The sequence below is a fragment of the Erythrobacter tepidarius genome (assembly GCF_002155695.1).
In the GTDB taxonomy this organism is placed as follows: Bacteria; Pseudomonadota; Alphaproteobacteria; order Sphingomonadales; family Sphingomonadaceae; genus Erythrobacter; species Erythrobacter tepidarius.
In genome coordinates this window covers 57,672-115,342 of the sequence record NZ_MUYJ01000012.1, presented here as the reverse complement: position 1 = coordinate 115,342, position 57,671 = coordinate 57,672, and the positions used below count along the sequence as shown (strand labels likewise).

The 57,671-nt window shown below is 64.1% G+C and carries 36 protein-coding genes (2 of these 36 cut by a window edge); 10 read left to right on the top strand and 26 right to left on the bottom strand.

Annotated features, from left to right (window positions below):
- The 12 genes from BZF61_RS12620 to BZF61_RS12565 all read right to left on the bottom strand — a co-directional run.
- On the bottom strand, positions 1-1,903 hold the 5' portion of the coding sequence (locus BZF61_RS12620) for an ATP-binding domain-containing protein (RefSeq protein ID WP_143737044.1). Its footprint begins 785 nt before the window's first position; only the first 1,903 of its 2,688 coding nucleotides appear in the window; its start codon is at positions 1,901-1,903; its stop codon lies beyond the left edge, outside the window.
- 11 nt (positions 1,904-1,914) lie between these two features.
- Positions 1,915-2,913 carry an ImmA/IrrE family metallo-endopeptidase gene (locus tag BZF61_RS12615; RefSeq protein WP_086619715.1) on the bottom strand — a complete coding sequence of 333 codons (999 nt, stop codon included), beginning with the start codon at positions 2,911-2,913 and terminating at the stop codon, positions 1,915-1,917.
- Positions 2,913-6,842, bottom strand: a complete 3,930-nt coding sequence (locus BZF61_RS12610; protein ID WP_086619714.1) for an Eco57I restriction-modification methylase domain-containing protein — start codon at positions 6,840-6,842, stop codon at positions 2,913-2,915. Before BZF61_RS12610 ends, BZF61_RS12615 begins: the two co-directional genes overlap by 1 nt.
- Entirely contained in the window at positions 6,842-9,643 is a 2,802-nt protein-coding gene (locus BZF61_RS12605) for a DEAD/DEAH box helicase (RefSeq protein ID WP_086619713.1), read from the bottom strand. Before BZF61_RS12605 ends, BZF61_RS12610 begins: the two co-directional genes overlap by 1 nt.
- A complete protein-coding gene (locus tag BZF61_RS12600) occupies positions 9,640-14,748 on the bottom strand; it encodes a DEAD/DEAH box helicase (RefSeq protein ID WP_086619711.1) in 5,109 nt (1,702 codons plus the stop codon). The genes BZF61_RS12605 and BZF61_RS12600 overlap by 4 nt, the downstream gene beginning before the upstream one ends.
- A 67-nt stretch (positions 14,749-14,815) precedes the next feature.
- Entirely contained in the window at positions 14,816-15,796 is a 981-nt protein-coding gene (locus BZF61_RS12595; protein ID WP_086619709.1) for a helix-turn-helix transcriptional regulator, read from the bottom strand.
- 9 nt (positions 15,797-15,805) lie between these two features.
- The gene (locus BZF61_RS12590; protein WP_086619708.1) at positions 15,806-17,137 is read right to left on the bottom strand and encodes an McrC family protein; all 1,332 of its coding nucleotides are present in this window, start codon (positions 17,135-17,137) and stop codon (positions 15,806-15,808) included.
- Positions 17,134-17,877, bottom strand: a complete 744-nt coding sequence (locus BZF61_RS12585; protein WP_143737042.1) for a PGN_0703 family putative restriction endonuclease — start codon at positions 17,875-17,877, stop codon at positions 17,134-17,136. Before BZF61_RS12585 ends, BZF61_RS12590 begins: the two co-directional genes overlap by 4 nt.
- The gene (locus BZF61_RS16030) at positions 17,874-21,155 is read right to left on the bottom strand and encodes an AAA family ATPase (RefSeq protein WP_245804626.1); all 3,282 of its coding nucleotides are present in this window, start codon (positions 21,153-21,155) and stop codon (positions 17,874-17,876) included. Before BZF61_RS16030 ends, BZF61_RS12585 begins: the two co-directional genes overlap by 4 nt.
- 247 nt (positions 21,156-21,402) lie before the next feature.
- On the bottom strand, positions 21,403-27,246 hold the full coding sequence (locus BZF61_RS12575; protein WP_086619704.1) for a DUF4011 domain-containing protein: 5,844 nt from the start codon (positions 27,244-27,246) through the stop codon (positions 21,403-21,405).
- Between the two features lie 202 nt (positions 27,247-27,448).
- Positions 27,449-28,924, bottom strand: a complete 1,476-nt coding sequence (locus BZF61_RS12570; protein ID WP_086619703.1) for a DUF2779 domain-containing protein — start codon at positions 28,922-28,924, stop codon at positions 27,449-27,451.
- A 40-nt stretch (positions 28,925-28,964) separates the two neighbouring features.
- Positions 28,965-29,555, bottom strand: a complete 591-nt coding sequence (locus tag BZF61_RS12565) for a HEPN domain-containing protein (RefSeq protein WP_245804625.1) — start codon at positions 29,553-29,555, stop codon at positions 28,965-28,967.
- 298 nt (positions 29,556-29,853) lie between these two features.
- Here BZF61_RS12565 and BZF61_RS15910 point away from each other — a divergent pair, with 298 nt between their 5' ends.
- Both BZF61_RS15910 and BZF61_RS12555 read left to right on the top strand, forming a co-directional pair.
- Positions 29,854-30,606, top strand: a complete 753-nt coding sequence (locus BZF61_RS15910) for a hypothetical protein (protein ID WP_211276777.1) — start codon at positions 29,854-29,856, stop codon at positions 30,604-30,606.
- Positions 30,607-30,631: 25 nt separating this feature from the next.
- On the top strand, positions 30,632-31,537 hold the full coding sequence (locus BZF61_RS12555) for a DUF429 domain-containing protein (RefSeq protein ID WP_086619701.1): 906 nt from the start codon (positions 30,632-30,634) through the stop codon (positions 31,535-31,537).
- A 371-nt stretch (positions 31,538-31,908) separates the two neighbouring features.
- Here the strand turns inward: BZF61_RS12555 and BZF61_RS12550 are convergent, their stop codons facing one another.
- From BZF61_RS12550 to BZF61_RS12520, 7 genes are all read right to left on the bottom strand, one after another.
- Positions 31,909-33,018 carry a Fic family protein gene (locus tag BZF61_RS12550; protein WP_086619699.1) on the bottom strand — a complete coding sequence of 370 codons (1,110 nt, stop codon included), beginning with the start codon at positions 33,016-33,018 and terminating at the stop codon, positions 31,909-31,911.
- A 168-nt stretch (positions 33,019-33,186) separates the two neighbouring features.
- A complete protein-coding gene (locus BZF61_RS12545; protein ID WP_086619697.1) occupies positions 33,187-35,208 on the bottom strand; it encodes a site-specific integrase in 2,022 nt (673 codons plus the stop codon).
- A 172-nt stretch (positions 35,209-35,380) separates the two neighbouring features.
- Entirely contained in the window at positions 35,381-37,414 is a 2,034-nt protein-coding gene (locus BZF61_RS12540) for a TonB-dependent receptor (protein WP_086619695.1), read from the bottom strand.
- Positions 37,415-37,451: 37 nt separating this feature from the next.
- Positions 37,452-37,997 carry a cytochrome b gene (locus BZF61_RS12535; RefSeq protein WP_086619694.1) on the bottom strand — a complete coding sequence of 182 codons (546 nt, stop codon included), beginning with the start codon at positions 37,995-37,997 and terminating at the stop codon, positions 37,452-37,454.
- A 54-nt stretch (positions 37,998-38,051) separates the two neighbouring features.
- Positions 38,052-39,485 carry a porin family protein gene (locus BZF61_RS12530; RefSeq protein WP_086619692.1) on the bottom strand — a complete coding sequence of 478 codons (1,434 nt, stop codon included), beginning with the start codon at positions 39,483-39,485 and terminating at the stop codon, positions 38,052-38,054.
- A 130-nt stretch (positions 39,486-39,615) separates the two neighbouring features.
- The gene (locus BZF61_RS12525) at positions 39,616-40,557 is read right to left on the bottom strand and encodes a quinoprotein relay system zinc metallohydrolase 1 (protein WP_086619690.1); all 942 of its coding nucleotides are present in this window, start codon (positions 40,555-40,557) and stop codon (positions 39,616-39,618) included.
- On the bottom strand, positions 40,554-41,360 hold the full coding sequence (locus BZF61_RS12520) for a quinoprotein dehydrogenase-associated SoxYZ-like carrier (protein WP_086619688.1): 807 nt from the start codon (positions 41,358-41,360) through the stop codon (positions 40,554-40,556). The genes BZF61_RS12525 and BZF61_RS12520 overlap by 4 nt, the downstream gene beginning before the upstream one ends.
- A gap of 69 nt (positions 41,361-41,429) precedes the next feature.
- On the opposite strand from BZF61_RS12520, the gene BZF61_RS12515 reads away from it, so the two are divergent.
- Complete coding sequence (locus BZF61_RS12515; RefSeq protein WP_245804624.1) at positions 41,430-42,014, top strand: rhodanese-like domain-containing protein; 585 nt, start codon at positions 41,430-41,432, stop codon at positions 42,012-42,014.
- 1 nt (position 42,015) lies between these two features.
- Entirely contained in the window at positions 42,016-42,309 is a 294-nt protein-coding gene (locus BZF61_RS12510; RefSeq protein WP_086619686.1) for an EthD family reductase, read from the top strand.
- A gap of 67 nt (positions 42,310-42,376) precedes the next feature.
- On the opposite strand, the gene BZF61_RS16025 is transcribed toward BZF61_RS12510, so the two are convergent.
- From BZF61_RS16025 to BZF61_RS12495, 3 genes are all read right to left on the bottom strand, one after another.
- Complete coding sequence (locus BZF61_RS16025; RefSeq protein ID WP_245804623.1) at positions 42,377-42,970, bottom strand: c-type cytochrome; 594 nt, start codon at positions 42,968-42,970, stop codon at positions 42,377-42,379.
- A 91-nt stretch (positions 42,971-43,061) separates the two neighbouring features.
- Positions 43,062-45,392, bottom strand: coding sequence for a TonB-dependent receptor (locus tag BZF61_RS12500; RefSeq protein WP_086619684.1), 2,331 nt, complete (start codon positions 45,390-45,392; stop codon positions 43,062-43,064).
- Between the two features lie 67 nt (positions 45,393-45,459).
- Positions 45,460-46,440 (bottom strand): PQQ-dependent catabolism-associated beta-propeller protein, encoded by a 981-nt coding sequence (locus BZF61_RS12495; protein WP_245804622.1) that lies wholly within the window; start codon positions 46,438-46,440, stop codon positions 45,460-45,462.
- 145 nt (positions 46,441-46,585) lie between these two features.
- On the opposite strand from BZF61_RS12495, the gene pedF reads away from it, so the two are divergent.
- From pedF to BZF61_RS12475, 4 genes are all read left to right on the top strand, one after another.
- Complete coding sequence (gene pedF / locus BZF61_RS12490; protein WP_086619683.1) at positions 46,586-47,020, top strand: cytochrome c-550 PedF; 435 nt, start codon at positions 46,586-46,588, stop codon at positions 47,018-47,020.
- Positions 47,021-47,022: 2 nt separating this feature from the next.
- The gene (locus BZF61_RS12485; RefSeq protein WP_211276776.1) at positions 47,023-47,895 is read left to right on the top strand and encodes a substrate-binding periplasmic protein; all 873 of its coding nucleotides are present in this window, start codon (positions 47,023-47,025) and stop codon (positions 47,893-47,895) included.
- 137 nt (positions 47,896-48,032) lie between these two features.
- A complete protein-coding gene (locus BZF61_RS12480; protein ID WP_086619737.1) occupies positions 48,033-49,778 on the top strand; it encodes a methanol/ethanol family PQQ-dependent dehydrogenase in 1,746 nt (581 codons plus the stop codon).
- A 76-nt stretch (positions 49,779-49,854) separates the two neighbouring features.
- Positions 49,855-50,508: a response regulator gene (locus tag BZF61_RS12475; protein ID WP_086619681.1), complete on the top strand. Its 654-nt coding sequence runs from the start codon at positions 49,855-49,857 to the stop codon at positions 50,506-50,508.
- Here BZF61_RS12475 and BZF61_RS12470 read toward each other — a convergent pair.
- From BZF61_RS12470 to adh, 4 genes are all read right to left on the bottom strand, one after another.
- A complete protein-coding gene (locus BZF61_RS12470; RefSeq protein ID WP_086619680.1) occupies positions 50,505-52,703 on the bottom strand; it encodes a hybrid sensor histidine kinase/response regulator in 2,199 nt (732 codons plus the stop codon). The two genes, BZF61_RS12475 and BZF61_RS12470, sit on opposite strands and share 4 nt — an antisense overlap.
- The gene (locus BZF61_RS12465) at positions 52,703-53,782 is read right to left on the bottom strand and encodes an FIST N-terminal domain-containing protein (protein WP_245804621.1); all 1,080 of its coding nucleotides are present in this window, start codon (positions 53,780-53,782) and stop codon (positions 52,703-52,705) included. Before BZF61_RS12465 ends, BZF61_RS12470 begins: the two co-directional genes overlap by 1 nt.
- A gap of 158 nt (positions 53,783-53,940) precedes the next feature.
- Positions 53,941-54,339: a DUF779 domain-containing protein gene (locus tag BZF61_RS12460; protein ID WP_086619676.1), complete on the bottom strand. Its 399-nt coding sequence runs from the start codon at positions 54,337-54,339 to the stop codon at positions 53,941-53,943.
- A 118-nt stretch (positions 54,340-54,457) separates the two neighbouring features.
- A complete protein-coding gene (gene adh / locus BZF61_RS12455; RefSeq protein WP_086619674.1) occupies positions 54,458-55,978 on the bottom strand; it encodes an aldehyde dehydrogenase in 1,521 nt (506 codons plus the stop codon).
- 194 nt (positions 55,979-56,172) lie between these two features.
- On the opposite strand from adh, the gene BZF61_RS12450 reads away from it, so the two are divergent.
- Both BZF61_RS12450 and BZF61_RS12445 read left to right on the top strand, forming a co-directional pair.
- Complete coding sequence (locus BZF61_RS12450; protein ID WP_211276775.1) at positions 56,173-56,928, top strand: hypothetical protein; 756 nt, start codon at positions 56,173-56,175, stop codon at positions 56,926-56,928.
- A gap of 166 nt (positions 56,929-57,094) precedes the next feature.
- Positions 57,095-57,671: the 5' end (the start) of an alkyl/aryl-sulfatase gene (locus BZF61_RS12445; RefSeq protein WP_158094100.1), read on the top strand. Its footprint extends 1,391 nt past the window's final position; the window shows 577 of its 1,968 coding nt (coding positions 1-577); its start codon is at positions 57,095-57,097; the stop codon falls past the right edge of the window.

The window sequence follows — 57,671 nt, the reverse complement described above, 5'->3', positions numbered from 1 at the left end:
GTATCGCAGGCCTGCGATCTCCCAATCGCGATTGCAGAAGCTTGTCGTTCGACATCGCGCGAGCATGCGAAACTGAGGCAAGCATAATGGCATCGATTTCGGCTGGTTGGGCGTCACTGCCGCCCACAGCCGCTTCCGAATACCATCGTCCAGCCGCCCGCATGGCCCTGCGAAACTGCCGGTATCGCAAGGGCAAGCCCGACAGCCATGTTGTCGGCGCCTTCGCGATCCTTCGCGCAGCGCGTTGCACCAACAGGCGCTCGCCCGCAGCTTTGAGATCGGGAAGCTCCGCTCGCCTTTCCCGAAGGAAGGCGAGCAAGCGAGCATTGCGCGTTCGCGCACCGGGGGTTCGGCCAGTGGCTTGCCCTATCGCCCGAGCACGCATCGCTTTACGGAAAAAATCTACTGTCTGCCTACGATTAGAAACGGGTCGAGCGGCCTCATCATCATCATCATCGTCTTCATCAACCTCATCCTCGACATCCTCGGCCGTCTCGACCGCGGTTTCGGCTGTCAATGTCGTGACGAAGGCAGCGAGGTCGTCAAGGAAACGAGCATCGGCGCGAGCGAATGCATGCAATGGGGCCTCCAGTGCACTGCGGATGCCGTCTCCCATTTCGCTTGCGGCTTTGCGGAGCTCATTGGCCACTCCGGCGATCTCTCCGATCATCTGGAGCGGATTGTCCGCTCCCCGCTCGACCATGCCGACAACCCGCCGCCCGATCGCCGCAAGGCGTGGTTCCCCAGTTGCCGCCAACCGTTCTGCTTCGACGCGCAACTGACTGACGAACTGCTCCTTCTGGAAAGCGTCGAATTCCTCGAACCATTCGATCTGATTCTGAAGGGTGCCAGGCAGAAACACAGGAAGGTCCGGCTTGATGACCATCCCGGAGCGCGTTCCGATGCTCAGAATGCCAAGGTCATTACGGCAGACCTGACGCCGGTAATCGTCCCAGACCTTTAGCCGCTGGTCGTGAACGGGCACGCCTTCCTTTCCGAGAGCGTCCTTCACGTAAAGTCGAAGCAACTCGGTCGGAGTGAACATGATCCAGCTGTTGGGATGTTCCAGTCCCGCCTCATCTGTCCCGTCAACCAGATCCTGCTCCTCTTCGGAAAGGTGCTGAAGATCAACGGTTCTTCGAAGGCGCTTGATGAGGGTCGTTGTCTTGCCCGTTCCCGGCGGCCCAAGCACGGCGATCTGGCTATCAACCGGGAGACGCAGAATTTCGTCCTGGAACTGGTCCAATAGCGCCGCCACCCGCAGTTGCATCGCCGTGAGCGTTTCACGCATCAATCCTTCAACGATGTTATCGGCCCCCTCCTCTTCGGCGAGCCAATGGGCCAGAGCATCGACCTCGTCCCTGGGTAGTCCACCATCGCGAAGCAGCTCTCGCAGCGACTTGATAGTTCGCGGACCCTTACTCTCCCGAAACTCGACAGCAGGACGAGAATCCCACTCTCCGCCGAACTGGCCGGGCTTGAAGGTCATCTTCTCTATGACATCAAACCATCGTTCTCCACTCGGTAAGCGGATGTAATCGCCCCTGTCGATGCCAACCGGCAAGGCGGCAAGCCGCCCCTTTGCGCTGAGGTAGCTGCAAGAAACGATACCGGGCGCGTCGACACGGCCGACAGGCGAAATGTATATCGTTTCCCGATTGTTATCTTCGTCGAGCACAACAATGCGGGCGATCGCGGGTTCGTTGCGAAGGCGCTGACAATCGCTTATCCGCTCAGCATTACGCAATGCCATGCCGCGAGCGATGTTTTCGGCGGTTGAATGATTGACGACGGTTAGACTTTCGAGGCTTAGCCCCCTATCGCGCAGCTTGGCTGTCGCTGCAGTCGAAATGGCCTCGAACGCATCTAGCGCCTCACGTGCGATCGGTTTCAGCTCTTCCAATCTGTGTCCCCCTACCCCTTTATCGGCGGATCGCCGAGATATGCCCTCACCCGCGCAATAGATCGCACGACGCGGTCGAGATCAACCTGCTTCACGGCTTCGGGCGCGTTTTCCATGTATGATTTCAGATAGATCGGAGAGCCGACAACCAAATTTTCGCGCTCGGCGATATGCCAGGCGACCAGCTCTGCCTCTATCTCCTTGGCGGCATGCGGCAGGCTTCTGCGATCGGGCCAGCCATACTCATCAGCTTCGGGGTTATCCGCATCGAAGGCGCCAAGGTGGCCGCAGAACAGGTGTCCCAACTCATGCAGCAAGGTGGTGAATTGCTCCGCCGGGGTCAGGCGACGATTGAGCGATATCGCATAGAATGATGGCGCTACCGGTTCGATGGAAGCGTGAGCATCTGCCGCCTCGACGTCGCCACCATTCTGGTCTCCCATTATTCCAAAACGATGGATCCGTCCGGCCAGATTGGTGCCGAAGTCTCTCAACCTCACATCGACGGTCAGCTTGCGCTTGTTCGGTTGGCGAAGCTGGCCAATCAAACGAGTGAGACGGCGTGGATCGAATGCTCCAGTCGTAGCCAGTGGATCGACCCGTGGATCACGTTCCCGCGCGGGTTCGGTATCCGCCAGCTCGAAGACCTGCGCGATAGGCCCCTTCGGCTTCAGTATCAGGATCGGAATGGCGTCGCCCCGAACCGTTTGTCCGACGGCTTCCCACTCCTTCCGCGAGGCGACCGCTTTTGCACCCGGCCGCTGGGTGTAGACCATCATCATGTTGTAGGGGCCGAGCCGCTTCATCTTCGAGGTGAAATCGATGAAGCTCATCACCGCCTCGGGCGTCGGCGTGGTCAGCGCGGTTCCCATGAGCCGGCGCAGATCATCCTCGACTTCAGCTGGTGTTTCGACCTGTTCTTGCACCTGCGGCGGATCGACCGGCAGCACCGATGCGGGCCGCGCATTGTCGATACGATCTCCCAGCCAGCGCCAGAAGCCGTCGAGCATCACCGATACCCCTCCGTGCGTGGCCGCATGCCTTGGGCCATCAGTTCGTCGTAGGCGGCGAGGACGAGGCGGCGGGTGCGGTATTCGCCGTGGCGGGCGATTTCGTTCTTCTGGAGGACGCGGAAGGTTTCGCTGGGGTAGTCTTGGCCCATCACGTCCTTGGGATCGAGGACATAGCGCAGCTCGTCGCGGGTGAGGCCGTAGGCGAGGGCATACCAGGCGTCGAGCTCAGCGCGCAGGTGTGCGCGGCGGTCTTCGTCCCACACGAAAGGCGGGCCTTCATAGCCGAGGTCGCGGGCGAAGGGGGCCATGGAGTGGCTGGTGTATGTGAGCTCCAGCACGCGCGGGACGATGAAGGCGAGCGCGGCTTCATCGTAGGCGCTGGGGGGGAGGATTGCCAATTGCGCGAGAGCAAATAGGCCAAGATTGAGTCCGCCCAGCTTATTGCGAAGGACGTAATCGAAGGTCAGCGCACTGAAGTTGGCTTGGAACGCTGCATGATAATTTGCATCGAAGCGAGCCATACTTGGGATGAAAATGCTGTCGCCATAGCCCCCGCGAGGCATACAGATACCGATGCCGGACCTCTCATTAGTCGTGGTAGCGAGACGGCGGTAAACGAATGCCCAGAGATGGCTCCACCCCTTAGCGGCGAGGCGACTGTCCACTTCGGATTTCGGCACCCAATAACGCGGAATCGCCTCCGTCCCAGTATTTTGCTTCTCGTCGAACGTAAGGTCGCGGCTAGCCTCGCCGACGTAGGTCGCCCAGCGATGATCGAACTGATGGATCATCTTGGCCTCGTAGAGCGGGACATAACGGGCGCCTGTCTCGTTGACCCAGTCCGTGCCGTCGCGGGTGAAGCCTTCCTCCTCAAGCTGCTTGGCGGTGCGAAACAGGCCGCTGTCGCTCGTCATGTTGAACAAGCCTTGCCTGAACTCCACGCCCCATGGATTGCCCTCTGGACCATTGTTCTCGTCAATCAGCACCGGCACGCGATCATAGATGGCGGCAGTCAGTTCCGCATCGCGGCGGGCGCGGAACACTGGCGCGGTTTTGGTGTTGGGGTTGATCCGCGCAATCTGGGCGGGCGAGAGGGTGAAGCGCCGCTCGGCCTGTTCGAGCTGCGCGGGATCGGTGAGGAAGAAGGAAAACTCTGCCTCGGCCACCCCGCTGCCGATGGTGAGCAGGCTAAACTTGAAGCTGCGATGGACACCCTCGAACAGCGGTGCGCTGTTCTCAAAATCGATCAGTCCGGCGAGCCGCTGGCTGCTGACCAGATGGCCGAAAAAGGGCGCGGTGGTGGCGTCGGTGGCGATGCCGGTCGGCACGATCAGCCCCGCCCCGCCGCCCTCGCGGGTCAGGTTCAGAAAGTGCTCGGCGAACAGGCCGTAAGTATTGACCTTACCCCTAGCGGTCAAATCGAAGCGCCCTCCCGCTCGGGCAAACTCGTTGATCGCTTCGAACATTCGCTTGTCGCGGGCGAACCCGGCGAAAAGCTCGGGACGCTCCTGTTCAAGCGCGGCGATAGCCTTCTTGCGGGTGGCGCCCTTCAGCTCAGCAATTTCTGGCGCGCGGGATTGGAAATACTCCTCCTCGCCAAGCTGCACGACCTCCCACGGCGGATTGCCGAGCACCACGTCGAAGCCGCCTCTCCCGACCATGATATCAGGAAAGGCGAGCGGCCAGTGAAAGGCGCGCGCCGCGCCTGCCGCCTCGACCGCCGCACCTTCAAGCGGGCCGAAAACCTGCCCGCCACCCAGCTTCTTCCACACGTCCTCGCTGCTGGGCACCAGAGCGCGCTGGTAATTCAGCGGCACCTCGGTCTTGGGCAGCAGGAAGGCGGCGATGTAGAGATCGCAGGCGACCCGCGTGGCATAGCGCGCCGGATCGTTGCGCCACGCCTCGAACGCCTCGCGCTTCTTCTCGACCTGGCTGACGGTGTCTTCCGGCATCCGCTTGATGGTCGAAAGGTTCGCGGCCAGCTTGCGCGGGGGCATGACGCCGGTGCCGCGTTCGAAATCGAAGCTGCCCTGCCCCTTCTGCTCCGTCTTGTTCTTGGCCTTGTAGTATTTGGCCGCCTCCTTGCTGTCGCCGGTGAGCGGCTTGTAGGCCTCTTCCGGGATGCCCTCTTCGAGCACGGCGAGGTCAAACACGCCGAGCAGCGCGTCGCCGCAGCGGATGTTGGCATCAAGAAAGCCCAAAGGCTGGCCGGGCGAGACGCTTTCGATCCACAGCGCGACCTTGGCCAGTTCCACCGCCATCGGGTTGCGATCGACCCCGTGGATGCAGCGCGAGACGACATCGCGCAAGGCGGCCTGGGTTTCCTCCTTGCCGGCGTCCTCGTTGCGCAGGCGTGCGACCCGGTCGGCCATGCGGCGGGCGGCGCCGAGCAGGAAGTGGCCCGATCCGCAGGCCGGGTCGATGACCTTGAGATCGAGGATGGCGGCGACCTTCTCCTCGGGCGTGGCGCCGGAGGCCTCGGCGCGTTCGAGCACCGGGTTGAGGGCGCTGTCGAGCAGGCATTCGACGAGGCTGTCGGGGGTGTAGTAGGAGCCTGAGGTCTTGCGGTCGTTGCCCTTGGCGCCGCTGCCGAGCTGGAACTCGCCTGCGGGCGTCAGGCTGGGGCGGATTTCGAGGAGGCCTTCGTAGACGGAGCCCAGTTCCTCGGTCTTGAGATCGCGCCAGTTGATGCGGTGGGTTATCCCGTCCTTGCGGATGAAGCCGAGGCAGAACAGCGCGGCGAGGAAGGCGCGGTTGGGGATGGTGGCGGCGTTGAGGTGGGGGGTGGAGGATTGGGAGAACAGGCCGCCCAATGCGGGCAGGCCGAGCATCTCCTCGCCATGTTCGAGGGAGGCGAGCGTGACCTTCATCGCCTCCCATGCATCATGGTGGCTGTCACGCGCCACCCTCCGCCGGCTGCGTTCGCGCCAGAAGGTGAAGCTGTAGCCCTGAGCGTAGAGCTGGCGCGCTTCACGCGGGGTGCGGCGGGGGTGGAGGAGGTCGCGATCCTCGGCGACGGCGAGGAAGATGAGGCGGTAGACGGTGCGCAGCAGTTCCTCGAACAGCGCCTGCATGGGGAGCGCGCCGGTAGCGATCTGGTCGCGCAGATCGGGGTTGGCGGTGACGATGCCCTGCCCCAATTCCTCCAGCGCGGTGGCGACGTTGGCGTAGAGGTCCTTGCGCGCTTCGACGCCCTGCTTGAGCCCGGCCTCGCGCCACTGTTCGAGCGGGCAGTCGGAGGGCGCTGCGTCCTGCGCGCCGAAGCGGGTGGCGTGGGCGAGGAGCCAGAAGGCGGTGAAGTCCGCGAACATCTCGTCGCGGAACATCGCGCCGAGATCGGCCTCGATCCATGCCGGGCGGGTGAGGCTGGCATTGTCGCGCATGATCCGCACACGGTCGCCGGCGAAGACGAGGCCCCAGAGCGCGGGTTCGGCAGCATTGAGCCAGTCTTGCAGCAGGGCCATGGGTGAGCGGCGCGCGCGTCCGCCCTCGCCGTCGCCGAATTCGGGCTGGGACTTGGCGAAGGCGTCGCTGCCCTCGAAGGGCGCGGCGGCGACGACGGGAACGCGCCCGCCCTTGGCTTCCCAGGCGATGCGGTAGCGGCGGGTGCCTTCGTGATGTTCGACCGGGCCTTGAAGGTCGGTGAAGCCGAGGCACTGGGTCAGCAGATCGCGGGCGAAGGCGGCGGTGCGGGCGATGGTCTTAGCGTCGGCCTGATCATAGTCGCGCCAGATCGCCTGACCGATGCGGAAGAAGCGCGCGATCTCGTCGCCGAGGCTGGTGCCCTTGGGGCAGCCGTAGCTGTCGGCGGTCTTGGCCGTGCGATCGGCGGCGATGACCTTCTGCACCTGTTCGGGCGCGATCAGCCCACCTTCGATGGTGAGCGCGACGAGGCCGAGTTCGGTGGAGGAAGAGCGGCGGGGCATCAGTTGGCCTCCGGCACGAGGACGTAGAGGCCGATGACGTCGGCGGGGAGAACCGCGTCGACGGTTGTCGTCACGCCCTCGCCTCTCGTCGCCGCCTTCACGCGTTCGTGATCGTGCGAGAGAGCAGCGGCACGATCGGCCGCGTATGCCGCGATCGCGGGCTGGTAATCGGCCAAACGTCCGAGCGCATTTTCAACTTGGCGCCTGTTGGCGGGCGGCTCGATGCTTCGCGTCGCCTCATGCTCCAGCAGGGCGAGCGCCTCGGCTCCAGCGGCGAAAGGATCGTTGGTGTTGGGCGCGAATGCGAGGCCGGTGGCTTCTTCCGCGAGAAGGGTGCGACGACCACTGGTGACGAGCTTGAAGCGCAGGCGCAGCACCAGCAGCGTTGTCAGCTTGTCTACGGCGCGGGTCATCCAGACGCCCGCGCGTCCGAGCGTAGCTTTGCCCTCTACGCCACCGGGATCGAGCGCGCCTTCCGCCATGGTCTCCGCAAGGGTTGCGACAAGGGGATGGGTGCGACCGACCTGCGCGACATCCGGCGGCAGCTTGTCGCCGAAGCCGATTGTTCGGGTGCCGGTCAGATTGCGGGCGGCGAGCTTTTCACGGAGCTGCTGCGGCAGCTCGTCATAGCGAACGCGCCATTGCTGGCCGTGCTGTCCAAGGGGCGTGTCGATGCGGGCAAGGGCGCGGCGGGTGAAGCGTTCGACCTCTTCTGGCCCACCGAGCAGATCGCGCAGCTTGTGCCATTCAGGCAGGACTTCGTCGGGCTTCAATGCCGTCTGCGCGTAGCGGGTTTGGCTTCGCTTGGCGTTTTCCTCCGCATTGCGCCACTCGGTCTCGAGCTTCGCGTCGGCATCGCCAAAGTCGAACATGCCCTGGGCACGCGGCTTGCTCGAATGAAGCAGCATGGCCTGCATCAGCGCATTTGAGACGCTGGAGGAATCTTCCGGCACCGGCACGACCACGCCGGTCTCCTTCTGAATGCGCTTCATCTTCTCGGTGATGACCTTGATCACCGCGCCATCGATGATCGAGTTCGCCCCGAACATCATGACCGACCAGACATGCTCGGCTTGCTGCCCGAAGCGATCAACGCGGCCATCGCGCTGCTGGTGGCGGGTCGGGTTCCAGTTAAGGTCGTAGTGGATCACCGCGTTGAACAGGGATTGAAGGTTGATACCTTCCGACAGGCAATCGGTCGCAACAAGGATGCGATCCGGGTGATCAATCATCGCTTCGACCCGTTCGCGGCGCTCCTCCGGCGTCAGGCGGCCCGTGACAACCTCCACAGTGTGCGACTTGAACTTAGTCCGAAGCGCTTCACCAACGGCTTCGGCTGTGGCGATGAAACGGCAAAAGATGACGGGGCGCGCCTTCTTGGTGCCGGTCAGGTCTTTGACCTGCGCCGCCAGCTCCCGAAATTTGGGATCATCGGCAAAGCGTGACGCAAGGTTCTCAGCCTGGGCGATAAGCTTGTGCAACTCGACAATTTCCTCGCTGTCGGCAGCGGTCGCAGGTTCGATATCCGTGTCGGGGAATTCATCGTCGTCAGCATCGAACAGCACGGGCTCAAGCAGAGCCTCCTCGGCCATCCCGCCGAGACGATTACGCAGAGCGCTGAGCGCTGCAGCGGGGGAGGAACCGACGCAGCGCATCAAAGCGAGCGTTCCCCAGAACGCCAGCCGGCGTGCTTGTGCGCCATCGGCACGGGTCGCCACGCCGAGGCAATACTCCAGCACATCCTCTTGAAAGGTATGGAAGTCGCCGGTGAGAGTATAGGGGACATCAGCTTTCATCGGCACTGCAAAAGCCCCGCCCTCGCCCCATTGGCCCGCAATGTCGGGTCTGCGGCGCTGAACGAAGTGCTGTGCCAATCGCCGCCGGTAGCGCTCCAGCGCGTTCGCATCGAGGCTATCGGGCGAACCTGCAAGATCAGGATGCAGCAGGCTGAGAAGCCGCGCATAGGCATCCTGATTGCCGCTGTGAGGCGTCGCAGTGAGGAGCAGCATATGTCTGTCCGCATCCTCTACGAGACGCTGCAAGAGCGCAAAGCGCTGCTGTGTGCCCTTCTCACTCCCCCCGACGCAGCTATGCGCCTCATCGACAATGACGAAATCAGGGCACGCCTGAGCGAAGCCTTCGCGGCGGCTATCGGCCTTGATGTAATCGAGACTTACAACCGTAAACGGATGAACCCCGAAGATCGTGTCGCCCAGAGCAATTCCCTGCTCCAACGAACGCGCGCGGGCCGAGGTGACCGCGACCGCATCTATGTCGAACTTCTCGGCAAACTCGCCGACCCATTGGTCGACAAGATGGGGAGGACACAAGACGGTGAAGCTATCGATCTCGCCGCGATCGAGCATCTCGCGCAGGATCATCCCCGCTTCAATCGTCTTCCCGATGCCGACATCATCGGCGATCAGCATCCGCTTCACCTCGAGCCGCATGGCCATCAGCAGCGGCACCAACTGGTAGGCGCGCGGCTCGACCCCGAGATGGGCTGCACTGCGAAACGGGCCTGCTCCCCGTCGCAGGGAAAGCCGGAGCGCGTCGGTCAAAAGCTGCGCCGCGTTCTGGGTATCGAGTTGTTCGGCTGTCGGCGGGACAAAGCTGGCTTCGCGCACTGGCTGGCGTTCGAGCTTGGGCGCGATGACGATTGCATCGTCTTCCGAACCGGAAAGCGGACGCACGCGCAACAGCCCGTCCGAAGGCTTGCCCAGCACGATCCATTCCCGTCCGCGTGCATGGACGAGATCTCCAATCTGAAGCTGTGCGGGCGCGATGGACGCCATTGTCATGATTGAACTCCAAGGGCAGCAGCAAGATCGTGTGGCGGAGAGGTGCTTGGCTCGGTGGGAATTAGAATTATCTCTCGCCCGAGGTCAGCGCAGCGCATCTTCAACTCCTCGCTTGGCGGTTCAGTAACCGCCATGACCATCATGCCCGGCCAGACCAGTGGGTAGGTGGTGGTGCCGATGGTTTCAGCCGATGGCATCGGCCATTCCCATTGCTCGAAAGCGGCGAGCCACGCTCGCACATCCTTGCCGGAAGCTGGTTCGGTCGCCGGTCGGTCACGTTCGGAGTTTGCCATTCTCAAGAGCACATCGATAACGCCCTCATCGCGGCGATCGATCAACTCATGGTCAGGTTGATTGTAATAGGACAGAACGCACCGGTAGCACCCCGCAACGCAGGCATCGTCCTTGACTTCGACGCCGTCGTCAACGATCCGGTAGTGCATCATGTCGAGCGCAACCTCTGCGAGACGCCGCCAACGGTCAGGGCCGCCCATCAAGCGCTTGAGCACCCCCGCCCCGCCCTCGGACGCCTCATAGAAGAGGATAGCCTTGCGATTGTCCCGGGTCGGCAGGGGCTCGCCCAGCAATTCTCCGGCTTCGAGGACGTGCTCTGCCTCGATGGCGCGCACCAGTGCATGCTGAAGCGTCGCCATCTGCTCCTGGTCGAGTTCGATCTGCGAGGCGAACTTAAGAAGCAGCGCATTCTTGGTATCCTCGACGACCGGCACAATCGACTGTCGCCGTGCGCCTTTTGGGTCCTCGCCTTCATCATCGCCCTGGGCCTCATTTTTCAACCATCGACCCGAAATGGTGTCGATGTCGAAGCCGATGCTCTGCTTTTCGGCACGCCGCCGCAGCCCCAGGTTCGCCCGCGACAATCTGGTCTGCGGGCCATATCGCAGGACGGCCAACGGTCCGTCTGCGCTCTTCAGATGGAGGCTATCCTGACGCGCCGTATCCCATTCGAAGATCGTGCGCAGTTCGAAGCCACGGCGTTGACGATCCTCGTCGTTGGCAGTGATCCTTGCTCCCGGCACGGCATCGACATTCTCGATACGATAGAGCTTGGACAGCCGTCCGTCCTCGGTGAGCGCCGCATCGCATACGACGCAGCGCTCGGCAGTTTCGCTGCTGTGCGCTGCGCCGCATTCGTTGCAGCAGCGCACCGCGCTGGTAACCAACATATTGTCGCTGTCCCGTGTCCCTGCCGGCAGCTTGGCACGATTGCAGCGATAGGCCTTGCCTTCGTGATAGACGAGACTGTTGGGGCCGAACTCGGCAATCGCAAGGAAGCGCGGACGTTGCAATACCGCCGAACCCCGGTCGCCATCCACGAAAGCGTAAAGCGGCAGGCGTGGGAAGTTGTAGCCAGGAAGGAAGCCCTCGGTCGCCAGATAGCGGTAGGTGTAGAAATCGGAACTTGCCGACGAGACACCCTGCTCGAGCAACTCCATCTGCTTACTGGCCGCGATGTAGCGAGCACGCGCATCTCTGCGCTCCTGCGCCGAAATCCCGGGACGGCCTTCAATCGCGGCGGCCAATCTACGCTCCTCGTCCGCCGAACGATAGAGCGAGCGCCACCGATCGAAGGCGCGTTGCATCGAGGCTGCGGCCTTCGCCCACCGGGTAGCCACGAAGTCGGCCGGCGAACCTATCGCTGGGTGGCCGTCCGGAACCGCAGAAGCAACAATCCTGACTGCCCGCTCCATGGCGACGGCATCCGACGTCGCCTTCTCGAAAGCTGGAAGGAGGCGATTCGCCACGGGAAGCGCGGCATCGTCCATATCGAGATTGTCGGGTATCGACTTGCCAAGCCCTTGCTCGGCCGCCGCAAGCCATTCTGCATGCACGTGTGACGCCAGAAGGTCTTCGTTGACGAGATCGATGGCCGGGGGCCTGACGATCCCGGCCACCAGATCGCGGGTCCGCTCAAAGTAGTATTGATCATGGGGGCTCTGCGCCGCGCAGTAGGTCACCACCAGCGCCGCCTGCCCACTGCGCCCCGCTCGCCCCGCCCGCTGGGCGTAGTTGGCTGGCGTCGGCGGGGCGTTGCGGAGATAGACGACGTTGAGCTGGGAAATGTCGACGCCCAGCTCCATCGTCGGCGAGCAGTAGAGCAGCGGCAGGAAATCCCGTTTCTCGGCGGCGACCTTGGCCTCGCCGGCCATCTCGATGATGCGTCCCTTGTCGCTCTCCCCGTAGCGGAAGCGGCATTCGCGCAGTTCCCGGACCAGCGCGTCGACCTGTGCGGTATGCTCACGCGCTTCGAAGGCGAGCGGCATGGTGCCGGGAGACGCCAGCCGGGCCGCCACATCGGAGTAGAGCTCGGCGAAGAATTGGTTGCTCTGGCTCGGCTTGGCGTCGCTGTCGCCGGGGACAAGGCGCAGAGCGCCGGGCGCGAGCTTCCAGCCCAGCATCGGTCCCGCGGCAAACTCCCGCACCATCTGATGCCGCGCCGCGGCGCGCAGCATCGCCTCGATCAGCGGTTCGCGGTCGGCGAGCGGCAGTTCTCCGAACTTCGCGGCGATCTTCCTTGCGAGCCCCCCACGGCCGGAAACCCGGATGATCCTGTCGTATTTGCCCCCCTGCGTGCCCACGACCAAGGCGGCCTGCGTGTTGAGATCGTGGTGTTCCTCTTCCAGCGAGATCGCCCAAGGGTCCTTCAAGAACTGCCGCGACTTTGCCCCGATTGCCTCAAGCTCGGTCTGGTCGAGCGCATCGGCTGCGATCGCAAGGCCTTGCCGCATGTGGTCGAACAGGAAGCCAAATATCTCCTGCCGCGTGGCCGGCGTGATGTTCGCTAGGATCCTGAAACCCCGCTCCTCGCTTTCGCTCATGCGCTCCCGGTGCCGCCCTGAGCAGGTCTCCTGATCGGACGCCAGCATCGCGATGCCGGGATATTCGACCTTGATCAGCGCCAATTGGTCGAGATTGGGATTGGTGTAGCGCCAGCCACGGCGCAGGTCGTTCCAAAGCCGATGAGCCAGCACCCGGTTGATCGCTTTCTTGGCTTCGTCGAGTGCCGAGAAACTAACCGGATCGGGGTCGAGCATCCATTCCTTGCGGCGTTCGCGAAGCTCGGGATCGAACCCGAGCGCCTTGCGCAAGGCGTTGCCGAACTCTTCATGGGTAAGCCCGTCGCTTCCCGCCGAACGCACCGCCTGCAGCATTGCCCCGCGCAGCAAGGTGACGAAGATGAAATCGTTGAAGTGCCCGGACTGCAGCGCTGCATCCTGCCTATTGTCGGTAAAGCCAAGCAGCTTGCGCCGGTGCTTGTCATCAGGCTCGCCCGCGCGGTCCATCCAGTCGAGCGCCGCCGTAGTGATCAGGGTGGTCGCCGAGCTGCGCCCTTCGGCCGAAAGCCCGGCGAGCTTGTTTATGTCGCGGGCTTGCGGTGCAGGTTCGTGCTTGCAGCGCGGGCAGAACCGGTAAGGACCGGGGAAGAACCAGCACAACAGACCATCAGGGTCATGCTCACCCTTCGGGCTAAGACGCATCATGCGTCCTTCGTGCTTGCCGCGGTGACTACCCTTAAGGCGCTGCTGCCCGGCGGGGGTCGTCTCCAACCAGGAAGCTGGATAGTCCTCGATAGAGCCAGCGAAATCGAGATCGCCTAACGCATCGGGCACCAAAAAGCCGTGCTCAAGATCTGTCCCGGAGGTATCCGACCGGGGACTGAGATCGATCGGGCGAGCAATTACCTTCCCGAAATCATCGATCGAAACGCTGTGAACCTCCTGCCCACAATCGCGGCAGAAGAACAAGGGATAGAGACGTGCCGTGCTCTCTTCACGGTCATAAAGCTCGCCAGCCAGCGAAACCCGCCGAGCTCCCGCCGCTGCCAGTGTCGATTGCGCTGTCCCGGCACCCGACAGAAACCGGTGCAGCTTGAAAGCCATGAATGCTTGATCGCGTTCGTTGCGGCATGCGCTCATGGCGATCAGACGATCGGCCAAGGCATGGTGGCACTGCGTCGGCTCAAGCCCAGTAACCGAAGCGAGATCGGCAGCCGCCTCCGTCAGGGTGCGCGGTGTTCGCCGCTTAAGCACCTCGCCGCCTTCGAGACCGATGTTCATCTCGATCCAGCAGGCGAGCGGATCAGCCGCGAAACTCTCGAAATCCGGTGCCGGAGGAGGATCGAGAACAGCAGCCCTCAGCACACTTTCGGAGGGCATGCCCTCGGTCCGCCTCACAAGGCTTTCTGTGACGACATCTTCGCTCGCGACCGGGCTACCGAAAAGGAGCGTGCCAACCTCGGCCACGGCTTTTCGTCCGGCATCCCTTTCCCCTGACGCCATCGTGGCCGATGTGCCGATGCAAAGCATATTGCTCGCGCCCATGCGCTCTCTCACGCGGCGCACCAACATCGCGACGTCGGCACCTTGCCGACCTCGATAGGTGTGCAGTTCATCGAGCACGAGGAACTCCAGTCCCTGCATGTTCTCGATGACTTGGCGGTCGAGTTCGTCCTGCCTTGTCATCAGCAGCTCGAGCATCATGAAGTTGGTGAGGATGATGTCCGGCGCGTCTGCTGCGACGGCGCGACGTTCGCTATCCTGCTCCTGACCAGTATAGCGGGCGAATGTCGGCTTGAGCGACGGGTCAAGACCGCAGCCCTCGATGAACTTCTCCAGCTCCTCACGTTGGGAGTTTGCCAGAGCGTTCATCGGGTAGATGACAATTGCCCGGGTGCGGCGCGGTTCGCCCGCGCGCCGCGCCTCGAGGATGCGGTTGATGATCGGGACGAAGAAACACAAGGATTTACCCGAGCCCGTCCCCGTCGTGACGATATAGTTCTTGTGCTGCAAGGCCTTCATCAGGGCTTCGTCCTGGTGAAGATGAAGGTCGATGGACTTGCGCGGAGAACCGAGTGCCAGAACCTTGGGTAGGTCCGGATCGACCAAGCCCTCGCTAACGAGTGCAGTGACCGAGCGCCCCTTCTTGAACTCGGGGTTGAGCCCGATCAGCGGCTCAGGCCAGAACTTCCCACTCGCGTAGATCGCATCGACCTGCTCGCGCAGATCATCCGCCCGGATCGAGGTGAACGATCGAGCAAACTTTTCGTAGCGAGCGATCAGATCGGCATCGAGCTCGAAAACGTTCATGGAGACCCCTCAGTCAATTTCTTCACTATAGCCATGCTAAATCAAAAGGCATCGGCTATTCCGACACTTACTTGTCGACAGATTGTGCAACCAGGTTCACCCGCTCGCGCATCACCGCGCGCAGTTCCTCGGGCGCCTCGATCCGCACCTCTCCGCCCCAGGTGAACAGGTGCTCGGCGATCTCGCGCAGGCCGCCCGAGTGGAAGCGCACGATCAGTTCCTCGCCGTCCTCCTCGATCACCTGCCGGGGGTGAAATCGCCATCGGCGGGCACGTTCTGCGCTTTCGCGGGCGACCCGCAAGACGATCTCATGGCCCTGCTCGCGCCAGATCCCGAAGCTTTCCCCCATCCACGCATCGAGGTCCCAATCGTCGCCCGCCGCGCCCGGCTGGTTGCTAACCCGCGCGGCGCTCATCCGGTCGAGGCGGTAAGGCACGGGTTCGAGATCGCGTCCCGGAATCTGGCCGATGAGATAGCTCGCCGCGCTGTGGATCAGGCCGAGCGGGATGACCCGCCGCCATTTCGCTTCCGTCGCCCCTTCGGCAAGGTAATCGAACTCGACGCACATCCCCGCCATCATCGCGCCCTGCACCTGCGCGACGGTCTCGGGCGCATGTTCGATCATCGGGCCGGCGGGAACGTGGTGGCGCTGGAGCCGGACGAGCGGTTCGAGATCGGGCGCCATCCGGCTCTTGACCTCGCGCCTGAGGCTCGCCTGCACCTTGCCGGCGAGACTGTCGAGCAACGGGGCCTGCGCCGAGCCGGTCCGTCGTGCGGTCTCGGCGATTGATTGCAGCGCCGCGATCTCGGCCACGTTGGGCTGGGTGAACGGCGAAGGCAGCGCGCCGGGGATGCGGAAACGCTTCTGCCGATCGTCGATGCTTTCCTCGAGATCGAAATGGACGAGGATCAGATCGCGCAGCCGCTCGGCCGTGCGGCGGTTCGCGCCGATCACCTCGGCCATCTCGTCGAGGGTCAGCCCTTCGGCGCTCTCTCCCAGCGCCTTCACCAGCGTCAACAGCCGGTCGAGTTTTGCGTTGCGTGCCATTGCGCCGTGCTATCCTGCCACCAGAGCTAATGGTCCCGCCGCGGTGACTGAGGGGGCCGTTACCAACCTCCTGAGCGCCTTGGTCAGAACCTGCTCGTCCAGCGAAATGTCCGCGGTGGCGATCCTGAGGCGCTCGCGCCCACCCGCGATGCCAAACTGCGCACGCTCCGCGCAGCCCTGCCCCGGCTTGCCGGGATAGAGCAGCATCAGTTCGGCAGTGCGATAGAGCCGGGCATAGGCCATAAGCTGATAGACATCAGCCTGGCTCACCCCCTGTTTCCGGTCGAGCGGGTCAAAGCTCAGCTTTTTCCACTTGGTGTCGATGATTGCGACGATCTCACCCCTGCGACGCAGCATGATGTCGGGCATGGTGCGGAAGACGTCACCATTCTCCAGATGTTCTCCGGTGAAGGCGCCGAGGCAGGCCCGGTGACCGCCCTGATCAATCACCTCGATCCCGGTGCCCACCAGTGCTCGGCGCAGAAGCACCGCGATATATTTCTCGAACAGGTCATTCATCGGGAACAGCAGCGTCAGTCCCTCGGGGGCCTTGGCGGCGTGGTGGGTCGCCTGCCAGTCGCGCTGGAGCAGCAAGCGAGCGAGCCGGAACAGCGCCGCCCAGCGCCGGTTGGTGCGGTCGATCCGCACGGCTTGCCAGGGCAAGCGCCTGACCGACATCAGCGGAATGTCAGCGAGGGCATGGCGCAGCTCATCAAGCTTGCGCCGGGTGCCAAGCGTGCGGGCGTGACGCGCGAGGAAGGCGGTCGCCGCCGCCATGATCCGCATCAACGGCGTATCCGCCTCCAGCTGATCGAAGCGGCAGGCGAGCCGGTCCGGCCGCACGGCATTGCGGGTAAACTGGCGAGTCACATCGAGCCGTCCGCGCAGGGCCGGCAGATCTTCCTCGCACTGGCGATAGGCCCGCGGAAGGCCACGCCGCACCTCGGCCAGCAAGCGGGTAGCGAAAGCATCGATCAGGATTTCCAGCAGGGTGTTCTTCTGCCGGGCAATCGCGGCCTCGGCGCCGATGTCCAGATCGAGGCCGAGCGCCACATCGAGCATCCGCACGAGGCGGCTACGCACTGTCTCGTCATTCTCCTCTCTCCCTGCATCGGGATCGACCTTGGGCAAGATCTCGAGACTGCATCCTTTGGCCGACACCATACCTACCATCTGGCGGGCGATGAGCCGGTCGCGTCCGAGAACGAGGATATTGGTCGCATCCTCATGCGCCAGCGGGTGCTCGCAGGCGGCGGCGTGAAGCGCATGCGCATGCTCGCGGGTCAGACCGCGCTCGCCGAACCGGACATGACCCCATTCGTGGACGGTAAGGTGGGTCACGGCGCGAAAACCTTGCGCAGCGCGCGGGCATGATCGGCAGCATCCCTCTCGAAACAGGCCAGCCAGCCGCGCCAAGAGCACGCGGCGAAGCGCACTCGGTTGCCAGCGACGATGCCATGAAAATCCTCGATCTCGCGGCGGTGGGCGAGGAAGGCTACACCGGCGTTGCGGCAGGCGTCGATCGGTTCGGCGTAGAGATAGACCAGCACTGGCGACAGGTCCGAACGGGTGCTTTCGGTCGCAAGGCCCAGCGCGTGCTTCACCAGCTGCGCGGCGTCGAGATGCTTGTAGCGTCGGGGTTCGGCGCGCAGCAAGTCGCGCATGGTGCACCAGCCTTGCATGCCCTCGCCCCAGACGTCACGATCATAGGCATCTGCCAGCTCTGCAACCTTGGTGTCGCGGAACGGCTCGTAGCGTTTGGACTCGACGCCGATCACATGGGTGTCCGTCCACAACACCGCATCGAGCCACGGATGGCGCCCCCCGCTCCACGGGAAGCGCAACTCGCGCTCGATGGCGACCTTGCGCACAGGCTCAGCCAGATCGGCGATCGCGGGAAACAGCGGGCACTCGCCGGGACGTTCCAGAAACCAGCCGAAGCCATTGGCCGCCAGCGCCGCGCTGCTTTGCGGGCTGGCAAACTTGCCGCTGGCGATCTCATTGCCGGCCGCGTGATCGTAGACCTCGCGGATCAGCGCTTCCGGCACGCCGGGCAGGAAAAGGGGCTGAGGCGCGCTCAAGCGGCGATGTCCGTGTCGTCGTTCGGCACGGGCCTCGCCGAGATCAGCCGCGTATAGGCGCCTTCGTCGAAATAGGGCCGGACCTTCCAGCTTGCGAGCGGTTCTCCGCCCTCGCCCATCGGATCCTCGATCGTGTCGCACTCGAGGAAGTTGCCGCCTCTATCCCGCTCGCCCAGAACTGCGGCAAGCCGGTTCCAGTCGTCGAAGAAGTATTCCTGGAGCAGCGGGATGACCTTGTCGTGCATGACCGCGTCGACATCGGCCTTGGTTTTGCAGCCGATAAAGAAGGCATGACCGATCCGGTGATCGCGGTCGACGAGGTATTCGATCCGGCGGTTCATCGTTTCGAGCACCTTGGAGAGTGGCAGCCCGGTGGATTCCTCGGCCTCGATGAATGCTGGCACCGAGGTATCGGGGGCCATTTCCTCGAACCGGAACCGGCGGCGCAATGCTGTGTCGAGCAGCGCAATCGAGCGGTCGGCGGTGTTCATGGTGCCGATGATGTGGAGGTTGGCTGGCACGCCGAATTCCCGCTTGGAATAGGGCAGGCGCACCTTGAGCGCATTGGGCATGCCGAGCCGCTTGTCGGGCTCGATCAGCGTGATCAGCTCGCCGAAAACCTTCGAAACGTTGGCACGATTGATCTCGTCGATGATGAGGACGAATTGCTGCGCAGCACCTGAAGGGCGAGCCGGCTGCCCTTCGCTTTCGACGGGGCGAACCAGTCTGGCCAGCGCCTCCTTGTTCACCCGGCCTGACGCAATAGAGTAGAACGTGCGCTGCATGAAGTCGCCTTCGATGATGGTGTCGAGGGGGAGCGCTTCATCAAGCACCTTCAACCAGCGAACCCGCCGCCGATGATAGTAGGTCGGGTCACCGTCCTGGGCGAAGTAATACTCACCGACCACCTCGCCGACCGCACGGAATGCCTTGTTGCCGAAGGGGACGACGACGATGTCGCCCACTTTCATCGTATTCCTGAACGGATGAAGCTGCGTAACATTGCTGGGCTGCTCATTCTCGCGGGGGGAACTGGCCCATTCCTCTCGAATGGCTTCCAGGCTCGCGAACCGGGCATCAGACCAATCGACATCGCCGCCCCAACCGAGGGCGACATAATCCCCAGCGATACAGGCATCATAGACGCTGTCCTCGACGCCGATCTGGCCGAGGCCCATCTTCCAGAAATTCCTGCCGGTGAAGTCGAACGACCCAACAGGCTCAGCCGGTCCCCTTGCAGCTTCGCCGGCCACCGCGCAGAGCTCACGGAAGATTCCGGGTCGCGGTTCAAGGCGAAAACCCCCAGCTTGGCCTTCCTGCCCATCGCTTGGAGCCGTTTCCGGACGAAGTCCCTCCACGAATTCCTCGTAGGAAAAACTCTGGTGGAAGGTCACGAAGCGGATGCGGCCTTCCTTGGATAGCTCCTCGTAGCGCTGCATCAGCTCGTCGCGATCCTCGGGCACCGCTTCACCGCACAGCCGCACGGCCTCCTGCGCCGTCCGATAGGTCTTGCCGGTTCCCGGAGGCCCATAAAGGATGAGATTGGTCGGTTGCACGGTCGGCACCTCATTGGTTGCGGCGGCACCGAAAAGGCGGTCGCGCCAGAAGGGGTCTTGCAAGAACAAGTCATAGTCCTGCGGTTCACCGTCGAGCAGGAAGCGCCGCAATTGGTCAGCGTAAACGCTGTCTCCAGGATCCCGCAGCCGCCATACGGCATCGTTATTAGTGTAGAAGAACCAGGTGCGCGGTTCGTCCCATACTTGCCAATCGACGCCGACACGAAGTCCGTCTTCACTAACCTCAGTGATGGTGCCTGCTGCGCGAAAGCGAAGCGCGGTGACGATCCCGTTCCCGGCATCGAAAGGCAAATCGCGGGCACGCGGAACGAAGTCCTTCAGGAAAATGCGATCGCCGACCTGCATTTCACGGACACGGCGGTTGTTGGCACTCTCAGTATCTGTAAGCAGGCTCCATTCGCTTCGATCGAGAAAGCGCGGCACGCCGTCCTCTTGTCCCCACAGCGAGGTGACCATCCACACCGGCACCGGATCGAGTTCGCGGGGCGCATCCGGGTTTCCGACAACCCAGATGAAACCCTGCACATCGAACATGTCCTGCGGGTGCCAACCGAATTCCTTGTCGAGCAGCCCAAACAACGCTCGCATGAGTTGCAGCCATTCGGCGAGGTCCTCCTCGCTGAAACTGGACTGTGTAAACAGCCTGCGACCAAACAGACGTCTGCCCATGTCGCCGATTTTGGAAATCTTGAACCAGCTCGCCTCATCGGGGTGCAGGGTTGCCCATACGGTGATTGAAATGGAAAGCACTTCGCCTCGGGTGAGGCCCGCGATACCTTCGTCGCGCAAGCGTTCCAGCGCGCGCGCTGCTGTCGGGATTGCTTCCTCGAGCCGAGCGTCGCTTCGAGCCAATCCACCCACGACCGTATAAAACCGTTCCTGAAGTGCGGGGTCGACTGCTTGCAGGTTGGAAAGTGTGCGCCAACTGAGCGGCATGCCCGGGCCGCCAGTGGCTAGGGAGCGAAAGATGCGCTTACCGGCTTCATGGTCTTCAACCGCCTGAGCGGCGAATTCTCGGGCCTGCGCGATCAGGCCGTTCTTGTAGTTGCGCTCCACATCCCAGTATGCGCCTGAGGCCGCACGAAAATCGGTGAAGTCCGGCATCTGGCGCAGGAATGTGTCGCGCGCTCGCTTCAGCTCGGGCCAGTCGATGACGACGAAACCAAGCCTTTCGAGCGCAATCTTGCAGTCGCCACCGCCGGGAAGCCAATCGCTGTCTCGCCTCGCCAAGGCATCGCGCACGATCGCCTTGCTGGGATAGCGTTTGCCATCGAGAACCAGCCAATATCTGCTAGGCAGCCCGAGCCCGAGACCGGCGACATATTGTGCGGGATCACCGACATCTTCGCAAGCCGCCACCGCCTCAAGAACCGCCGCCCGTTCGAGCTCGCCAAATCTGCCTTCCGGTCGCGCTTCGGAGGCGCGGAAGCGGAAATAGGCTCTGGCTGCAGCGCGACATGCGGCGAGGTTGGAGTAGAAAGAGGCGCCAAGATCAATAGCGCTCGGATTGGGCGCGCCTGCCGCTTCGTCGGACCTGGAATAGGCCATTTCCGCAAGCATCGATGCACCGCCGTCTCGATCAAATTGCTCATCGAGACCATAAGCGCCATCGACCTTGCGGCCGTCGGAAAGCCATGTGGCGATGGACGTCGGAGCATATCCTTGCGCGACCAGCCAAGCCTTGAATTCCGCCTCTTTCACTGTTTCCCCTTTTCGAATTTCCGATGCTTGTGCCGCTGGCCTCCGGTGCCCCGCTGTGATGGGTCTGCTAGAGCGCACATGCGACAAAAACGGTCATCAGCCTGATCCAGCAATGCCAATCCTCCGGAACACCTCGAAGACAGGAAATTGATGTTTTTCAAAGCTTGCTTCAGGCAGAGAAGTGCTGATGCGCCGGTGCACGCAATTTGATCGCCGAAAGCTCGGAGCGATGGCAAAACTTTGTGTCTCAAGCCGATTGGCGGACTTGCTTTGCTCTGCGCGCTACCTCCCTCACCGTTGCGTAGATGTCGTGCATTCTGAAGCGCTCGCCGGTCCGTCGGACCCAACCATCGAATTCCGACTTAGGGACTGCAAGCGCGCCACCGTAAAGCCGCGGAGCAGCGAGCGCCCGCGATACGACTTCCACGGTGCCCGCGCGTTCACCATCGATCACGACAGCATAGCGCTTGCCGGGGGCCAATTCGAACCACTCGATGCCGTCGAGCGGGCGCATCGCCTTGCCCAACGGCTCGTCATCGTCACTCTCGGAGTCGATCCTGTCGGGCACGGCCGACGGTTGACTGCTGATCGGAGCGACTGCGCAGGACCTTGCTGAAGGTTCGGGCGGGGTCGAAGCCAGTTCCTGATCCTCTTCGGAGATCTCAGCGATCGACTGCGTCCTGGGTCGCTTTTCGTAAGCCGCCATCGCCTGAAATCGCCAATGCTCGAGCTTCTCCAGAAGCTTGGCCATCTCGCGGTCCGGGTTCGCAAACCAGTCGGTCGACCATATGCGGTGGATGCGCCACCCCATATTCTCCAGGATGGTCTGACGAATGCGATCGCGGTCTCGCACGCTCAGTCCGGTGTGCCACCGCGCCCCGTCGCATTCGACCCCGGCGATGAAGCCGAGGGGATAGTCGGGATGCCGCACGCCGAGGTCGATGCGGAACCCCTCGACCCCGACTTGCCCCACGACCTCATAACCGTGGCTACGAAGCTTCTCGGCGACCAACACTTCGAAATCACTGTCCGGCTCACCGCCGAGATCGTCGTCGACCCTTGCGCCGTTCATGGCATAGGTCAGATATGACTTGAGCGCGATCACGCCTCGGCCGGACTTTTCGGTGATCTTGATGTCGGACGGCTTGAGCGAGGTGAAGACCCGCGTAGAGAGCTTGGCACGCGTGATAAGGACATTCAGCCTGCGCCACCCCACCTGCTGGGTGAGGGGGCCGAAGCGCTGCATGACAACCCCATTCTTATCCGGGCCGTAGACGGTCGAGATCAGAATGATATCGCGTTCATCGCCTTGCACGTTCTCGAGGTTCTTCACGAAGAACTCCTCGATGCCGCCCGCGTGGTATTGCATGTATTCCCGCACCTCAGGGCGTTCGAGCATGAGACGGTCGAACTCGGCGCGGATCAATTCGGCCTGCTTGATGTTCATGGTCGCGATGCCGAGTGAATGGTCGGGGTAGGCGCACATCAAGCGATAGGCCTCTTCGATCACGGCCTGCGCCTCCTGCTGGTTGATCGAAGCCTCATAGGTGCCGCCAACATACTCGCACTTGACGCCCAGAAGCTCGTCGTCGGTCGTCGGGCTGGGGAAGACGATCAGGTCGCGTTCGTAGAACTCCCGGTTGGAAAAGTTGATCAGCGCCTCATGCTGCGAACGGTAATGCCAACGCAGGCGCCGCTTCCGCCGGAGCCGCTGGTTTGCAAGATCAAGGATGCTTTCGGAATCCGCGGTCGCCGACAGGTCGTCGCCGTCATCCTCGTCCGTCATGCCGGAAGCGAAGAAATCGCTAGGCGGCAGCTGGTTGGCGTCACCCACGACGACAACCTGCTGTGCGCGCATGATCGCGCTCACGGCGAACTCGGGCCGCATCTGGGACGCCTCGTCGATGACCAGAAGATCAAAGACAACGCTGTTCGGCCGGATGTATTGCGCGGCGGATGTCGGAGACATCATCCAGACCGGCTTCAGCGCCTGCAGCGCTCTCGCCGCACGATGGGTGACATCGCGCAGCGACGTGCGCGATTGGCGAAGACCCAGCTCGTGATTTATAAGCGCACCTTCGGTGAAATCGCCGACCCTGCCTTTATCGACCCCCCAGGGTGCCTTGTCGCGCAAACGATCCGCAACGATCGATGCAGCCTCGAGACTTTGCAGCTGTTCATCGATCGCAGCGAATGCGGCGCGCGCACTTTCCAGGGAGAGCCCCCCCAACCGCCCCAATTCCTCGCCGGCCCCTCCGAGATACTCACGCAAGAGAGACCGCACGACCATCCACTCGTAAAGGTCGGGAAGGGCTTCACTAGAGACCTCTGCGGCCATGGCAAATGTCGCAAGCGGATCGAGGCCCGCTGCCCTGACGCTGCCGCGATACTTCAGCAGTTCCGCGACGGCACGTGCGCCTTCTGAGTCGGCACCAAGTTCTTCGAGACGGGAGGACAAATTCCGCCAGTCATTTGCTAGAAGCGACGCGTCGATGCCGGTGGCTGAGGCGAATGCTCCGCTGGCCGAATTCCAATCGGCTTGCGCCTGCGCCAGCTCCGTTGCCACTTCCATAAGTCGCTGCAACAGGAACCGCGGGTCCTCCGCGATACATGCAACCGAGTGGATCGCGAGCGGAGCATCGGCACCTCCGAGGCTTTCGGCGCAGCCCAGGGCATCCACCAGCGGTTGCAGATCATCACCCACAGAACCGACCCAGGCGAATGCGTCGTGCTGAGCGACACGATCGAAGCTCTGCTTTGCCTCAAGCAACCGGCCAAGCCGGACGGCGATATCCTCGCCGTCGCGGACGATCATCCCGTCGTTTTGCGCGCCCACATTCTCCAGTGAGGCGACGAGACGCTGCATCCCGACGCGGCGTCGCTCGATCGCCTGGTCCAGCTCCAGGGCCGGAACCGCATCGTGACCGATGGCGCAGGCAGCCTGGAGTGCAGGTGCCACCTTTCGCGCGAGATCGCCCAATCGGACACGATCGGACGACCCGAGCCTTACCCAGTTGGCAAGGACATCGGCCGCTTCCGCTTCACGCAGGCGCACCATGCTGTCGTCGAGGACATTCGCCACATCCAGTGCCGCAGCAAAGCCCGACTCCGCACCCTGCCACAGGAGGGCCGGGAAAAGCGACTTCGCCTGGCTCTCAGCGGCGAAAGTCCGCTCGCGCCGCAAGTGCCGTGCGGCACGGCGGAGCAGTTCAATCGCCTGTTGGCGGGCGATCTCCTCCCTCGACCAGGCTCTCATGCGGCGCTGGACAGCCTTGAATTCGGAACCGAACAGCCGTTCGACGACCCCCGCCTGCTCGAGGGTATCGGCCATAGCCGAGAGTTCGGCCGGATCAGCCTCGAGTGCTTCCGGCAGCAGCAGGCTCGTCAGTTCCTGCTTTTCGGCAACGATTGCCCGGGCCGCTGCCGCCTCCCGCTCGAGAGCGGCACGGGAGACGGGATCCAGCAACAACTCGCTCACCAGCGCTGCATTGACAGCTGGAAGCTGCGACAACAGGTCGACGACCTCGACCACGGCGCGGACCTGCGGCGTGAGCAGGGTCTGAGGCCAATGCAATTGGCCCGCAAGTTCGGCAAGGTCGGCTTGTGTCGACCGACAAGCCTGTTCGACGTCGCAGATGTCAGCCAACAGGGACCTGGCGCTGGCGAGCGTCGCTGGAACCTGTTCGAATGACGCGAGGCTTTCGGCCAGCGCCGCAACATCATCGAACGTAGCTCGCGCCGGTTCCGTCACATCCGCGATCAGGTCGGCATAAATCTGCTGCCAAGCGCGGGATGCGCCGATCAGCTCCCTCGAACGCTCCGGCTCGCGGAGTGCGGCCTTGAACACCGCAGGACGGGGATCTTCGGGAAGGCGCAAACCGCCGGTTTGCAATAAGGCGGCATCCAGACCAGCGCGAGGTCCCGGCAGGGCGAGACCGAGCGCCGCAAAGCTATCCTGAAGCGACGCGATCCTCACTGCCACCTGCGCGGCTGCCGATGCGGCGGCAAGCTCCGTGCGTTGATCGAACGGGCTGAGCCTTTCAGCTTTCTGCCAAAGCGTCTCGGCGTTCGAGCCGCGCAAATCGGCAAGCGCGCGAGCGAAGCTTTCGAGAACAGACCGATTATCCTTCAGCGCCGGGTAGTCGAGAGTTGTCACATCCTCGGGCAGCCAACGATCGCACAGGGCCGCAGCCCCCTCGGGGAGTAACTTGCGCAGCCTGATCTCGCGCCAGACGAGCTGGTAGGCATTGCGCCCCAGACTACCGAGCGGTTCGCGGATCAGGGAAATGTAGCGCCGGATCATGTCCCGCTTCCGCGCCAGTTCCGAGCGTGCCTCGGCCAGCTTTGCGGGATCGGCTGAAGGCTTCGCCGCAAACCGCTCTCGAAGCCCTTGATAAACGGTGTCGCGCTTCGCCGTATCGCCGTGCAGTTCCAGGAGCAGGGGACCGAACCCTGCTTTGCGCAACCGGCTGGCAACGACGGAAAGCGCGGCCTGCTTTTCGGCCACGAACAGCACACGCTTGCCGTCCTTCAATGCGCCGGCGATCATGTTCGTGATCGTCTGTGACTTCCCCGTTCCCGGAGGGCCCTCGATGGCCAGTGACTTGCCCTCGGCCACGTCGATAAGAGCCGCATGCTGCGATGCGTCGGCGGGTTGAATGAGCGGCGGAGCGGTGCTGGCGATGGGTTCTGCATCGATGTCTGGCGCATCGAGCGGCGCAGGGTCGTCGGCAAAGGAATGGGCGCTCAGCAGTCCGGGCAACAGCGGGTGCCTGCCAAAGGCCTCCTCACCCCATGCGGATGGGTCGAGATCTTTCCACAGGACCATGCGAGGAAAGGGCAGCACCGCGATGGTTGCAAACCTTCGCAGGCTAAGCCGCCGGCCCTGCTCCAGAACGCTGTTGAGGCGCACGAAGTAGGACTCCGGCGTTTCATTCTCGCGCAGTTGCGGTGCTTCCAGCCCCCAATGCTGTCGCATCTTCTCCTGGAGGGCAACGTTGACCTCGAGCCCCTCATCTCCGATCGACAGCTTGTGCTCATACCGACCCCGGGAAACGCGCTGCTCAAGCCTGACTTGCAACATCAACGCTGGAGCGTGGTGGACAATATCCGATGCCTCATCTTCGAACCACTGGACGAAACCAAGGCACAGGTAGAGCGTGTGGAGCCCGGTCTCCCGCTCGTGCATCCGATACTTCTCGTAGATCCCCTTCGTGCGCTTCTCGAGCTCCTTGGCGGTGAGCAGCACGCGGATCCGATCGTCATTGTGGTGTTCAGCCACGTCCTCGTCATCCGATCCGCGCAAGTCGAACGAAGGGTCGAAGCCATGTGCCTGAGCGAGGGCGCGGACGTCCAGAGCCTTGCCATATTCGAGCTTGGGCAAGCCGAGCTTGAGCCGGACGGATTGCCGCAGGCTTCGCTCGGCAACCTGCCAGGCGCGGGCATCGGCCTCGTCGTCGCCAAGACTTGCGGTTGCCGCGAGGAAGTCTGCATCGGTAAGGCGGGCTAGCTCGTAGGCGATCTGGAACGCGTCGGTCTGTTCATCCTTGGGGACAACGTCTTCGTCCGGTAGTGGCTCGAACCCCAAAGGGCCCCGCTGCAAGGCTTCAAACAGCAGGTCGGGTCGCTCATCGACGATCCTAATGTGGCTCGCCGATCGGCTGCCGTGACGAAACGAGATCAATGGATTTCGCTTGCCGAGATCGATAAGCCTGGTCCGGAGCGCGGCCACTTCCTGCAGTATCTGGCGTTGCTCGTCGGTCATTTCACCTTGCTCCTTCGATATCTGAGGTTCGTCCGCAGGAAGAGCGGCGGGTGCCGCACCGTCGCACGTCCGATTCTCGGCGTGCACGGAAGATGACGGATGAAGGCGCGAAGAGGATTTGATTGTCGCTCTAGCCGATGGCTTCGCCGGCTTCGCGGCTTCGCCAACAAGAAGCTTGTCGACTCGCCTCGCGAGATCCTTGGCCGCAAGTGTCTTGCGATGGCGCAATTCAGACTTCACGAGCTTCAACTCGGCTGCATTGTTCTTGTTGCGTTCGACGAAAGACCGCAACTCATCGGTCGTCTTGTTAAAGAACGGCCGAGCCATTTACGCATTACCCCTTGTGATATCGATGATCCTGATTTCGCCGAAGGCTGGTTGCCTGACGTCGGCGGTCCGCGGGTGCTTTGATAAGATGCGCCATAAAAATCAATGGTCCAGCAACCCGCGCCTGACCTTAGGGGCTCCCGCGGAGTGTCATGAAAGCCAGCTTCGGTCGGCGCGCCCTTGCAAGTGAATGTGCATCGCTTCATCCGCCAGCGAGGGCGCGCGCGACGGCGACCATCGCCCAGGTGTCGCGCGCGCAATAGGCCTTCATCGCCTCTTCCAGGGCCTCGCGGCGCAGGGGGTCGCACGCTGGGTCGGCGGCTTCGAACCAGGCGGCCTGGGCGTCGATCCCGTCCTTCACTTCGAGCGCGCCGTAATCGAGTTCGGCAGCGATGGTCGGCAGCACCGCCTTGATCGACCAGCTGCCGCGCTGGTCGCGGTGATACCAGTGATTGCGCGCGACCGGCAGGAGATCGACGACCGCCTCGGCCATGGCCTCAAGACGCCCGGCCAGATCGGGAAAGGCCGCCGCAAGGTCACGCAGCACCCGCCGCTCGAACGCCGCGTTATAGGCGATGATCGTCGCGCCCTCCGGGATGTGCTCTACCAGCGCTTCGGCGCAAGGCCGCCGCGGGTCGCTGCCGTCGCAGCTCAGGAATTCGTGGTGCGTCATGCGTCCACCGCGCCGTTCGAGATGGAGCGAGAACTGGAACGGGATCTGCTGATAGGGACGCGTGCCGATCCAGCGCGGGATCGCCGGAGCAATCGTCTCGAAGTCGAGCCAGGCGCGCGGCCAGCCCCACTGCTCCATCGCCCGGCGCGCGCCTTCGGGATCGTGAAACGGCTTGCCGTCGCGCGTCGCAGCGAGGATGCGGGCATGGCGATCGTTGAGATCGGCCTCGGCCAAATCGAGCAGGTCCGCGATGCCGTTTTCAAGCCAGCGCTTGCCTCCGCCATTGGGCAGCACCGTCACCGGCCATTCCGGTGCCGGCGGCAAATGTCGGCTGCAATAGCCGGCAAACTCGCATGGGAATGGCGAGGTGCAATGGTCTCCCATGTCGCGCTCGGGTTCTGCGCCTGCGAGCACGGCCCGCGCCTCGGCGACGATCGCGGGGCGCGTGGCGACGATGTCCTCCAACTCGCGGAGCAGATCGGCATCGGCGAACAGCCCGGCGTAATCACCCACGCGCGTCAGCACGAAGCTAGTGTCGATGTGGCGGATGCTGGCGCGTTGCAGATTGATCCCTGCCTCGCGCAGCACCCAGACCTGCGTTGCCAGATCGCCGCGGTGGTAGTCCTTGACCGAACCAGAGCTCTTGACCTCGGCCGCCGCCCATCTTCCGCCTTCGAGCCTTTCGAGCACATCGACCCGCACCAGCACGCCGTCGTGTTCGAAAGTCGCCTCGAAGATTGGTCCCGGATGACCCCCTGCGATAAGCGAGGCGGTCGTTGCCAGCGCTGCCGTCAGGTTCGGCGCATCGACCATGAACCCGCCCGGATGGAGGGCGCAGGCGATCGCCCCCACATCATTGCCGGTCGCAAAGCGCGCCTCGGCGCCGGCGTCCTGCTCGGCGAGTTCGGGGCGATGCGTGGCAAGCCACAGGCGCTTGGGGCATTGCTCGAAGGCGGTGATTTTCGATTTGGAAAGGCCGAAACGGCGGGTGCGTGTTTGCGTCATGCCGCGATTCTTACAACCCCATCACGACAGAAATGGTCGTTCAATCCTCGATCACCGGGTAGAGCGGCATCGCCCACTCCTCGTCCGGGTTGTCCATCATCAGGTCGATGAACAGCGGCAGCAGGTGGCCGAGGATCGCTGCCCCGTCACGCACCTGTGACCGGTTGGCGGCGCTGTTCCAGGTCGCCCCGCCGTGCAGCAACTGGTTGCGCAGGACATAGAGGCGGTCGAACAGGATCGAGAGAACGACCGGTGTATCGCCCGCCGCCAACGCGGCATTGGCCGCGCGCTTGGCGGCCTCGAAGCTGATCTCCCAGCCACCACCGCCGGCCTGACCCGCGTGATGTTTCCAGAACGGCGCGAAGACGTAGCGGTTGTCGAGAAGGATGCGGATTTCCTGTGGGAAGCGTGTCCATAACGCCTTGTAGACCCGCCCCTCGCCGTCGAGCTGCACCAGCATCCGGAAGAATTCCTCGAAACGCTGCCGCTCGCCCGCAGCGCCGGGTCGGCGCCCTTCACCCTCATCCTCCTCCAGCGCACGCTCGAGATCGCCGGCATAGGCGGCGTTCAAGCCGATCCACAGGTGGATGAAGCGGGTATCGAGATCATCCTCCTCGCGATGCGCGCGCATGAGCCAGCTGAGCGCGCGGTGAACCCGCAAGGTGAGCGGCACAAGGCAAAGCCGTCGCGTAGCGCGCGCTGCTTGTCCTTGAGGCGGTCAGGGTGGAGCGGGTCGGTGGTCGGCATAGGCTCTCTCATTGCGGCAGAAGGGTATCTCCGACAAGATTTATCTCTTGTTACCAGATGCTTCCTTATAGCGCATCCAAGATGGCCGAGAGCAGCTGAAACCAAACGACCGGATTTGTCGCAGCCATGATCCAATGCCCTTTCCGCATCGGCACAGACCGATTCCCCGGAGATCATTCCTGATGCACGAAATCACGATGGCCGAACCCTCGCGCGACTTTCTCGCTATGTGGCAGGCGGCCGGTAATCACATCCAGAGCTTCTTTCAGGACGGCCTCGAAAGCTGGCTTAAGGTCGATCCGCGTCCGCCCTTTCTCGAACACCTCTCTTTCCGGCTCGGCAACCAGGTGTTCTTCATCCGCGTCGAGGACGTTGAGGAACGGGCCGAGGTTCCGGGCAATCGCGAAGGCCTGCTATCCGTAGCCGAAGGCTGGAATGGCTATCCCTGTCTCATGCCGATGCGCCGGACCTTGCGGGGCTGGGAACCTGATCGTCCGGGCTGGGGAATGATCGATCTGCGCGACGGCAAGCGCATCAATCCCTCGATGCTCGTCACCGACGACCCCGTCGCCATGACCGATTGGGAGCTGCTCGATTTCGCCGTGCAGGTCGTGAGGAACGACCTCAAGCAACGCGGCTGCGAGATCATGTCATCGCATTCGAACCCGCAGGTCGACCCGAACATCTGGTTTGTGGCGGACATGGCAAAGGGGCCGGAATGGGTGGTGGTGCGCGCGGCCCGCTTTCCCGAGCGGCAAGCCGAGCCACCGGCCAACCTCAAGGCCATTGAGCGTAACGTGGCGCATATGAGCAGGCGCGGCCACTTCGCCTCGGTGAGCTTCGCGTCGGCCGATGACCCGGAAGGACCGCTCTGGCGCGGACATGGCGCAGAGGTGTTTTTCGAAGGGCTCGAGCCTCTGACGCAGGCGGCGTGACAATCCTTCAGGGAGGAACAAGTCGATGAGATCAGTTCTCGGCATCGATGCAGCCTGGACGGAAAGAAACGCCTCCGGCGTGGCCCTGGCGGTCGAAGACGCGAACGGCTGGCGGCTTCAGGGGGCTTGGCCCTCTGTCGCTCACTTTCTCGCCGAGGCTTATGGGCAGCCGTCACCCGAAAAACCGTCGGGAGGTGTCGGTCCGGCTAACGATCTGCTCGCAGCCGCCCGCGGGCTAGCGGGAAGCCTGCCCGATCTAGTCGCGATCGACATGCCGATGGCTCTCGAACCCATCACAGGGAGACGCGCGTCAGACGATGCTCTGTCGCGGGCTTATGGAGCCAGGTGGTGTGCGGCGCATAGTCCCAGTAGCTCGCGACCCGGTGCGATCAGCGATCGTATGCGACAAGGCTTTGCGGAGGCGGGATATGACCTGTGCGTCAGTGAGATCACCACGCCCGGCCTGATCGAGGTCTATCCCCACCCGGCGCTGGTTGAGCTTTGCGACGAACCCAAGCGCCTGCCTTACAAGGTCGGCAAAATCCGATCCTACTGGCCAAAACTCTCCCCCGAACATCGCCGTATCCTACTGTCAGGTGAATGGAGCTCCATCGGGACGGTGCTCGAAGCCTATTTGCCAGGCGCGGAAAGCTTCTGCACCGGTTTCGAGCTCAGCATGGCACAGCTGAAGGCGCAGGAGGACATGATCGATGCGATCATCTGCTGCATCTGCGCCATCCGTGCGCTTGATGGCGGGGCACAGCCTCTCGCCGGTGACGACAAGTCGGCCATCTGGGTCCCGAAAGCGGACCCCGTCATTCAATCGCGCACATTGCTGCCGAAGAGCCCCTACTCCGCTCGGGCAGAAATGCTGCGCGAGGTCTGGCATGACAACATGCTGGACGATCCATACCTCGCCAAGATCATCTAGGCGTTAGGCTTGCCAGAAAAGGGCCGCAAGGCGGCAAGAATCGGCAGTCAGCCCTGCGCCCGATTCTTGCCAATCGATGGATGCTCAGGACCGATCCAGCGAGCACAGACTGTGCCACAAATTGTGCCACAGATTGTGCACTTGACGCTGGCCCGCGATTGATTCAGGAAGGTCGTCATCCGGAAAATTCAACGGATTGCAGTGGCTTGGAACTCGACCGCTGAGTGACCGAAAAAATTGGTTGGGAATCCTCTCGTCCCGACCAATTTCGCCATCTCAGCCCGTTGGCGCTACGCAATTCCGCCGTTTTCCGTCAGCCGGGGAAATTGGTCGGAGATTATTCTGATCGTGCTCCAACGGTCAACCGCGCTTCAATCACGCTCTGGCAATGAGTAACTCGTGCTCCGGCCGCCGGCTGGGTCTTTGTGCAGCACACCTTTGGCAACGAGATCGTTCAGGTCACGGGTGGCGGTATCCTGCGAGACCTTCGTGATCTTGGCGTATTTCGACGAGTTGAGTTTACCCTCAAATCCATCGAGCAGCATGTTCAGGATCCGACGCTGACGATCATTGAAGACCTGGACTACATGGGTGTCCCAGAAGGTTGCCTTCCGCAAGACCGCTGAAAGTGTGACCTCGGCACCATCAAAGGCCCGGTTCAAACAGTCGAGAAACCACATAAGCCATGCAGTGATGTCGAGGCCACCTTTCTGGGTGCGCTCCAGCATCTCGTAGTAGGCCTTGCGCTCGAGGCGGATTTGAGCGGACATGGAGTAGAAACGCTGCCGCGTGCCTTCCGAACGCGCCAGGGCCATATCGGCTATGGCCCGCGCACAACGACCATTTCCGTCCTCGAAGGGGTGAATGGTGACGAACCAGAGATGCGAGACCGCCGCCGCGAGAACAGGGTCGATGGTTGGACCTTCGTTGAACCACGCGAGAAAGGCCTTCATCGCGTCAGGGACTTGTTCCGCAGGCACCGCTTCGAAGTGAACCCTCTCGCGGCCTATGGGACCCGAGACGACCTGCATCGGGCCCGCGCGGTCATCGCGCCAGTTGCCGGCGATGATCTTGCTCATGCCACTATAGCCGGTCGGAAAGAGTGCCGCATGCCAACCAAACAGCCGCTCTTGCGTGAGCGGCTGATCGTAGTTCTGTGTCGCATCGAGCATCATCTCGACGACGCCCTCGACATGCCGATCAGCGGGGGTCAGAGCGCCGATGTCCAGACCAAGTCTGCGTGCAATTGACGAGCGCACCTGATCGGCATCAAGAATTTCGCCCTCGATCTCGGAGGATTTGAGAACGTCCTGTGTCAGTGTGCGCAGCACCGCTTCTTCGCGCAGCGGGAAGCCAAGCGACTCCATTCGGCCAATGAGACGCCCCTGTCGCCGGGAAGCTTTCGCCAGGAGCTCCGCGACAGCGCTGCTGTCCCAGGTGAAGTTCGGCCATTCGCTAAGCTGATAGATATAGGTCGGCATAATCCCCGCACTTTCTGCGGAGATTATGCGCCATATTCTCCGCAAAGGCAATGCCAATCTCTGCAGAATATGCGGAGAATGCTGTTGCTATTCTCCGCAGACATTCTGCTGCCGCCGACAGCCCGGTGTGGGCGAGGCGGTCGAGCGCTGCTCCTTACACCTTATGCCTCAGGCCGGCTTTGGCTGCTTGGATGTTCTCGCCTTTCGCGGCGCACGCAGGCGGGCAGGAAGCAGCGTGACCGGAAATGGCTCAAGGTGGTCGGTGACGTTGGGGATTGCCTTGGCGGCTTCTCGCAGAAGCTTCATGTGGGCCTTCGAATACCGGCCTTCGGTCTCAGTCGAGAGCTTCTGACCAGCGAAATCAGCCCGGATTTCGGCTGAGAAACCCTCCCCCTTCATGCTGTTGATGACCGTATGGCGGAAGGAATGCGTCGCCTGCCCGGTCTTCAGGAATGGCAAGGCGGCCGCGATCTTGGTCCAGATGTTCTTGTAGTAGGCATCACCCATAGTGCCCTTCCCGCTCTCGGCCACCAATTCGGGAAACAGCATGGTCTCGCCAGCCGCGCGCAGCGCCTTGACGTAGTCCGGAAGCCCTAGGCGGACCAGCTCGCTCGCGAAGGGCAATTTGCGGGCCGAGGTAATCGTCTTGAGGCGCCGGATTTCTGTCGGCCGGACGTTGAACTGCCAATGGCCATCGACCACCTCGATATCATCCAGCATGAGGCCGCAAATCTCCTCGCGCCGCATGCCGGTATACCAGCCGATCAGGGGCACAAAATACCACGCGCTGTGGACGAGAAGGTCACCCGGCTGCATTCGGCGGGCCAGGGATTTTGACCCTGTCCATGGCGGCAGGTTGAACAGCATGCGGCCCTGTTCTTCGGTATAGGGGTCGCGCTGTTCGCGGGCATCGCGATCATCGTTTTCGATGAATGCGCTGTAGTCCAGCGGACTGAGCGGATGGTGCTTTGCGAACCAGGTGGTGAGCTGGCGCAGGAACCCCCAATGGCGGTTGGTCGTGCTGAGGCCAAGGCCGAGCTGATCCTTGGTCAACGCTCCGGCAGGCAGTTCAACGGCTTCGTTCTGCACTTTACTCTTCGCGGCCTTGGCAATGGCCTTCTCACCCCGCCGCACGCGCTCTTCGGTTTCGGCGACGATTTCCCAGATCGTCATCTCTCGGTGCTTGGGTGACTTGCGAAACGAGGGACCATGGAGGTTCTCGAAGCAGGTGTTGAGCTGAACGAGATGGTCATGGGTGACCATGGCCAACGGCTGGCCATGCATCACCTGCTCAAGCAGCAGCGCTGGCAGCTTGAACTGCTCACGGGTTTTGTTTGTCCAAGGTTCACCGCTCTTCCGGCGCGCTGTTCCATCCTTGCCGCCCGTGCGTGGGTTGTGCTCGAAGAACTTTTCGACCGCTTCGGTGGGCGTCATAGTCGCCCAAGGCCCCGCAACAACAGGGGCCGCCTGCGCTTGCGATGTCTTCGGTGTGGCAGCGTATGACGTGGGCTGCGCCAGTTGCTCGTAACCGGCCACAGGGACCGGCGCGTAGGCAGCACCGGGATTGGTGAGCGTCGTCCGAAACTCCTGGATCGCTGCGGCGCGCGCTTGATTGACGACCTTGCGGGCCATCGCCTCGCGCAGCGCCGATTGTTCCACGCCGATCTCGGCCAGCCGGGCGATCGCGGCGTCTTCGGCGCCTTCCTGTGCGATCGATGCGGCAAGATCCGACCAGGCCATGACGACGATCGGCTCATCATCGGCATCAGGGTCGATGCGGGCGACGAGGAAGTCCTCGACCTTGCCCTTGGTGACCCCGTCCATCGCCGCCAGCTCGCTCGCGCCCAGCCGGAGCGAGAGCGCCTGGTCGATGTCCTCGTGATCCTCGGGCGGGAGGATGTGAAGCTGGGCATGCATGACCTCGAGCCGGTCGCGTTCGACCAGCATCTGGCGACGGAAAATCTCCGCACGCTGCGGGGAGGTCAGTCCGTCGGTCGCAATCTTGGCGGTCATATTCATCGCGAGGCGCTCGCAGATCAGGGTCATAGCCGGGGCGAGCAGCGCTGCCCGCTTCCGGCTGGTGGTCTTGAGCGAGAAGCGTAGCCGAAAAGGCTTATCGGCTCCTAAACGTATGAGTCTGCGGAAGTAATAGGTCCCCTCCTTGCGGGTAACGTTCTGGATGCTGCACATGGCCGTGGTCTCCTGCCGTGGCACCCTGCCGTGGCACCCTGTTGTGGTGCTTTGGCCGGATGCGGTTGCAAGAAACGCGTTATTTCAGTTATTTGGATCATTTCTGGCTGGGGGTCCTTCCGCCCCAGCCAGAACGTCCTCATGCCATCAGCCGCAAGCGGCTTTGCCAGGCTCAGAACCCGTAGCGCAGGCCGAACCAGAAGGTGCGCGGCACGCCGAGATCGATCGATCCGCCCTGGTTGCGGGTGACGATCGCCTCGTCGGTGAGGTTCTCGGCGCGTGCGATCAGCGACAGCTTGCCCCACAGCGGCGCAGCGATGAACGCGTCGAGCGTTGTCACGGCGGGCAACACGTCGCTTTCGAGATCATCCTCGAACTGCGCGGCGACATGGCGCAGCGTAGCGGCCACCTGCCAGCCTTCGGCGGGCCGCCAGCCGAGCGTCAGGGTGCCGGCAAACTTCGGCGTCTGCGCTGGACGGTTGCCGTCCAGCGCCGTGCCCGGAGCCGCAACCTCGGCATCGGTCCACGCCAGCGACCCATCGAGGCTGATCGTCCCCAGCTTCGCCGCTACGCTCGCCTCGATCCCGCGCGCTTCGATCGCGGGCAGGTTCGCCCGCCGCCGCAGGGTCGGGGTGATGGTGACATTGGCGATCGCGTCCTTCACCTCGTTGTCGAAGGCCGTGACCGAGACCACCAGTGCATTGACCGGCTGCCAGTCGAACCCGATCTCGAAGCCTTGCAGGCGTTCGTTGACGAGATCGGCATTGGCCTGGGTCGTCACCGGAAACACCACAAAGGGGCGGTAGAGTTCATTGAGCGTGGGAAGGCGGATCCCGGTATAGGCGGCCGCGCGCAGTTCGAGGCGGCGGGTGGCATAGAACAAGGCGCCTGCACGCCAGTTCACGGTCCAGTCGCTGCGATCGGGCGCGATGAGATTGCTCACCGGCACGCCGCTGGCATCGACCGCTTTGAAGAACCCGTCGCTGATGCCGGTGCGATCGGCGCGCAGGCCACCGTTGATGATCAGCGGGCCGATCTGCCAGTCATCCTCTAGGAAAAGGCCAAGATTGCTGGTCACCCCGCCCGCGCGGCGGCGCTGGGTGATGCGGCCGGTGACCGCGTTGATCGCCTCCTCCTGAAGCTCGCCATCGGCGCGGCGGTAATCCATGCCGATGCGGATGTCGTGGCCCTCGGCAAGCGGCGGGCGCAGCTCGAACTTGCCGCCGATCCCGGTGGATGGGGTGCGTCGCTGGTCGAGCGTCGGGGTGAAGCGGGTCGCGGAGATCACGACATTGCCGAAGTCGCGCGCCTGCACATAGGCCAGCGCATCGAACTTCCAGGCACCGCGGCCGACCAGACGGATCGAAGCCTCTTGCCCTTCGCTGAAGGAATCTGCGCCCACGAAGCGCAGCGTGCGAGTGTCGCGGAAGGCGCCAACACGGGCCTGCAGCTCGACGCTGTCGGTCAGCGGCGCGACCGCACGCAGGGCAGTGCTCCAGCTGTCGAAGGCGGCCCGCGCGGTGGCGGGCACGCGCTGGTCGGCAGGCGTGGTGAAGAACCCCTGCCCGCGATCCCAGCGACCGCTCGCCGTGGCGAAGCCGCGCCCGAGCCGCGCGGTCACCATCCCGCTCGCCTCGGTCTCGGCACGGTCGTTGATGGCGGCGCTGGCGAGGAAGCCGCCGGTGGAGCCGGGTACGGCACTTTCCAACTCGATCGTGCCGGCCAGCGCCCCCGCTCCGAATGGCCCCGCCCCGCCGCCCCGTGTCACCCGGATCGTGCCGAGCGTCTCAGGCGCGATCGCCGAGAGCGGGATATAGCCGAAAAAGGGATCGGCGATCGGCACCCCGTCGAGCAGCACCAGCGCGCGGCTGGTGGCGTTGCCGCCGAGCGCGCGCAGCGTCACCCCTTGCGCGCTGGGGTTGGCCGAACGGCTATCCGAACGGCGGAACTGCTGGAAGCCGGCGACATTGCGGAGCACATCCTCGATCCGGCCCGAGGGCGCGGCGATGATCGTTTCGCGCTCGAGGATGGTGGTGGCATAGATCCCGGTCGAGAGTGCCGGATCCAGCCCCTTGCCCGTGACGATGATCGCCTCTGCGGTTTCGCCTTCGCCCTCTATGACCGCATTATCGGCCTCTTGCGCGGCGAGGGGCGCGGCGAGCATCAGGGCAATGGTGCTGGCGGCAAGGCCGGGCTTCAGGGTCATTGCAAAACTTTCATATCGTGCTTGGCCGGCTTGGCTATCAGGCCATCCGCCGCAAGACATTGTCCTTTAGGATGAAATGGTGCCGCAGCGCCGCGCCGACATGGAGGACCACCAGCGCCAGCAAGATCCAGCCGAGCAGCTCGTGGCCCTCATGCCCAATTTCATAGAGGGCAGACCCGCGGGTCACCGGCAGCTTGGGCAGATCGAACAGGCCGAACCACGAGAGCGGATACTTGCCCGCCGAGGCCATGATCCAGCCCGTCACCGGCATCGCCAGCATCAGGACGTAGAACAGCATATGGGTGGCCTTGGCGGCGAGCACTTCCAGCCCGCTCATCCCCGCAGGATGGGGCGGAGCGCGCCAGGTGAAGCGCCACGCGATCCGCACCAGCGACAGGGCCAGCACCGTCATCCCGCTCGCCTTGTGCAGCGGCATGAGGTTGATCACGTCCTCCAGCGCATCATGCAACAGCCCGCCCGCGAGATTGCCGATGATCAGCACGGCGATGATCCAGTGCAGCAGCCGGGCGACACGATTGTATCGTTCGGCAGCGGCGATATCGGGGCGGGCAGTCGTTGGCATGGGGCAGGTTTCCGGCTCAGGTGCGATTCATCGAACGCGATAACCTGCTGGCGATCAGAAGAAAAGGATCGCCCCCAGCGCGATGCTGTCGCTATCCGCCTCATTGCCGCCATGGGCCTTGCTCATCGCCTTGGTATATTCGGCGAGCAGCGTGACCCAGTCGGTCAGCCCGTAGCGGACCTGGCCGACATAGCTTGAATTGCGGCGTACCAGCGTGTTGCCTGCGGCAGTCTCGAAGGCGGTGAGATCAAGATTGCTCTCGCCGTAGCTCCCGCCGACCGAGACCTTGCCAAAGGTGGCAAGCGCCTGAAGGTAGAAACCATCGCTGCTGCGCGGATTGCCGTTCGCGTCGGTGTCGAGCAGGTTGAGCACCGTCGTGCCGAGACCCTTGGCGGTGTACCAGTTGGCGACCGCGCTGATCGGGCCGACCGTCAGCTTGCCGCCCACATCCATGCCGCGCCCGGTGTAGGACACGAGGCCTCCGGTGCCCGCACCGATGGTCCGGTGCTTCTGGGTCACGCCCGAAGCCCACAGCCGCAAGCTCGCATCATCCGCGAAGCTCTGGTCGAAGGTGACCTTCCCCTGAAAGCCGGGCGCGGTGTTGGTCTGCGCCGGAGCGGTCAGCGACTGCAGCGGCTGGAATACCCCGATCGATGCCTGGAAGCCGCCGAACTTGGGCGAGGTATAGGTGATCTGCGGCTGGAAATCGGTGTAGATATAGCCCGATCCGATCCGCCCCAGCGTTGTGTTGCCGGGCGCGACATTGCCGCCCGGAGGGCCTGCGGCAAGCAAGGTGATATCGTTGAGGATCGCCTCGGAGCTGAACAGCCCGATATCGCGCCCCATCTTCACCGTGCCGAACGCGCCGCCGATGGTGAGATAGACCTGGCGGAAGTCGATACCGGCGGTCGCCAGCGCGGTCGGCTGGCCGCCGTTGTTGGCCCCCAGGGCGCCCCATTTGGCAGAGTTGATCCCCGGATACATCCCGAAATGCGCCCCGATATCCAGCCCGGCCTGCTTGCTCGTCACGTCGATCAGCAGATAGCCGGGCAGGAGGCCGTTGCGCACCGCGTTGGCACTGTCCCCGCCGACCGAGGCGATCCCGCCCCCCACCGCGGTGTTCGGACCAGCGGCCTGGGGATTGTCGTTGACATAGTAGGCATTGATCGAGCCGGAGAACTTGATCGTCGCCGGGCCGACTTCCAGTCCGATGCCCTTGTCGGTCATCTTGACCACCCGGCTCATGTCGAGCGCGGCTGCGGCGGTATCCTGGGCAGCGGCCTGCGGCGAGGCCGGAGCGGGTGCCGGGGCCGGAGCGGCGTTGGTTTCGGCCATCAACTGGGCATATTCCTCGTCGGTGAGAATGCCCTTTTCGTGCAAGCGCTGGAGCAGTTGCTGGGTAGCAGTGGCTTGCGCGTGAGCGGGCGCGCTCAGCGCTCCCAAGGCAAGTGCGGCCGCTGCTGCGCGCAGCAGATAACGGGATTTCATATCCTTCCCCTCCTGTTGTTTTCTCGTGCCGACCCTCGCGGGCAGGGGAATGCTGCGCCTCGGCGCGGCTTGGGGGAATTGGACTTTGGTTCTCGTTCCTTGGTCTAACGTCCGGTCGGGAAAAGGCGCTCTAACCGTCGATGCGCGGCAGCAGTTCGGCCTCGAAACGTGGGTAGAGATGCGAGACCGACCGGGTCAGCTCGTAACGCGCCATCGCCATGTCCGCAAAGCGCGCCGGGATCGGCAGGTTGGCCGCTTCGGCCATGTCGAGCCCGCTGCCGACCGCTTCGCGCAGACTGTCCTCCAGCCAGCGCAGCCAATCGCCGGTCTGGGCAATGGCGGTGCTGCCCCGGTCGAGCGGGCCATGGCCGGGCACGCATTGGCGGTGCGGCGTGGCGGCAAGGCGAGCGAGCGCGGCGTGCCATGCGGGCAGATCGGCATGGGGCGTGGTCGGTGCGCGGTTGTGGAACACCAGGTCGCCTGCGATCAATGTCCCGCTCGCTTCGTCAAGGATCGCCAGATCGCCCGCACTGTGCCCGGACAGCGCCATCAGGCGCAGCCTGCGCCCGCCGAAGGTGACCACGCCGTCAGCCGCAGCAGGCTGGGGCAGGATTAGTTCGGTGCCTGCCATCCAGCCCTGCAGCAATCGGTACATCGCGTCTGAAAACCCCGCCCCGTCACGCTCCAGATCGGTACGGGTGGCGGGCAGAGAATGGATCTCGGCCCGCGCAAAGGCTGCGCTGCCGAAACTGTGATCGGGGTGGAGGTGGGTGATATAGACGCGCGCCGGCGCCTTGCCTGTCAGCTGCTCGGCCAGGGCCGCGAGAGCCTTCCCGAAGCCGAGCGAAGGCCCGCTATCGACGACGATGGCGCCCGCATCGCTGGCCATGATCACGCTGTTGGCGATCGCGCCGCCATTGGACGGTTCCAGCGCCTCATCCGCGCCCGGCACCAACCAGATGCCTTCACCGATGGCGATGGCCGCGGGCGCATAGGCGCCGGCAAAGCCCTGCGCGCGGGCGATCACCGGAAGCGCCAGCGCCCCCAGCAAGACCCCCCGACGCGCGATCATCGCGCGACCGCGGCGGCGATCCTCGTGCCGCTCGTGGGCAAGAGGCGCCCGCCGAATTCCAGCCCGCCGGTGTCGCGCCCGCTCACTGCCAGTTCGCCCTTGGCGGCGGGGGCAAGCATGAGGGTAAAGACGGGATCCTCGCTCACCGAACCATGCACCACCAGCCGCGCCAGCGGCGTGCCGTGCGCGTCGGAGACGGTCAGCTGTTCGAGATTGTAGGCCGGAATGTTCTCGACCAGGCCCGTGTCCATCGGGTGGCGCAGGCTCATCCGCACCCGGATGGCATCCGCGCCCTGCCACACCGCCCCGCGCAGCTCGCCCAGATGATCGGCCCAATCGCCACGCACCCGGCTGACCGGCGGGGCCGAGCACCCGCCCCCGGCCGCATCGACCCACCCGCCCGCGACATGCCACACCCCGTCTGCAGTCAGCACCGCCGCGCGCACCGGGGTGCGCTGGTCGAGCTTGATGCGGGTGGCGATGAAGGCATGGGCGGCCAGCGGCGTATATTCGACCGCGACCGGGATCGGATTGAGATCGGCAAAGATCACGATCCGCTTCACCTCGTTGAGCGCGCGGGCATCAACCGTGACGGGCATGACATGCTGGTTCTCCGTCAGCATCGGCAGCGCCACCATCACCCGCGGATCGAACACGACCGGCGCGCCGGCAAACAGCTTGCCCGCATGATATTCCCACATCGGTGAGCCGAGTGGGTCGGCCGGCAGCGGTTCGGCCAGGGCGGCGGCCGGGGTGGCCAGCGCCGAGGCGCCGAGGGCAAGGCTGAGCAAGGACCGTATCATACCAATGGACAATGTATTCCCACCCCCGCGCGCTTGCATATAGGACCAAGGAACAAGAAGGAGAGGGCAATGCGCGCTGCCGGGATTCTGGTCGCTGCGGCGGCGCTGATGGTCATGGCGCAGGCGCCTGCGCCGACGGACGCCGCGCTGTTCGACGCTGCGGGCTTTCGCAGTGCCCGGTACCGCGCGCCGGTGAAGGCCGATCCCGCCCCGGCGCAGACCATCACCCTTGCCGCCGCCTTGGCATTGGATCCGGCGCATGACGCGCTGTTCATCGATGTCATGCCGGCGGAAGGCGGGGTGCGCGATCCGGTCAGCGGGGTGTGGTCGCTCAGCCAGCCGCACCTCACCATCCCCGGCGCGGTATGGCTGCCCGAGACCGGGCGCGCGCCAGTCGATGAAGATCTGTGGGCGGCGCTCGAAGCGCGCATCGCTACCGCTCGGGCCGCCGCGCCGGACACGCCGGTGATCCTGTTCTGCCGCAGCGATTGCTGGATGAGCTGGAACGCTGCGCGCCGCCTCGCCTTGCGCGGCATTGGCAATGTGCACTGGCTGCCCGAGGGCACCGATGGCTGGCACGCGGCTGGGCGCGCACTGGTGGCAGCCGTGCCGATTCCCGTTCCCGCCTCAACCATCACCCGACAGGAGAACTGACATGGCCAACCTGGTGGTAAGCTACCCACTGAGCGAAGGCGCGAGCTTCGATGCCGACTATTACCGCGACACGCACATCCCGCTGGTCGAGCGCAGCTGGGGCGACTGCGGCTTGAAGGAAGCGGAAGTCCTGTGGCCTGCCGACGAAAGTCAGCCGTTCGCCGCGATGGTGGTGCTGCGCTTTCGTGATGCCGCCGCGATCGATGCCGCGATGGCCTCGCCCTCCACCGCCGCGGTGATGGCCGACATCGCCAGATTCACCAACATCCAGCCGAGCATCTTTCGCACGGCCTAGAAACAGAGCGGGGCGCGCAGGCCAAGTCTCCGGCCTGCACGCCCCGCACCGCTTGCGACCCTCATGCTCAGCTTTGCTGCTTGAGGTAGTCGATGATTTCCTGCCGCTTGGCCGCATCCTTGATGCCCGGAAAGCTCATGCGGTTGCCCGGCACCAGCGCCCGCGGGTTTTCCAGCCACTTGTGGAGCGTCGCTTCGTCGAGCACCAGGCCCGCATCCTTGAACTGCTGCGAAAAGGCGAAGCTGCCCCTCGCTGCCGGCTTGCCATAGACGCCGTAGAGATTGGGGCCGAGCTTGTCCTCGCCGCCCTTTTCAGCGGTATGGCACACCGCGCAGCGCCCGAAGCTGGCGGGCGGGGTGGCCGGGGCCGCAGCGACCTTGACCACTTCCGCCGGGGCGGGCGCCGCCGGGGCGGCAGGCACCGCCGCGGCGGAGACCTTCTCGGGCGCAGCTGCCGGGCTTTCCCCGGCAACCGGAGCCTCGGCCGCGTCGACTGCCTCGACAGGTTCGGCCGCCTCGGCAGGCGCCGCTTCTGCGGCCGCCGTGGCCGGAGCCGCCGCCTCGGGTGCGGCGGCATTGCTGGCCGCATCGGGTTCACCGCCCGAACAAGCCGTCAGTGCCAGAGCCAGCAGCGCGCCGGCCGAAAGTGAGCGCTTCGCCATGATATCCTCCCAGTCTTGCATCCTCGTGGACTCATTCTGACAGCATCGCCACACGCGCGACATTGCACCTTAGGCCAAAGCCCGTGGCGCATCAGAATTGCAGGGCGATCCCGACCGTGAAGCGCCGGGGCGCGCCGGGGCCGAAGGCGCGCGGGTCCGAGGCGTTCGGCGCTTCCTCGAGATCGACCTCGTCGACTTCGCTAAAGGTACCGAAGGTCGCGAATTCCCGGTTGAAGAGATTGCGCACTTCGCCGAAGAGCGACACCCCGCGCACCACCTCCACGCGTCCACGCAAGTTGAAGACGACATAGCCGGGCAGCGCCGGGTTCTGGTTTGCCTCGTCGCCGACCAGGCGCTGGCCCGAACGCGCAATCATGTCGCCGCCTATGGCAAAGCTGCGGGTGCCGATCCGGCCTTGGTAATCGGCGGTGAGCGTCGCGCTGTGGCGCGGGATGCCGGTCAGACGGTCGCCCGCTGCGACGTCGATCTCGCCTTCGTCATTGGCGGCGGGGTTGGCCGGGCTGCTGAGCGTCACGGGTCGGCGGAAGGTCGCATCGATGAAGGCATAGCTTGCCCCCAACCGCAAGCCCCCGTGCTGCGCGCTCACCCTCGCCTCGAGGCCCTGTCGCCGGGTGCGCCCGATATTGGCAAAATAGCCTCGCCCACGGATGTCGGAGGCGATGAACTGGATGTCATTGATGTTGGTGGCGCGGTAAGCCGATGCGAGCCAGTCGATCGTCCAGCCGCCGCCCCTGTGCTGGCCCGATGCGCCCAGTTCGAAAGTCCGGGCGACCACCTGATCGAGCGGCGGGTCGGCGACGAAGAAATTGGCAAGGCTACACGGCGCGTTCTCGTCGGCGCAGGACAGCTCCGCCTCGGTGGGCACGCGGTTCGATTCGGCATAGCCCGCGCGCAGGGACACCTCAGGCGTCACCGCCCAGTCCAATTCGATGCCGGGATTGAGGCGGCTGAAAGAATGATCGCCGTTGAGCGCGGTGCCGATCTGGTCTTCGAGGACGATCCGCGCATGGTTCCAGCGCAGCCCGATCTCTGCCGTCAGCGTCTCGGTCAGCGGTAGGGTGTCGCTGGCGAAGATACCCCAGAAGCGCGCGCGGGTCTTCAGCTCGACCGGGGCGATGGCCTTGTCGGCCTGATCGATGATCACGCCCAGCCCTTCGACGCTGCGATCCTCGGTCAGCGCGCCAAGCTCGGTCGAGGCGGCAAAGTCGTTTTCGCTGGCATCGTAGCTGACCCCCAGCACCAGCCGGTTGCGGCGCGCGCCGATCGCCTGTTCGGTGATGAGCTGCGCGAGAAAGCCTTCGGAGCGCGAGCGGATGTCACCGCGGTTGAACACGCCGTAATCGCCGCCGTTCAGCGCATCGTCGATCGCATCGCGGTTGCTGTCGGTCAGCAGCGCCTGTTCCTCGTCGCCGTCATCACCGACGCTTTCGAGGCACAGCAGGCCGGCCAGCGCAGGATCGTCCTCGCATTCCGCGATATCGGCGGCATCGCCGTTGAGCAGCGCGGCCTTGCGGCGCTGGCGGTAGAGCGTCGCCTCGAAGCGCACATCCTCGCTGATCGCCAGCCACGGGTGGAGGCTGATGCGGCCATATTTGTTGCGCTGGTTGTCGGGCCAGGTGAACACGGAGCGCCGCCGCGCGGCGAGCAGTTCAATCGGGGCAACCCCGTTGCCGGTGAGGTCGGTGTCGGCGCCGATGAACTTAACGTGCACCCCGCCGTTAGCACCGCCATAGCCCAGATCAACGAAGCCGTTGAGCAAGTCCGAGGGACTGAAATCGCGCCAGCCGTCCTCCTCGCGATATTGCACCGCGCCAAACCAGCTGAAGGCGCCCTGCGCCCCGCCCACGGCGAGGCTGAGATCGCGCTCGCCATAGGAACCGATCGCCGCAGCAGCTTCCACGCCCTGCATCGTCTGCCCGGTCGCGGTCTCGATCACAAGCGCACCACCCAGCGTGTTGAGGCCATAGACCGGGCTGGCATCGCGCAGGGTGACGGTGCGGATCGCGGCGTCGGGGATCAGCTCGAAATTGACCGTATCGCCAAATGGCTGGTTGAAGCGCGCGCCGTCAACATAGGCGGCGATGCCCTGCGCCTGACCGGCGAGCGGCGAGGCGACATAGCCGCGATAGACGAGGTTGGGCTGCCAGGGATTGTTCTGCGCATCCTGGAGCGTGACGCCAGCGAAATTTCGTGACAGCGCGGCGAGCAGATCGGGGGCGCTGGCGATCGTGATGTCCTCGCGGGCCAGCGCCAGAGCATCATCGAGGTCGATATCGCCGCCCGGCGCGGTGACGATGATCGGCTGCACCAGCTCCCCGCCCTCGGGCGGCGCTGCCTCCTGCGCAATGGCCGGCGTGGCCAGCGTCACCCCGGCCAGCATCAGCCCCTTGAAAACCTGCATTTCCCCTCCTGTCCGAGCCGCTTGCCGCGGGCCTCTTTGATTGCACGTGCTATTCTGCGAGCACGTGCTATTCTGCGAGCACGACCCCCCAAGGCCCTTGTCCGGCCGGAATCCGCGCGGTGACCTTGCCCGAAGCGAGATCGACCACCGCGACATCGTCCGAGGTGCCGTTTGCAACCACCGCACGCGTGCCGTCGGCGGTGATCGCGAGATGCCAGGGACGCCCGCCGGTCTTGACGTAGGAGCGCACCTTGCGGCTCATGGTATCGACCAGTGCGATCGCATCCGCCCGCCCCAGCGCGATGACGGCGGTCTTGCCGTCGGGGGTGAAGCGGATGCCGCAGGGCAGCACCTTGTAGGCCATCGCGCCCGGTGGCGCGAAGGTGATGGTTTCGATGATTTCGCGGGTGGCGACATCGATCACATGAACGGTCTGCCCGATTTCCGCGGCGATCCACACATGCCGGCCGTCCGGGGTGAATTCGATATGCCGCGGCCGGGCATCGGTTGCGATTTGAGCGATGGTCTGGCGCGTCGCAAGGTCGATCCAGCTGACCGAGTTGTCTTCCTCGCTGGCAACCAGCAACCACTTGCCATCGGGGCTTACGGCGATCCCTTCGGGCTCCTCGCCGACCTCGACCTGCCAGGCGACCTTGCGTGCGTCGAGGTCGATCGCGGTGGCTGCCGCGTCATCCTCGTTGGAGACGAACAGGTAGCGGCCATCGGGCGAAAGGAAGAACTGTTCGGGATCATTGCCCGCCGGCATGGCGGCGACGAGCGCGCCGGTTTTCGCGTCGCGCACCTCCACCACATTGTCGAGACTGGCGCAGATGTAGAGATATTTGCCATCCCGGCTCAGCAAGATCCCGCGCGGGCGCTGGCCGACATCGAAGCTGGCGATCAACGTGCCGCTAGCAAGGTCGATGACGCTGACGGTTGAGTCGCGCTCGTTGCTGACATAGGCGATTGACGGGCCGGTCTGCGCGGCGGCCGGCACCGCCAGCAGAAGGGCTGATGCAGCAGCAGTCAGGGCAGGATGAAACATCATTTCCCACACTTTGCAGAACCCGCGCTGCCTGCCGATAGTACCAAAGTGCTATGGGGAATCGGCCACTTAGGCGTAATCTGATCGCAAGGGAGAATGCCGCCGTGCATAACCGGCGTCGCACCCTTGAAGCGAGAGGGCCAAGGACATGAGCACCACCACCGGACGCATTCTGCTGGGCGCGGCGATTGGAGCGCTGGCGATGACCGCCGGGCCGCAGATCATGGCGCATGGCGACGTGACGCCACAGGCGGTCGACACGTCCGACCTGCCCGACATCGGCGAGGCCTGGCTGGAGAAGAACCCCTACAGCGGCAACGCCCGCGCGATCGAGATCGGCACCTCGGCCTACAACCAGAACTGCGCGCGCTGCCACGGGCTTGACGCAATTTCCGGCGGTATCGCGCCCGACCTGCGTTATCTCGAACTCGGCGAGGCCGGGGATCAGTGGTTCATGGAGCGCTTCCGCAACGGATCGAGCCATGACGGCAAGGTTTACATGCCGCCATTCGGTGAAGTGCTGGGCCAGAAGGCCGGCTGGGCGATCCGCGCCTACCTCGAAACCAAGTACACCGAAGAATAGCCATGTCCTTCACGCGCAGGGGCTTCCTTGCCGGGGCGATGGGGGTGGGCTGCACGGCGTTGATCGGCAGCCCGCTGGGTGCTGCGCCGCTGGCCCGCGTCAAGGAGCTGGGTGTGCTGCGCGTCGGACTCTACGCCGACAACCGCCCCTGGTCATGGGATAGGGACGGGACGCCCGCCGGGATCGACGTCGATCTTGCCATGGCGATTGCCGAACAGCTTGGCGTGAAATCCGAAATCGCGCTGTTCACCGCCGATGAAGACCTCTCGGATGATCTGCGCAACGTGATCTGGCGCGGCGGGCTGCTGGGCTTCCGGCGCTGCGATCTGATGCTGCACGTGCCGTTCGATATGCAATTGGCCGCGCGCGAGGATCAGGTGGTGTTCGTTGCCCCCTATTACCGCGAGGAATTCACCGGGCTGTGCTCTGCCCAAACGCGCGACTGCGATCAGCCGCCGCAGCGCTTCGTGGGCAGCCAGATCGCAGCCGAGCTCGATTCGATCCCCGATTTCTACCTCGTCGGTGGATTCGGCGGGATCCTGCGCGGCGATGTCCGGCATTACCCCACCGGCTATGCCGCGGCTCTCGCAGTCCATGACGGCGAGGCCGAGATGGCGGTCGCCACCCGCGCGCAGATCGAGGCATCTCTCGCTGAGCGGGCCGACAGCGGGGCGCGGCTGCGCAAGAGCCCGCTGCCGATGATCCCCTCGGCCGGCTGGGACATCGGCATGGCAGTGCGCGAGGACAGCCGCAGCCTCGGCTTTGCGGTCGAAGAGATTGTCGCGGCGATGGCCAGTGATGGCCGGATGGCGGCGCTGTTCGCCCGGCATGGCGTCACATGGCGGCCCGCTGCCGCGACGCAGGCAATCGGCTGAGACGGGTCGTGCCTAGTTCCAAGGTGCAATTGTTGCCCCTGACATGCGATCTAGTTTCATCTTGCCTGAAGGGGAACGTGACCCGCCAGCAGCCCGTGGCGGCCGGCCGGGGACAAGAACGCAACGAGGAGGGTATGATGAAGGGCTTGAGAAACATTCTGGCGACCAGTGTCGCGCTTGCGGGTATCGCGCTGACGGCTCCGGCCATTGCCGAGGACGGGCCGTCGATGGACCAGCTGCTGAACGATGCCGTGAGCACTGGCGACGTGCTGACCTATGGCCTGGGGCCGCAGCAGCACCGCTTCAGCCCGCTCGACAAGATCAATACCGAAACCGTGGCGAGGCTGGTGCCGGCCTTCGCCGCCTCTCTGGGCGGGGAAAAGCAGCGCGGGCAGGAAGCGCAGCCGATCGTCTATGATGGGGTGATCTACGTCACCGGCTCCTATTCGCGGATGTTCGCCTTCGATGCGCGCACCGGCGAGAAGCTGTGGGAATACAACCACCGCCTGCCCGACGGCATCATGCCCTGCTGCGACGTGGTCAACCGCGGGGCGGCGATCCATGGCAACAAGGTGATTTTCGCGACGCTCGACGCGCGCCTGGTCGCTCTCAACCGCAAGACCGGCAAGGTGATCTGGAACAAGATGATCGCCGATTACAAGGCTGGCTATTCCGCCACCGCCGCGCCGATCATCGTCAACAACCTCGTCATCACCGGCAATTCGGGCGGCGAATTCGGCATCGTCGGCGAAGTGCAGGCGCGCAATGTCGAAACCGGCGAACTGGTGTGGACGCGCCCCGTGATCGAGGGTCACATGGGCACCTTGAACGGGAAAGAAAACGGCATCACCGGCAAGACCAATGCCACCTGGGAAGGCGATATGTGGATAACCGGCGGCGGGGCGACCTGGCTCGGCGGCACCTATGATCCCGACACCAACCTCGTCTTCTTCGGCACCGGCAACCCCGCCCCTTGGAACAGCCACCTGCGCAAGGGCGACAATCTCTACACCTCCTCGACCCTTGCGATCGATCCGGCCACCGGCGTGATCAAGTGGCATTACCAGACCACCCCGCACGACGGCTGGGACTTCGACGGGGTGAACGAATTCATCCCCTTCGATGCCGAGTTCAAGGGCAAGAAAATGAAGCTCGGTGCCAAGGCTGACCGCAATGGCTTCTTCTATGTGCTTGATCGAACCAACGGCAAGTTGATGAATGCCACGCCCTTCGTGATGCAACCGACCTGGGCGAGCAAGATCGATCTCAAGACTGGGCGTCCGGTCTATAATGATGACAACCGCCCCGGTGCCCCAGGCACGGCGGAAAAGGGCAAGTCGGTGTTCGCCGTGCCGTCCTTTCTGGGCGGCAAGAACTGGATGCCGATGGCCTATTCGCCCGACACCGGGTTGTTCTACGTTCCTTCCAACGACTGGGGAATGGACATCTGGAACGAACCGATCGCCTACAAGAAAGGGGCAGCCTACCTTGGCGCAGGTTTCACCATCAAGCCGATCGCCGAAGACCACATCGGCGCGCTGCGTGCGATCGATCCCAAGACCGGCCAGATCAAGTGGGAATACAAGAACAAGGCCCCGTTGTGGGGCGGCGTTCTGACGACCCGCGGGAACCTGGTCTTCACCGGCACGCCGGAAGGCTATCTCAAGGCCTTCGACGCGCGCACCGGCGAGGAATTGTGGAAATTTCAGACCGGCTCCGGCGTGGTTGGATCGCCGGTCACCTGGGAGATGGACGGCGAGCAATATATCGCGGTCATGTCCGGCTGGGGTGGTGCGGTGCCGCTGTGGGGCGGCGAGGTCGCCAAGACCTTCAAGGAAATCAGTCAGGGCGGATCGCTCTGGGTGTTCAAGTTGGCCAAGTAAGCGGACACAAGGACGGGCGGAGCGAGCGTGCTTCGCCCGTCTTTCTCTCTGCCGACCATCGCGCTAGGACACCGCCATGACCTACGCCGCAACGCTGGACAGCGTCCTGATCGTCGATGATCACGGGTTGATCCGCGATGGCCTGCGCGCGATCCTCTCATCGGCCTTTCCCGCCTGCACCATCGCCGAGGCGGGCAGCTTTGCCGAGGCTCTCGGCCAGCTTGAGGACATGCCCGATACAGATCTGGTGCTGCTCGATCTCAACATTCCCGGCGCCTCGCGCTTTTCCGCGCTCGAACAGCTGCGCGCCGATTTTCCAAGCCTTCCGGTGGTGATGGTATCGGGCTCCTACGACCGGGCGACGGTGCGCGATGCGCTGGCGGCCGGCGCAGCCGGGTTCCTGCCCAAGACGCTCGACCGCGCGAGGATTCTCGATGCCATCGGGCAGGTGTTGATGGGCGAGATCTATATCCCCGACGAAATCCAGAGCGATCCCGCCGCGGATGAAGAAGACGAGAAGATTCGCAAGCTGATCGACAGCCTCACGCCGCAGCAACGGGTGGTGCTGGGCCATTTGGTGGCCGGGCGGCTGAACAAGCAGATCGCGCACGAGCTCGATATCTCGATGACGACCGTCAAGGCGCACGTCTCGGCAATCCTGTGCAAACTGAACGTCTTCAGCCGCACACAGGCGGTGATCCTTGCCAACAGGGTCGGGTTCGAAGGCTAGGCCGTACCGGCAATCTGGCGCAGCAAGGCGCGCAGCTGGGCCGGCTTGACCGGCTTGCTAAGCACCGGCAGCCCCGCCGCGGCCAGACTGGCGCGCACTTCCTCGCTGCGATCGGCCGTGAGGATGGCGGCCGGCAGATCGCCACGGTGGAGCGCCCGCACTTTGGCCACCGCGACATCCCCGGTGAGACCGTCCTCGAGATGATAATCGGCCAGCAACAGCGATAGCCCGCTCTCGGCCGCGGCGCGCACATCGGGATGATCGGGATCGACCGCGGTGATCGCGGTATGCCCCCAGTTTTCCAGCAGGGCGCGCATACCTGCCAGGATCGTCTGGTCATTGTCGATCACGAGGATCGCGCCGCTTGCGCCCGCCGGCTTGTCCTTGCGCGAGGGATCAGCAGGCAGCGCGGCCATTTCGGGACGGGCGGCGGGCATCGTGACGGAGAAGGTCGAGCCCAACCCCTGCACCGATTCCAGCGCTACGCTGTGCCCCAGCTTGGCGCAGCTGCGCTGCACGATCGCAAGGCCGAGCCCGTGGCCGGGCACCTTGCGCGTCGCATCGAGCCGCCGGAATTCCTCGAAGACACGGGGCTGCTCGTGCACGGGAATGCCCGGCCCCGTATCACGAACCGCCACCGTTACCATCTCACCCTCGCGCTCGGCGGTGACAGAAACGCTGCCCTCGGTGGTATAGCGGATCGCGTTCGACACCAGGTTCTGCAATATGCGCCGCAGCATCTGGGCATCACTGGCAACGAACAGGTCGGTTTCCGGAACCGCAAAGGCAAGCCCGCGCGAGCGCGCCAGCGGCGCGAATTCGACCCTGAGCGCGGACAGGATGCGATCCAGCGCAATAGGCCGGATCTCCGGCTGGATCGCGCCGGCATCGAGCCGCGAAATCTCGAACAGGGCTTCGAGCAGTTGCTCGACCGAATCCAGAGCGATCGAGGTCTGCTCCACCAGCCCCCGGGTGCTCGCCGCCAGCCGCTTTTCTTGCAGCGCCGAGACGAACAGCCGCGCGGCGTTGAGCGGTTGCAGCAGATCATGGCTCGCCGCGGCGAGGAAGCGGGTCTTGGACAGATTGGCGCGATCCGCCTCGTCTTTGGCCTCGGCCAGCTGGCGATTGACCTCGACCAGTTCGGCGGTGCGCGCATGGACTGCGCGTTCGAGATTCTCGGCGACTTCGGTCATGGATTGCTGGAAGCGGATGCGGTCGGTCACATCGTCGAAGGCAAAGGCCATGCCGCCCGTCGCGAGCGTCACCGAACGGATCACGAAGTTGCGGTTGCCCAGCCGGCATTCGGTGGAAATCCGCGGACCCTGACCCTCGCGCCACTCGATCGCCTGCGGCCGATCGAGTGCGCAGCGTTCGATGCAATGGGCCACGAAGGCCTCGTGCGTGCCGATGCTGGCCGATACCTCGCGGTTGATCCTGAGCATATTGGCCAGCTCGTCGTTCCAGGCCTGCAGCTGGCCGTTGGGTCCGAACAGGCACGCGCCTTCCGACAGGGTGTCGAGCGTCGATTGCAGCGCGAGGTTGCGCTCGGCCAGTTCGCGCGCGCGCTGGCGGGCATCGGCGGCCTTGACGCTGGTGATGTCGGTATAGATGCCGACGATACCGCCTTCGCTGGTGCGCAGCTCGTTGATCTGTAGCCAGCGCCCGTCAGCCAGCATCTGCACGTGCGCGCCGGCATTCCGGTGGCGGGCGAGACGTTCCTGCTTCCAGCGTTCAGGCGCAACCAGCGAACCGATGGTGGAGCCGTGCCCGGCAAGCAGATCGACCAGTTCGGCAAAGCTGGGACGCTGATCGACGACCGGGCGAAATTCGGGCCAGATGTCAAGAAAGGCGGTGTTGCACATCACCAGCCGGTCTTCGGCATCGAACAGGACAAAGCCGTCCGACAGGGACTCGATCGCGTCGCGCAGCCGCGCGCGGGCGGAATCGGCATCCTTACGGGCGGCCTCGATCCGGGCGTTGACCGATGCCAGCTGGACCAACGCCTCTTCCAGCTCGGTGGTGCGGCTGCGAACCATGGCCTCCAGCGTGATGGCGTTCTCGAACATCGAAAACGCCCCGCTTTGCAGATCGCTGGCGCGCTCGATCCGGTCCATCAGCGCGGCGTTGATTGCTTCGAGCTTGCGGACTTGCTCCTTCAGCCGGGCGACTTCGTCCGCTTCGAGCGCCGCAGACATCAGCGGCCGATCACCAGACAGCTGAAGGTCTGGTTGAGATGCGCGGCGCGCAACTGCTCACCATAGGTGTTGAACCCCGTCACCCGGTTTTCGACGTAGAGATCGGAGACCTTGCGCACGATCTGGCGGTTTTCCGCATCGATCCGGTTGAGCACGCAGTCAAAGCCCAGCACATGGTCGATCTCGCCGAACTCTTCGCGCAGTCGGGCGAAGAAGGCCTGCATCCTTGCCAACCGGTCAACCGGCTCGCCCACCGCCAGCACGATCCCGCGGTCAACCGCGCCGTAGAAGGTCAGGCTGCCATCGGGATTGGCGGTCTGGATCGCGCGCACGTGATAACTGCCGCCGGCACGCACCATCGGCGGATGAGCGGCAAAGAAGGCCGCGTCGAGCGTCGCCCCGGGCGCACCGGCAAGGCGGCGATATTCGTCGGCCGCGGGCGCGGCGTTGATCTCGTACACGATCCGGCACTCGGGATCGGCGGCGGTCACCACCATGCGCAGCGGGCCGGGCTCGTAATAGCATTCGGAATAGACCTGCATCGGCCGCGCGCTGGCAAGCATGACGATCGCCGCCGTGCCTGATCGGAATGCCCCGTCACACAGCACCCCGGTTTCGCTGAACAGCAGCCCGTCGCCGCTCGAACCGCCGATCAGCGGAATGTCGTCCAGCGCATCCTGCACCGTCATAGTGAGCAGTTCCTCGCGGTGGGACAGGCCATCGACCAGAAACAGCGCCACCTGGCTAGTACTCGCGCCGAGGATCGCCGCTTCATGTCGGGCATTGGCGGCAAGGTGGCGAACCCTGCGGCGCGCTTCCTCGGGCTCGAAACTGTCGATGTCGGAGACGTGCAGCACGCGGAAGGTGAAGCTTTCGGCAGGGAAACCGATCAGCAGCAGACTGTCGGCATCATAGCCGCGCCCGGTGATCTCACCTGCGCTGGTGCATCCGGCAAGCGGGATGTGGCGGAGCTGCTCGCTGATCGCGCCGGCCAGCGCCTCGCGCGGATAGGTGCTCGAACAGAAGATTACCCCGCCCGCCAGCGCCCGACCCTCAATCGCGCGGGCGATATCGGCCACGGCCTCGACCGGACATGCAGCGTGCGAGCTTGCAACGACAAGACCGCCTGCCACCGAAGGGCGCGGTGCGTGCAATGGTCTCTCCCAAGTCTCCCAGGAAGGCTTGGCCTTCCTCCCGATGTGATAATGTTGGAGAATGACCATCGCGGCAAGTCTTTTCAGCTACCTGTTGGCGGTGGACCGGCCGCCTCCAGCAAGGCCGCCTCGGCATCGCTGAACACCCGGCTGCGGATCACGAAGCGCACCCCTTCGGGCGCCTCGAGGCTCATGCCCGAACCGCGCCCGGGCACGACATCGATCGTCACCTGAGTATGGCGCCAGTATTCGAACTGCCGCGCACCGATCCACACCGGGGTGTCCTCGGCGATCGTCCCGAGCAGAACGTCCTGCCCGCCCACCCGGAATTCGCCGCGCACGAAGCACATCGGCGCCGACCCGTCGCAGCACCCGCCCGACTGGTGGAACATCAGCGGGCCGTGGACGGCGGCGAGGCGCGCAATCCAGCTTTGCGCTTCAGGCGTGGCAAGAACGCGCGGAGGCGGGGTGAGATTGGGCATGAGGCTTCTCTCCGTCAGCGACAAGGCGGGGCGGTGACCATCAAGCCATCCGCCCCGCGGGATACCGGAACCGGCCCGGTGGGAGAGATTGAACGAGAGGCAGTTCCGGCCGGGATGGTCAGAAGAAGCCCAGTGCCTTGGGGCTGTAGCTGACCAGCAGGTTCTTGGTCTGCTGGTAGTGTTCCAGCATCATGCGGTGGTTCTCGCGCCCGATCCCCGACTGCTTGTAGCCGCCGAAGGCCGCATGGGCCGGGTAGGCGTGGTAACAGTTGGTCCACACCCGGCCCGCCTCGATCGCCCGACCGATGCGGTAGCAGGTGTTGACATCGCGGCTCCACACCCCGGCGCCGAGGCCGTAGAGCGTATCGTTGGCAATGCTGAGCGCCTCGGCATCGTCCTTGAAGGTGGTTACCGACAGCACGGGGCCGAAGATTTCCTCCTGGAAGATGCGCATCTTGTTGTGGCCTTCCAGCACTGTCGGCTTGACGTAGTAGCCTTCAGCCAGCTCGCCTTCATGGATGTGACGGCTGCCGCCGGTCAGCACCTTGGCGCCCTCGCCCTTGCCAATCTCGATATAGTTGAGGATCTTTTCCAGCTGATCGTTGGAAGCCTGCGCGCCGATCATGGTATCGAAATCGAGCGGGCTGCCCAGCTTGATCGCGTTCACCCGGGCAATTGCCTTTTCCATGAAGCGATCATAGATCGATTCATGGATCAGCGCGCGGCTCGGGCAGGTGCAGACTTCGCCCTGATTGAGCGCGAACATGGCGAAGCCTTCGAGCGCCTTGTCGAGGTAATCATCATCCTCGCGCATCACGTCGGCGAAGAAGATGTTGGGGCTCTTGCCGCCCAATTCGAGCGTGCAGGGAATCAGGTTTTCGGAAGCATATTGCATGATCAGCCGCCCGGTGGTGGTTTCCCCCGTGAAGGCGATCTTGGCGATGCGCGGGCTGGTGGCGAGCGGCTTGCCCGCTTCGATGCCGAAGCCGTTGACGACATTGACGACCCCTTCTGGCAGCAGATCGGCAATCAACTCCATCAGGATCATGATGCTCATCGGGGTCTGTTCGGCGGGCTTGAGCACCACGCAATTGCCCGCAGCCAGCGCCGGGGCGAGCTTCCACACCGCCATCAGCAGCGGGAAATTCCAGGGGATGATCTGGCCCACGACACCCAGCGGCTCGTGGAAGTGATAGGCGATGGTGTCGTGATCGATCTCGGAAATACTGCCCTCTTGCGCACGCAGACACCCGGCAAAATAGCGGAAGTGATCGATCGCCAGCGGGAGATCGGCGGCGGTGGTTTCGCGGATCGGCTTGCCGTTGTCGATCGTCTCGACCAGCGCCAGCATTTCCAGATTGGCTTCCATCCGGTCGGCGATGCGGTTGAGCACGTTGGCGCGCTCGGTGGTCGAGGTGCGGCCCCATGCGCCCTTGGCCTTGTGCGCGGCGTCCAGCGCCAGTTCGATATCCTCGGCGCTGCCGCGCGCCACCTCGCACACGCGCTTGCCGGTCACGGGTGAGATATTGTCGAAATACTGACCCTTGACCGGCGCGACCCAGCGGCCACCGATGAAGTTGTCATACTTCGCCTTGATCAGTGATTTGCCGTCGAATTTGCTAAGGGCCTGTTCCAGCATGGTGCGTCTCCTCTCGCCAACGGGTCTGTCCTCGTGGCAATCTGCGCCCTCTGCTCACCCGCGCCAATTATACCTTAGGCGGAGACAGCCCGCGGGCATGCTCGACAAGGCGCGGCGCTTGAACCACTCTCGCGGGCATGACAGCGTCCGGCTCCGCTCCGCCCCTCGCTCACCCAGTTGCGCTTGCGGCTTGGTTGACAGCGGGGTTCGCGGGCTTTGCCCTGCCCGCGCTGGCGCTGCTGGCGCAGGACAGCCCGCCCGGCCTAGCGGGGCCGGTGCTGGCGATCGGGTTGATGGGCGCGGGAATGATCGCGGCGGCGATTGCCGGGCGTTTGTGGGCCGGTGTCGCGCTGGCGCTGCTGGCGGCAACGGGCCTGATGCTGCTGGCGCTGGGCCTCGGGCTGCCCGCGCCGTCCACAGTGCCCCCGCTTGCCTTCGCGCTGGTCATCGCCAGCGTCAGTTTCGCCGCCCGGGGCCTACTTTTCGCCCGCTCGGCCGCCAGCCACGGCTGGTGGATTGCCGTTGCGGTGGTCGGCGGCGAGGCAGCATTGGTGGCCACCGCCTCGGCCCAGCCGGGCGTCCTGCCCGCTTGGCTGCTGGCGCTGCTGCCCGCACAATGGGCGACACGCGCAATCCAGACCTCGCTGAGCAACGGCGACCCGCTCACCGCATTGCCCGTGCTGCTCGCGCTCGGCGGGACAGCGATAACCACGCTGCTTGTCGCCGCTCTGTGGCCGCGCCGCTGGCCCTATACGATCATGTTCAGCGCATGGCTCGGGCTATCAGCGCTGGTGCATCACCATCAGACCTCGCCCGCCGCTCCGGCGAGCGCGCCTGCCACTTGGCGAAGCGGTGGCGTTGCCGCGAGCGCTTCAGGGATCAATCGAGGTCAATCACCCCCCTCCGCCAGCAGATCCATTCCGGCTGATGCCGCCGCGCCCCGAGCGTGAGGCAGGCCGAGGAATGAACAAAATGGGTTGGCGATCGGGCAGCAGCGGGGCTGTCGCGCAAAATCGCCGTGCTGCCCATAGGCCGCATTCCCCGCGCGCGTGGATCACCGCTTGCAATGCCTGCGACCCGGGGGCATCACCGCGGCAGAGCGCGAGGGAGGGAGAAATGCGCAAGAGAGGTTTCGGCGCGGCGTTCGCCACTCTGGCGATCCTGGGCACCACGGGCGCCGCCGCGCAAGCGACGCAGGGTCCGGCCGCGGCTTCGCAGGCGACCGCTGCCGCGCAACAGCAGGCCGCGGCGATGCTGCCTCCCGATGGCATGCGGGACGCGGATTTTTCGGTCCGCGGCTTCCTTGCCACCGCGCCCGATCCGGTGATCCGCAACAATGCGGGCGAGCCGGTGTGGAACCTCGATGCCTATGCCTTCGTCGATGGCCCCGCTCCGGCAACGGTCCACCCGAGCCTGTGGCGGCATATGCGCTATCTCAAGCATCACGGGCTTTATCAGGTGACCGATAATGTCTGGCAGGTGCGCGGGTTCGATCTGTCGAACATGACGATCGTCCGGGGCAAGAGCGGGTGGATCGTGATCGACCCGTTGACCAGCGTCGAGACCGCCGAGGCGGCGATGGCGCTGGTCAATGCGACGCTGGGGCAGCGCCCGGTCAGCGCGGTGATCTATTCGCACAGCCACGCCGATCATTTCGGCGGCGTGCGCGGGGTGATCGATGCGGCCGATGCGG

Excerpts from the sequence above, each read along its gene's own strand:
- BZF61_RS12615 (WP_086619715.1), bottom strand. The coding sequence starts at position 2,913 with ATGCTCGACGGCTTCTGGCGCTGGCTGGGAGATCGTATCGACAATGCG.
- BZF61_RS12610 (WP_086619714.1), bottom strand. The coding sequence starts at position 6,842 with ATGCCCCGCCGCTCTTCCTCCACCGAACTCGGCCTCGTCGCGCTCACC.
- BZF61_RS12605 (WP_086619713.1), bottom strand. The coding sequence starts at position 9,643 with ATGACAATGGCGTCCATCGCGCCCGCACAGCTTCAGATTGGAGATCTC.
- BZF61_RS12600 (WP_086619711.1), bottom strand. The coding sequence starts at position 14,748 with ATGAACGTTTTCGAGCTCGATGCCGATCTGATCGCTCGCTACGAAAAG.
- BZF61_RS12595 (WP_086619709.1), bottom strand. The coding sequence starts at position 15,796 with ATGGCACGCAACGCAAAACTCGACCGGCTGTTGACGCTGGTGAAGGCG.
- BZF61_RS12575 (WP_086619704.1), bottom strand. The coding sequence starts at position 27,246 with ATGGCTCGGCCGTTCTTTAACAAGACGACCGATGAGTTGCGGTCTTTC.
- BZF61_RS12570 (WP_086619703.1), bottom strand. The coding sequence starts at position 28,924 with ATGACGCAAACACGCACCCGCCGTTTCGGCCTTTCCAAATCGAAAATC.
- BZF61_RS12565 (WP_245804625.1), bottom strand. The coding sequence starts at position 29,555 with ATGCGCGCGCATCGCGAGGAGGATGATCTCGATACCCGCTTCATCCAC.
- BZF61_RS15910 (WP_211276777.1), top strand. The coding sequence starts at position 29,854 with ATGCACGAAATCACGATGGCCGAACCCTCGCGCGACTTTCTCGCTATG.
- BZF61_RS12555 (WP_086619701.1), top strand. The coding sequence starts at position 30,632 with ATGAGATCAGTTCTCGGCATCGATGCAGCCTGGACGGAAAGAAACGCC.
- BZF61_RS12550 (WP_086619699.1), bottom strand. The coding sequence starts at position 33,018 with ATGCCGACCTATATCTATCAGCTTAGCGAATGGCCGAACTTCACCTGG.
- BZF61_RS12545 (WP_086619697.1), bottom strand. The coding sequence starts at position 35,208 with ATGTGCAGCATCCAGAACGTTACCCGCAAGGAGGGGACCTATTACTTC.
- BZF61_RS12540 (WP_086619695.1), bottom strand. The coding sequence starts at position 37,414 with ATGACCCTGAAGCCCGGCCTTGCCGCCAGCACCATTGCCCTGATGCTC.
- BZF61_RS12535 (WP_086619694.1), bottom strand. The coding sequence starts at position 37,997 with ATGCCAACGACTGCCCGCCCCGATATCGCCGCTGCCGAACGATACAAT.
- BZF61_RS12530 (WP_086619692.1), bottom strand. The coding sequence starts at position 39,485 with ATGAAATCCCGTTATCTGCTGCGCGCAGCAGCGGCCGCACTTGCCTTG.
- BZF61_RS12525 (WP_086619690.1), bottom strand. The coding sequence starts at position 40,557 with ATGATCGCGCGTCGGGGGGTCTTGCTGGGGGCGCTGGCGCTTCCGGTG.
- BZF61_RS12520 (WP_086619688.1), bottom strand. The coding sequence starts at position 41,360 with ATGATACGGTCCTTGCTCAGCCTTGCCCTCGGCGCCTCGGCGCTGGCC.
- BZF61_RS12515 (WP_245804624.1), top strand. The coding sequence starts at position 41,430 with ATGCGCGCTGCCGGGATTCTGGTCGCTGCGGCGGCGCTGATGGTCATG.
- BZF61_RS12510 (WP_086619686.1), top strand. The coding sequence starts at position 42,016 with ATGGCCAACCTGGTGGTAAGCTACCCACTGAGCGAAGGCGCGAGCTTC.
- BZF61_RS16025 (WP_245804623.1), bottom strand. The coding sequence starts at position 42,970 with ATGGCGAAGCGCTCACTTTCGGCCGGCGCGCTGCTGGCTCTGGCACTG.
- BZF61_RS12500 (WP_086619684.1), bottom strand. The coding sequence starts at position 45,392 with ATGCAGGTTTTCAAGGGGCTGATGCTGGCCGGGGTGACGCTGGCCACG.
- BZF61_RS12495 (WP_245804622.1), bottom strand. The coding sequence starts at position 46,440 with ATGATGTTTCATCCTGCCCTGACTGCTGCTGCATCAGCCCTTCTGCTG.
- pedF (WP_086619683.1), top strand. The coding sequence starts at position 46,586 with ATGAGCACCACCACCGGACGCATTCTGCTGGGCGCGGCGATTGGAGCG.
- BZF61_RS12485 (WP_211276776.1), top strand. The coding sequence starts at position 47,023 with ATGTCCTTCACGCGCAGGGGCTTCCTTGCCGGGGCGATGGGGGTGGGC.
- BZF61_RS12480 (WP_086619737.1), top strand. The coding sequence starts at position 48,033 with ATGAAGGGCTTGAGAAACATTCTGGCGACCAGTGTCGCGCTTGCGGGT.
- BZF61_RS12475 (WP_086619681.1), top strand. The coding sequence starts at position 49,855 with ATGACCTACGCCGCAACGCTGGACAGCGTCCTGATCGTCGATGATCAC.
- BZF61_RS12470 (WP_086619680.1), bottom strand. The coding sequence starts at position 52,703 with ATGTCTGCGGCGCTCGAAGCGGACGAAGTCGCCCGGCTGAAGGAGCAA.
- BZF61_RS12460 (WP_086619676.1), bottom strand. The coding sequence starts at position 54,339 with ATGCCCAATCTCACCCCGCCTCCGCGCGTTCTTGCCACGCCTGAAGCG.
- adh (WP_086619674.1), bottom strand. The coding sequence starts at position 55,978 with ATGCTGGAACAGGCCCTTAGCAAATTCGACGGCAAATCACTGATCAAG.